The following is a 57,671-nucleotide window of genomic DNA, read 5'->3' as shown; positions in this document are numbered from 1 at the left end:
GGGAGCGGCTGCGGGAGCTGGCCGCCCAGGCCGGCGACCTGGTCCCGGTCGGCCGCGGCGGCGAGCGACGCGCGATCGCGCTGGCCAACCCCTCACTCGGCGGCCGGCCGTTCGCCACCCCGACCCTGTGGGCGGCCATCCAGTACCTGATGCCGGGCGAGGACGCCCCCGAGCACCGTCACACCCAGCACGCCTTCCGCTTCGTCGTCGAGGGCTCGGGTGTGTGGACGGTCGTCGGCGGTGACCCGGTGCCGATGAACCGCGGTGACTTCCTCCCGCAGGCCGGCTGGAACTGGCACGCCCACCACAACGCGACCTCCGAGCCGATGGCCTGGATCGACGGCCTGGACATCCCCTTCCAGTACGTCACGGAGGCGCAGTTCTTCGAGTTCGGCCGCGACGAGATCAGCGACGCCGAGCGGACGACGCCCGAGCGGTCGCGCGCCGAGCGCCTGTGGGGCCACCCCGGTCTGCGCCCGCTGTCGGCCGCCCCCGTGACGCCGGGCAGCCCGCTGCTGTCCTACAAGTGGGAGTACACCGCCGCCGCCCTGGCCGACCAGCTCCTGCTGGAGAAGGAGGGCTTCGGCGGCACGGTCGAGCCCGGCCACGCCGCGGTGCGCTACTCCAACCCGCACGACGGATCCGACGTCCTGCCGACCCTCCGGGCCGAGTTCCATCGCGTCGTCCGTGGCGCCGAGACCGCTCCGGTGCGCGAGACCGGCTCGTCGGTCTACCAGGTCTTCGACGGATCCGGCGTGGTGACCGTCGGCGACAGGTCCTGGACGGTCACCCGCGGCGACCTGTTCGTCGTCCCGTCCTGGGAGCCGTTCTCCGCACGGTCCGAGGCCGGTACGACCGACTCCGACGAAGGCGGCCTCGATCTCTTCCGCTTCTCCGACGCGCCCGTCTTCGAGGCGCTCAAGCTCAACCGCACCCAGAAGGACGCCTGACATGAAGCTCGCCACCATCCGCACAGCCGACGGGACCCGGGCGGTCCGCCTCGACGGCGAGGTCCTCGTCGATCTCGGGTACGCCGACCTCGGGGAGCTGTTCGCCGAAGCCGACTGGCAGGACAAGGCCGCCGCGGTCTCCGACACCACGTACCCGGTCGAGGGAGCGGACTTCGCGCCGGTCGTCCCCAGCCCCTCCAAGGTCGTCTGCGTCGGCCACAACTACACGAACCACATCAAGGAGATGGGCCGGGACCTGCCGAACCACCCGACCCTCTTCCCGAAGTTCGCGGAGACCCTGCTGGGTGCCAACGACGACATCGTCAAGCCGGCCGAGACGGAGGCGTTCGACTGGGAGGTCGAGCTGGCCGTCGTGATCGGCCGGAAGGTGCGCCGTGCCGACGAGCAGCAGGCCGCCGACGCCATCGCCGGCTTCACCGTCATGAACGACATCTCGTTGCGCGACTGGCAGTTCCGCACCATCGAGTGGACCCAGGGCAAGATCTGGGAGGCCACCACACCGGTCGGCCCGTACGTCGTCACCCCCGACGAGGTCGGCGGCGTCCGCCCCGCGCTCGAGGTCAGAACGGTCGTCGACGGCCAGGTCATGCAGCAGGACGACACCGGCACGCTGCTGTTCGACCCGGTCTTCCTGGTGCAGTACATCTCCACCGCCATCACCCTGAACCCGGGCGACATCATCGCCACCGGCACCCCGGCCGGCGTGGGCAACGCCCGCGACCCCAAGGTCTTCCTCCTCCCCGGCCAGAGCGTGACCACCGAGATCTCCGGCCTCGGCGCCTGCAGCAACAAGGTGGTCGAGGCATGACGGACGGCACGCGGACCTTCGCCGACGCGCGCGAGTGGGCCCGCTCGGGCACCGAACTGGTGCTGGGCGCCGTCGCCGGACTCGACGAGGCAGGCTTCTCGGCCGACAGCGTGCTGCCGGGCTGGACCCGCAAGCACCTCGCCGCACACGTCGCCGCCAACGCCGACGCCCTGTGCAACCTGGTGCACTGGGCGGCCACCGGTGAACAGACCCCGATGTACGCCTCGGCGGACGAGCGCGCCGCCGGTATCGCCAAGGGCCCGGCCCTCTCCGCCGACGAGCTCCGCTCCTGGCTGACCGCCTCCGCGCGGAAACTCGCCGAGGGGCTGGACGGGCTCACCGACGAGCAGTGGCAGAACAAGGTCGTCACCGCTCAGGGCCGTACCGTACCCGCCACCGAACTGCCCTGGATGCGGTCCCGCGAGGCCTGCGTCCACGCGGTCGACCTCGGCACGGGCGTCTCCTTCGCCGACCTCCCGACAGGCTTCCTGACCGCCCTGGCCGACGAGATCAGCACCAAGCGCGGTCTGACCGAGCTGCCCGACGGCCCTCTCCCCGAGGTCGCCGCCTGGCTGGCCGGCCGGCCCCACACCCTTGCCGACGCTCCTGAGCTCGGCCCGTGGCTCTGAGGAGTGAGAAGTCATGTCCAACCCTGATGTGATCATCGTCGGCGGCGGCATCGGCGGCCTCGGTGCGGCGTTCTCGCTGACCCGCCAGGGCCTGAACGTCCGCCTGCTGGAGAGTGCCCCCGCCTTCGGCGAGGTGGGCGCCGGCATCCAGCTCGCCCCCAACTGCACCCGGATCCTCGACGACTACGGCCTCCTGGACGAGGCCAAGAGCCTCGGCGTCGTGCCGGACGCGATGGTGATGCGTGACGCGGTCGACGGCGGCGAGCTGACCCGGCTCGACCTGCGCGACCTGGAGAAGCGCTACGGCTACCCCTACATGGTGATCCACCGCAGCGATCTGCACGGGCTGCTGCTGCGCGCCTGCGAACGCGCGGGCGTCGAGCTGGTCACCGACGCACGGGTGGTGTCGTACGAGAACACCGAGGGCGGGGCCCGCGTCGCACTCGCCTCCGGTGAGGTGCACGAGGCCGGCATGGTCATCGCGGCCGACGGCCTGCACTCCGCCGCGCGCAAGCTGCTCGTCGACGACGAGCCCGTCTCCTCGGCGTACGTCGCCTACCGCGGGACGGTGCCCGCCGAGCTGCCGCGTGTCCAGGGCGTCGACCTCAGCGAGGTCGTGGTGTACGTCGGCCCCGCCTGCCACTTCGTCCACTACGGCCTGCGCGGCGGCGAACTCCTCAACCAGGTCGCCGTCTTCGAGTCCCCCAAGGCCGTCGCCGGCCAGGAGGACTGGGGCACCCCGGACGAGCTCGACCACGCCTTCGCCAAGACCTGCGACTTCGTCCAGGAGGGCCTGCCCTTCATGTGGCGGGACAAGTGGTGGCGGATGTTCGACCGCGACCCGGTCATGAACTGGGTCCACGGCCGCATCGCGCTGCTCGGCGACTCCGCGCACCCCCCGCTGCAGTACATCGCGCAGGGCGCGATCATGGCGATCGAGGACGGCTGGGTGCTGGGCGAACACGTCGGCCGCAACCGCGCCGCCGACGGCACGGTCGACTGGGACGCCGCGCTCTTCGCCTACGAAGCGGTCCGCCCCGAGCACTGCCGCCGGGTTCTCACCACGTCCCGCTCGTGGGGCGAACTGTGGCACCTCGACGGTGTCGCCCGCGAGCAGCGCAATGTGCTGCTGCGCGCCCGCGACACCTACGACTACTCGTTCGTGGACTGGCTGTACGGCCCGACCGCCCTGACGGTGGACGAGGAGCCCCCGATGTTCACGCCGGTCCCGCTGTCCTCGGCGGGCGCCGGGACCCCGGCGGACGCCCTCGCGGCGACGGGCGGCGGAGGCGGCACGGTATGAGCGGCACGGCGTAAGCGCATCTGCCCCTGCGCGGCGGCCCGCAACCGGTCGGACGGTTCGACGAACCCCCGGCCGGGAGCGGGCCGTTGTTCTTGCCACCACCGGGAGCGGGACCGGCACCCGGACGGCTGCCGCCTCTACGCCGGCTCGTGCAGCGCCTCCGCGAGACCGTCCGTGGCCAGCACCATGCTGACCGGGGCCGAACTGTTGAGGCACAGGCTGTGGCCCGGAGGGATCCGGGCGAGCAGATCCGTGACCCGCAGCCTTTCGAACCCCAGCCGCCCGGCGGCCTGGAGGTAGTGGGGGGAAGTGAAGACCGGGACCACCGCCGTACCGTCGGGCGCGGACGCGCTCACGGGCTCGCCGCCCGCCGTGACCAGCACCGCGACCTCGGCTCCGGCCAGGGCGGCGGTGACGTCCTCCGCCGGGCCGTACCCGGTGGTGGCGAGCTGGATGGCGCGGTCCACGTCATCGCGGGGCTCGGGCCACCCCATCGCCTCGGGTGACGGCCTGTAGTCCTCGTTGTCCTCCCACTCGACGATCTCGCCCCGGGAGTCGGAGCGCCATTGACCGGCCACGGCCCACGACGGCGGCGGGCCCTCCCCCTGCCACGCGGGATCGGTCAGGTAGAGCCAGTGGTCGGGTGCCAGCCTGGCGGCCTCGACGAACTCCTCGGGAGGCGCGGGGTCCATGGGGGCGACGGGGGCCTCGGCGCCGGGCTCACTCATCTTTTCCTCGTTCGCTGGGGGTACCTGGGTCGGCCGTGTGGGACGCCTCGCCGCCTCCGCCGGGCGGCGGGGCCGGTGCGAAGTGCGGGTTCGCCACGGCGTCGTCCGGGTCGGCGCTCGTGTTCCGCTCGTCGTTCACCGCGTCCGCCGTTCCGGGCCGCGGCGCGGCGGAGAACGGCGGTTCCACCTGGCGCGGGCCCTCCGGGGCCCCGGCCCTGTCGACAGGCCGTGCTTCGTGCCAGTCGGCGGCCGTCGGACTGGTCATGGTGGCCAGGGAGTCGGTCAGCGTGGGCATCGTTGTGCCCGCGCCGTCCGGCGCGGAGAGCTCCACCGGGAACGGGCTCCACCACACACTCCGGCCCAGCCGCTGGGCGATCACGTCCGCCACCCCGGGCACGTGCCCGCCGAGCCCGTCGAGCACCAGCAGGACGGGGGTCGTCAGGGCCAGCTCCCGCAACTTGGCGTCGGAGGCCAGCAGTTCGGCGAGCTCCGCGGCGGGAACCCGGTACGACGCGCCGTCGAAGCCCACGTCGAGGTAGTCGCTGTCCTCGAAGTTCACGGACGCCCGCACCGGGTAGGGGACGGGCTTGTCCCTGCCGGACGCGTCCTTCCCGGCCCACGGCGCGTCGAAGGTCCCGTCCGGTGCCCGGAACCGCCCCAGGTCCGGCAGGAGGACGGTCTCGTCCTTCCAGTCGCGGCCGCCGCTCCTGGCGAACCCCTTGTCCGGCGGCAGCATCGGCTCGTCGAAGGCACCGCGCTCCTCCAGGTCGTACGCCCCCGCCACGTCGGGGTCGGCCATGTCCCGGCCCACCGCGAACCCTCGGGTGAGCAGGGTCAGCGCGTCACCGCGCAGCGCGTCGTTCACCTCGACGGCGGGGTCGAGGTGCAGCGCCCTCGTGGTGAGCGTGTCCGCGTCGGGGCCGGCCGCGCCCAGCGTCTCCTCGGCCTTGACCCGCGCCCAGAACATCCGCGCCCGCTCGGCCGCGCCCACCTCGCCGGGGTCGGAGAGCTGCAGCGCGGCGACGGCCGCCTCGTCCACCGCCGTCGTGTCCTGGAGCCACCGGGCGGCCGTGTGAAGCTCCGGCAGGTGCACGAACCGGCTCACGGGCAGGGAGGATCCCGACTGCCATGCCTGCGCCGCGGCGGCCAGCACATCCCGGGTGACCTGAGGGTTCACCCCGGACGCGGCCTCCGGGTGCGCGGCGACGACCCGGCGCAGCAGTTCCGTCGAGAACGGGCCGGTCGGGCCGAGGTCCGGATCGACGTGCCACATGTTGTCGAGCGCACCGGCCCCGCGGATCAGGGTCGCGAAGTCGTCGGCGTCCTCCACGTCGTGCCCGAAGACCATCCGCAGGGCGCGCACCAGGCGCAGCGTCTCTGCCCGGCTCCCCGGTGACGGCTCGCCCTCGAACCCGGCCGACCGGGCCAGCCGGTCCAGCTCTGCCTCACCGGGCTCGGGGCGGCTGGTGTCCCACCACGTCCGGTGTCCGCGCGCGTCGTTGAACAGCACGCGCACATAACCGTCATCGAGCCGGGTCGTCCCCTGCAGGGAGTAGGACAGTCGCACCGTTCGCCCCGTCACGTTCGCCAGGTGCTGCCCCAGGGAGATCGCGTCGTCCGCGAGCGGATCGGCGGCGAACGGTACGGCGAAGGAGGCACCGAGCTGCGCGAGGTCCTGTGTGGCCCTGTCCCGAAGGGTCGAGGCGCTGCAGACCACCAGGTCGATCCAGTGGTCCTGGGGCAGGCTCGACAGGCTCTTGCGCCGCCGCAGCCACTCCCCCGCCTCGCGACGGCCGGCAGTCCTCGACGTCCCGTCGGCCATCGGCAGCGTCAGGCGGCCCGGCATTCCGTGACCCGCCAGGTGGTACGCCTTGTCCTTCGGGCCCGGGTCCTCCAGCGGGAGCTTGGTGGAGTACGTGTCCGTGGCCGAGTTGTAGTGGACGAACAGCGTCATCCGGTCGAGGTGGTTGAAGTTGTCCTCGCGCGATGTGGCGAGATCGCCGGGCTCGTGCAGACTGCGGCCGATCTGCTGCCCGGTCAGTGTGCTGACGATGGCCTGGGTCAGCACGTCGCGGTGCCAGTCCGGGGCGCCGTCGTCGGCGTCGGGGGCCAGGCCGGGCCGGACCGGGACCCAGGAGCCGTGCGGCAGTCCGTCCCTCCGGACCACGGCTATGGTGCTCTGTCCGGCCGGATCGGGGTGGCGCCGCGCCAGGCCGCTGTGCACCCACACGGTGTGGCCGGTGCGCTCCGCGAGCTTCCTCGGCAGTTCCAGGTACCGGTCGCCGGCGAACGGGACCGCCAGCACGATCGGGGTCGTGACCGGCAGTCCCTGCCGTGCCAGGTCGGCCGCGACCAGCTCGGCGAAGTCGTCGGCGTCGAGATCCCGTGTCGTCCCGTCGGGCAGCCGTGCCGTCACCATGTCGTGGCGTCCATCGGCCAGGACGGGGTACGGGGTCACGTCCCACGGCCAGGGGGAGAGGTCCAGATTCCCCGTGGGGAGGAAGCCGCCGGCCTGATCGGGCACGAGGTCCTCGACGAAGATGCCGTTCAGTTCGACGTCGTCCGGGCCGGTCCAGTTCAGGCCCGGCACCCGGACTCCGCCCAGGGAGACGTGCCGGGCACGGTCGGCCGCGAGGACGCCCTGCTCCTCCAGGTGGAACGCCGTGAGCGTGGCCGCGCCGGACGCCCGCCCGGCCGCGATCGCCCGCTCGACCATCCTGTACAGGTCCCTGCGCATTTCCGGGTCGACGAGCACGAACGGTTCCAGGCCGAGGATCCGCCGGGCGACCGCGTCCACGTCGAACGCTCCGGCGCGCAGCGCCCGGTCCTTCCTCCGCAGCGCGTCGAGGGCTTCCACCGCGGCCGCGTGCCCCGGCGACGTGACGGCGATCGTGGCCTGCCGGCCCAGGTCCGCGCGGCTCACCGGCCCGGACGCGTCCACAGTGACGCCTTGGCCCGGCACCCGCGTACGGCCGCGCGAGGTGATCGTGAAGTCCCGCGCGGTCAGCCGCGCGCGTCCAGCCGGCAGGTTCTCCTGGAGGGTGCGCAGCGCGCGGTCCAATTCCTGGACGAACAGCTCGTGCGCGGCCCTCGCCCGCCGGTCGCCCACCTCCCGGACGGCCTGGTCCCTCGCCTGTGCGGTGCCTCCCCGGCGTGCGTCGGTGCCGTACCCGGCGATATCGGTCTTCGGCAGCGGCACCCGCGTGCGCCGGTTTCGGAGACCGGCCTTCGCCACGCGGAACGCCAGCCGTTCGACGCTCTCTCGCGCGCCGGCCGAGGGGCTCGTCCGCTCCCGGTCGAACGCCACCAGGCTCAGCCGGGGCAGCACGGCGAGCGGCCCGGCCGACGAGGCGGCCGCCGGCGCGACGAACACCGGCTGCCCGCTGCCCGTGGTCAGAGTGGTCATGTCCGGGACGGTCGGGGCAGGATCGGTCGCGTCCAGGTCGGTCATGTCCAGGTCGGGAAAGTCCGGCCCCGGCAGGTACGGGTCGGGGAAGCCCAGTCCCGACATGTCGAAGTCGAAGGTCCCGAGGTCCATGTTGTCCAGGACCGACGGGTCGAAATCGTCCAGGATCGACAGGTCGACGTCGTCCAGGGCCGGCAGGTCGAAGCCGGGCATGTCCGCACCGGTCCCCGACTGCGCCACGGGCAGCGTCCTCGCGGCGGCCCCAGCGGCTTCCGTGGTGTCCGGGGCCGTGGGTTCCGTGACGGGTGCGGTCCAGCGCTGCCGCAGGCCCAGGCCGGAGCGGAGGGTGTCGGCCAGTTCCGCGGCGGACGCCGGTGCGGCGCCGGTCCCCCCGCCCAGCAGGTGGCCGGCGACCCGGCGCACCGCGTCGCGGAAGTCGTCACCGGTGTACCGGGAGTCGGCGAGCACCGCGTGCGGCTCCGCCGGCAGCACCAGGGCGACGGCGGCGGCCCAGGCACGGGTGACGTCGGCCTCCCCCGTGCCCTCGGGTGCCGTGCCCGCGAAGTCGGCGTACGCGTGCGCCCACAGCCGCCGTGACGCGTTCGCGGCGGCTGTGTCCATCGTGTCCGTCCATGCGTCGGGCCGCGCCATCCGCACGCGGACCAGGTCCAGCGGCGACAACGCGCCTGCGGGCAGTCGGTCGTCGCCGCGCAGCACCATCTCGGTCCGCTGCCCCTGGGACGGCGTGATGCCCACGGCGCCCAGCTCCTCCAGGCCGACGGTCTCGCTCGCGGCGGGCCCCGGCAGGGCGGGCGGCAGGTCGCCGTCGGTCAACTGCCCCGCGATCCACCGGTGTCGGGCGGCGTCCCTCGGCAGGACCGGGGCCATGTCACCCGTGTCGGAGCCGTCGCCCCTGGCCTCGCCCAGCGCGTCCGGGGTGACACCGAGGGCCCACAGCCGCACCTCGGCGTCCTCCAGCCGCCGGCGTGCCTCGTCGGCCCCGGCCCAGGCTTCTGCCACCTTCGTCCCGTCGCCGCCGACCCGCTCCACCGTCGCGCCTTCGGCGGCGGCCTCGCCCAGCGCGGCCAGCTCCCGTGCGTGCGCGTCCCAGGCGGCGGCGAGCTCCGCGGGGGAGGCGGCCTCGACGGTGACGGAGGCGCCTCCGGCGGGCGGGGACGGGAGCACCGAGGCGGCTGCCGTCTCGGCCGGACGGCGTGCCCGGTCGTCGGACGGCACGGTCCGGGGCGTGGCATCGGCGTTCCGGGGCGTGGCGGGATCCCGGACCGGGTTCGCCGCCTGCGGTACCGGGGGGTTCGCCTCGGCGACGGGCCGGGTGTGGAGCGGGCGGTGCGGGAGCGCGGCGTGGGTGCCGGCGCCGTCCGCGCGTGTGCCGGTACCGGGGGTTCCGGACTTCGCGTCCAGCTCGTCGAGCAGGGCCTGGGCGTGCTCGTCGGGGAAGAGCCCGTCCCGCGCGACGTTCTCGCGCAACTCCTGCTCGGTGAAGGGATGGATGTTCCAGTAACGGCCCCAGTTGTCCGTGTAGTCCAGGGCCGGGTCGTGGCCGGGTGTGTCGTTCAGCGCCAGCTGGGCGCCGCGCATCACCTCGTGGACGGTGTGGTGGCCCACCGTCAGCGAGATGGCCAGCATCCCGGCCCGGATCAGGCCGAGGTCCAGGTCGGTGCCCCACTGCTCCCGCATCCGGGCCGCCTGCAGCATGAAGCGGTACGTGGATCCTGCGGTGCCGGTCGCCACCAGGCCGCCCGAGTCCTCCGAGCCGCCTTGGAAGCCGGCGTCCATCGGGAGGTCGTACACCGCCGTCGCCGGCATCCAGTTCAGCCCGGCCGTCCTGTTGACCGCGATGAGCCGTTCCGCCTCGCTCAACGGCGGACGCGCGGTGTCCGGGTCCGCCGGGGTCACCACCGAGCGCTGCAGCTCCGCGACCGCGGCCTCCTTCTCCGCGAGAGGCATGTCCGAGTCCTTGATCTCCAAGGCTCTCCGCATGAACTCGGCGTAGACCTCCCGCTGCCGCCGGCTCGGCCGCTCCGCGGTGATCTCCGGATGCATCTCCTCGGGGCCTCCGAGCATCTCCGGCACGAGATCGTTGGAGATCCCCTCGTACAGGAACGCCACGAGCTCCCGCAGGTTCCCGCTGCTCACCACCTGCTGGAGCGCCACGCGGGACGTGCCGACGGCACCCGCCTTGCCCTTGTTGATGTCGCCGAACGCCGCCAACGCGTGCGGATACTGCCGGCGCGCAGCCCCCCACGCGGCCTTCGCCATCTTCCGGAACTCGTCGGTCACCGCCTTGCGTTCGGCCAGGTACTCACCCAGCCGCCGGTCGAAGGCCACGGACTCCTCGGCGTAACGGATACGCGCCATGACCCAGGGGGGCGCCTCGCTGTTCCTGCGCTCCGGGCTCGGCTGTGCGGAACGGCCCGGCGGCCGGGACCTGGCGCGCTCGGTGGTGGCCTCGGACTCGGCCGTCGCGGGCCGGACATCCGTCGGCTCGGCGGTCGTGGCGGACCCGGGGGTGATCGCGGGCTCCGCAATGGCCTCCGGCTCGGTGGTCGTCGGCTCCGTGACCTCGGCCTCTTCCGACAGGGGCGGTTCACCGGCCGGCGTGGTGCGGCCCGACACCGCGGGCGGGACGATGCGGTGGTCGTCGATCTCGATCGTCACCACGCGCCCCTGCGCCGGGTCGGTGGCACTGCGCACCCGCTTCGCGGACTTGGTGAGGCCGAAGTCCCTCACGCCCACGCCCGGCCCGCTCGAGCCTGCCTGGAAGGTGCCCAGGACCTGGGCCAGCCTGGCCGCAAGTGCCTTGGCGACGGCGTCGGCCCGCGCCTGGCCGCTGGCCTGCGAGCGGTTGCCGTGCCCGGTGACGGTGACCGAAGGCATCGGTAGGCCGTGGGCCCGGTTCCACAGCCCCGCGCGCGCCAGCGTCAGGGCCAGTCCGTCGATCGTGTCGTCCGCGTCGGCGGGGGTGTCGTGCTCCTTCTCCTCGAAGCGGATCGTCCGCTGGTGGCGCCGCGGCGTGTGACCGTGCAGCACCACCGTCGTCAGCGGGTTGGCCACGGCGGGCGAACTCTCCGACAACAGCGCCGCGTTGACCTCGTGCGCGGACTCCCCCGGTCGTCTGCTGTACGCCCGGAAGGACCACAGGTCCTTGCTCCCGATCACCGGCGCGGCGGACCGGATCAGCTCCCGGGCACGGGAGCGCGCCCCGGCCACCTCGCGCAGCGCCAACGCGTGCTCGGGGCGGTCCTCGTCGAAGTACCACGGCAGTTGCTCCGCCTGGTGGACCTCGGCGAGGGCCCTGGCCACCCGCGCGAAGCCCTCCAGGCGGGTGATCTCCGCCTCGCCCGCTCCGCTCCGCCGCGCCTCGGCGACGCGCTGCCCGGCTCCGTCGGCCAGCCGGGCGAGTTCGTCCTCGCCGTACCGGTCGAGGTTCTCGTCGATGACGTCGTCGAGGGCCTCGGCCGGGATCTCGCTCCGGGAGTGGGTCTCGTTCTCCAGTGTGATCTGGTGGGTGCCGTCCTCGCTGGCCAGCACCACCTGAGCGAAGTGGTACGGGGCGTGCGGGCCCACCCGGTCGCCGGGCTTGGCGTGGTTGTGCGTGAACAGCTGCGCGCCGCTGTCGTTCGTGGTGCTGATCGACTGGATCAGGTATCCCTCGCCGACCCCCGCCCAGGCGTACTCGTTGACGCCGATGCGCCGCGCGGCCGTGGCCAGTCGGGTGCGCAGCGGGTTGTCCTGCGGCTCGTAGCTCAGGGCACGGCCGTAGTGCTCGCCCGGCGTGGGAGCGCCCACCACACCGCCGGCGAAGCGGTTGTCCAGGGCCGTCCGGCGCGCGGCCCAGCGGGGGGTGACGTCGGCGGCCGGGCCGGGGCCCTCGGCGGCCTCCGCCAGCGCCCGTGCCAGGTGGTGGGTGCCGGTGACCTCCCGGCCGTGCAGCCCGTTCACCGGGGCCGTGGCGACGACACCGCCGGTGGGGCCCCGGAAGGCGATGTGGGACAGGGGCGCGGTCGTCGCGCCGGCCACCATCTGGGCGAAGTCCCGCGTGAAGGCGTGCTCCGAACCACCGGAGGCCGTCAGGAAGTCCGGCTCCACCCTGAAGAGCGGCTCGCCGTACGAACCGTCCTCCCCGGGCAGCAGCACCCCCACCGACTCGTCGGCCCTCAGCCGCACGCCCGCCCCGGCCGCCGCCAGACGCGCCGACGAGTGCTCGATCACCGCGCGGGTGGCGTACACCTGCTGGCTGCTGCCGGTCCCGACGTCGCCGGCCGCGTACATCGCCAGTGTCCGGTCCTCGGAGATGTGCAGCGGCGGCCGGTCGGCCATGAGGACGTTCCCGTGGTCCTGGCGTGGCAGGACCAGCGCGTCGGGGCCGGTGCCGTCCCCGGTCCGGACCTCCCCGACGGACCTCGGGAGCGGCGAGGTGAACAGGACCCCGGTGCCGTGCCGGTCGATGACGCCGTAGTCGCGCGTCGTCAGCGGCCGGGGGCGGCGCGCCTCGATCTGCCGTTCGAGGACCGCCTGGTCGGCCAGGCGGTCGAACTCCGCGTCCCCGTCGCTGCTGGACCCGTCGTCGTCGCTGTCCGGGTCGGACACGCTGTCGGTGTCGCTCCCGCTGCTGAGGTCGCGGGCTCCGGGCAGGCCGCCGTCCTCGGGCGGGTCGGTGGAGGCCCAGCTCGCACCGGTGTTGCCGTCGTTCAGGTCCAGCATGAGGTGGCGGGTCCCCGCGTTCGGACGCGTGGCCACGCCGACCGGCGCCTCGGGGTGCCAGACGCGGCGGCCCGTCGTCGCGGCGACGAGGGACGCGACGGTCGCTGCGTACTCCGGGGGGAGCGCCAGGACGATGTCCGCGCCGCGGGGCCGCCGGGAGTCGTACGAGATGAGCCGGGCCAGCTCTTCGGGGCTGTCCACCCGGAAGGTCCGTCCCGGTATGACGACTTCGACGCCGTGGCCGGCTCCCTCGGCCACGACCAGGTACGGGTTCTGCCACGGAGCGGGCCGCTGGATGACCCGGCCCCGGCCCCGCACGGCGTAGGACGCCGTCTCGGGGGCGGGCCGCCCCGGTCCGGTGAAGTCGCGCCCGACGGCGTTCCCGTCGCTGTCGCGCAGCAGCGTGCCCTCGTCCAGGGCGCCCCGTCCGGTCTCGATCTGCCGGTCGACGAAGTACAGGGCGAGGTCGTCGGTGCTCGCGAGGTCGTCCGAGGAGGCGTCCAGCGCCAGCGAACCGAGCAGCAGGACGTCCGCGGCGCCCGGCATGGCCCCGCTTGCCATGTGCAGGACCTGGCGGGTGACGCGGATCAGGCCGTTGCGCAGCGCCTGCGACGTCGGGTGCGTGCCCGCCTCCGCGTGGACGAGGTCGTACAGCGCCTCGGAGGTCTCCCGGAGCCGGTCGCGCGGAACGCCGGCCAGCAGGGGGCCGAACAGTGTGTTCAGCCAGCCCGGGTCGGCCCAGACCGGGCGTTCCACCTCGTCGTCGGAGTCAGGCTCGGACTCCGACTCGTCGGACGCCTCCGACAGCGTGGGCAGGGCTTCTCCTGGGGGCAGCGGAGGCGGCACCGCACCGTCCGGACCGGTCTGTGGGGAGGCCGCGGGGAGCGACACCGGGTCGACCCACACCGGCTCCCGGAGCTCCGCCGTCGCGCCCGTCCTCGCGTCGGCCCAACTGGCCCCCTCCGGCGCGGTGTGCGGCGCGATGTCCCCGGCCACGGCGGCCCACAGCTGGAGGTGGCGCGGGCGCAGACCGCTCTGCGCCAGGCCGTCGGCTGCCTGCTCGCGGAACGGGCCGAGCAGGCTGCCCGGTGCGTGGAGCCGGTCGGGGTTGCTCGTGTCGCGCGTCTCGTCCCGCAGGAACAACTGGTGTGCGAGCTCGTGCGCGAACTCCACCGGGTCTGCGTCGGCCCACCACGCCCGCTGGTTCATCCGCTGGTCCCGGCCGACGAGATCGACCGTCATGTGGGGGTCCTGGTCGGGCTGGACCGACTCGACGGTGACGTGCAGCCGGTCGCCGTTCGGCAGCTTGTGCCCCGGCCGGTTGTAGAACTCCTCCACACCCTGGAGCACCCGCTCCATGACGGCGTCGGTGTCGGCCCGCCCGTCTCCCTGGCGGACGGCGAGCCGCACGGTCAGGTCGGTGACGGTTTCGCCGCCGTGGGTGAAACGTCGCACGTCGAAGGCCGATCGCACGACGATGCGCGGCCGGTCGTCAAGGCGGGCGCGGGGCGCACCGGAGGACGGCACGGGCTCCGCCACCGTGGCCCCGGGGCGCTCCTGTTCGGGGGCGGGCGTGTCACCGGAGTCGGCCTGCCCCAGCGGAATGCGCAGGGCCGTGTCGCCGTCGCCCTCCGGCACCAGGTACAGGGCCGAGGAGTCCGCCACGACCCGGTGGGGCGCGGACTCCTGATCCAGGTCCGCCATCACGAGTGCGAGGGTGTCCATGTTGGCCACGCGGCCGATCCAGCCGCTGTCGCCCCGCAGGATCGCGCCCGTCGTCACGTGGACGAAGTCGTGGCCGAACCGCGTCCACCCGTCCGGCGGGATCTCCTCCCCTTCGGGGAGCCTGATGTGCCCGGTGTCAGCGACCTCGTAGCGGAAGGGCTCCGAGCGGGACTCGGCGGAACGCGTGTAGGTGAACCACCGGTTCGGCCGGGGGCCCGCGGTGGCCGGTGATTCGTCCTCGGTCGTGCGGGCCGGGGCCTTGCCCTTCTCGGTCACGGTGTCCGCGGTCCCTGAGTCCGAGGTCGGGTAGGTCGCGCGTACGTCAGTGGCGGCGCGCACCTCGGCTGCGGCCACGACGGAGCTCGGGTCGACGCCACCGAAGCGGGGCCGCATGACGGTGACCGGGCGGCCGATCGGCCACTGCTCCGCCACCGGGTCGAGACCGTCGTCGCGCGAGCCGCCCGGCAGACCTCCCGGCAGGGAACCGCCGCGCAGGCCCCGGGTGGCGACCTGCCGCGGTCCGCCGCGGTGGTCTTCGACCGTGATGTTCACGGTGGCAGCGTCGCCGGTGGAGGACCTGCGGTCGCGCACCGAGACCGGCTTCACCGTGAACAGGTCGGCGGTGAGATGGGGTTGCGGCGTGCCGTCCTGCAGCCCTGCGAGCGCCTCGGCGAGCTCCTGCCGGAACGAGGCCGCGACCGCCTCGGCACGCACCTTCGCGATGTCCCGTCCGAGGGAGCGGGTGCCACGCCGGCCGGCGACCTCGACGTCCGGCAACGGCAGCCCGTTGGCGGCGTTCCACAGGGCCGTCCTGGCCACCACCTTGGCCAGGTGCCGGACTGGGTGCTTCGCGCTCTCGGGCGTCTGCTGGGCGCCCTTGTCGAAGGAGACGGACACCGGCAAGGCCTGTTGCCCGCGGAGCACGACGGCGGTCAGCGGATTGGCCTCGGCCGAGGGCCTGTCCGACAGCAGTTCGGCGTTGGTGTCGTGGACGGACTCGCCCGGACGCTGCGAGTACATCCGCATGTACCACTGGTGCTTGCCCGGGATGACCGCTTCGACCTGCCCGATCCGGTGCGCGGCAGCGCGAGTGGCGCCCTCCAGCGTCTTCTCGGCCGCGGCACGCTCCGGTGAACCGGCGGGCGCCGCGTTCATCTCCGTCCACGCCTGCTTCGCCCTGACCAGGGCGAGGGTCAGATCGAGGTAGCCGCGCAGCTCCACGAGGTGATTGTCGGCGCCCTCCTCCGGCTGCCCCTCGATCTCCTGGCGCAGTCGCGACGCGATCTCCCGCAGATCCGCCAGGTCGTGGTTGCGCAGGTTCGACTGGACAGCCCTGCGGTGCCGGTGGTTGCGTCCCGAGACACGTGCGTGGTTCTCCAGGGAGATCTGGTGGCTGTCGTCCTCACTGGCCAGGACCACGGTGACGAAGTGGTAGCCGAAGTGCCCGCCGCCGGAACCCCCCTGCGGTTTGGCGAAGTTGTGTTCCAGGCTCGGCTGGCCCTGCTCGCCGGAGGACGCGACGGACTGCACGACGTAGCCCTCGCCGATCTCGGCCCACGCGTGCTCGTTCACCCCGATCCGGCCCGCGGCGTCCGACAGGGCGTCGCGCCGCGGGTCGTCCTCCTGGGCGAGGCTCAACGCACTGCCGTAGGCGCGGCCGGGCAAGGGACCGCCGTCACCGCCCGCGGGACGGTGGTCCTGGCGGACGAGCGCAGCCGCCCACACCGGATCCGCCGTGTCCGGACGCACGTCGCCGTCCGCGAGGTGGCCCAGGGCGTCGGCGAGGTGGTGGGTGCCGGTGACTTCCACCCCGTCGGAGGCGTTGACCGGCGCGGTGACCGCCGGGCCGCCCCGGGGAGCGCGGAAGACCATGTGCGACGTGCGGGAGGTGTCGGCCAGCATGTCGGCGAAGTCCCGGCAGACCTCCTCCGTGGACTGGCCTGAGCGGGTCAGGAAGACGGGGGTCACCAGGAAGAGCTGCCTGCTGCCGCCGTCGGGGGTGGGCAGGATGACGCTCAGGTCCTGGTCGGCCCGCAACCGCACCACGGTGCCCGCGCGCGACAGCTTGACCGACGCGCGGTCGACGGCCTCCTGCGTCGCGAAGACCTGCTGTCCGTACATCCCGTCCTCGACCGCGAGCGTGCGGTCCGAGGAGATCTGCAGGACGGGCCGCTCCATGACGAGCGTCTCATGGTAGTCCTGCACGGACATGGCGAGTTCGGGTGCGTCGTGCGTGCCCGTCAGGGCCCGCGGTGCCTGCCAGCTCCCCTGGATCCCGCCGGGCCTGCGGAAGATCACGTCTGTGTCGCGGCCGTTGACGACGCCGTAGTTCGTCGTGGTCAGCGGCTCGGCCCTGCGTGCGTCGACCCCTTCGACGTGGCCGGAGCCGCGCTCGTACAGGCCGACTATGTCCGAGACGTCCCCCTCGCTGTCGGCGTCCTGACCCGGCTGGACGGAGGTCCACGCCGTGGCGACGTCGTCGCCGAGGGGCCCCAGCATGAGGTGGTCGGTGCCGGTGCGCCAGTCCGTGGACGGACGGGGGTCGTGCTCCGAGTACCAGACCCGGGCGCCCGTCAGATCGGCGACCTGCCGCGCCAAGGACGCGATCTCGCCGTGCGGGACGGCCAGGACGACATCGGCGCCCGCGGGCCGCGCCGGGTCCCGCGCGATGAGCCGGGCGAACTCCCCGGGGTCGTCCAGAGTCAACGTGCCGCGGGGGGTGTTCAGCTGGACCGATTCCGCGCCCCCCTGGGCGAGGACCATGTACGGGGCCTGCCACGGCGCGGGCCACGTGCTGAGCCGGCCGTCCTCGCCCTCCACCGCGTACGAGTCGAGGGGCGGCACCTCGGCCCCGGTGCCTGTCCAGTTCCGCCCGGTGCCCTGCTCCGACACCAGCTGCGTCCCCCGGCCCAGGGCGGCGTCATGGCTCGTCAGGTACGAGGCGAGGGCGGCCTCGTCCGCCAGCTCCCTCGGGGAGGCGCTGAGGGCCAGCGACCCGAGGAGCAGGAGGTGCCGCTCGCTCACCCCCACGTCCGGGCCGAGGTCCAGCACCCGCCGGGTCAGGCCCTGGAGGGCGTCGAGGGCGCCGGTGGCCACGGACGACGGCTCCGCGTGCGCCTGCGCGAGTTCCCGCAGCGACAGCGCCGTGCCGACGAGCAGCTCGGGTGAGTGGCCGTGCCGGGCCGCGGGTCCGAAGAGAAGGTCGAGCCACGCCTCGTGCTCGGTGTTCGGGGCGTCGTCCTCGCTGTCGGAGTCGCTGGTGTCGTCGGTGAACCGGAATCGCCCCAGCGCATCGGCCTCGGAGTCGTCGGTGAACCGGAGCCGCGCGAGCGCATCGGCCTCGGCGCCGGACAGCGTGCTCAGCTCGTGCGCCTCCTCCTCGCCCGGGAGCCCAGGGACATCGCTGCCGGTCGTGGAACCGGGAGACGGGGGCAGCGGAACGGCGGCCGGGTCCTGCTGCGAAACGGGCGGGACCGGCGGGGTGGTGCCGACGGGAGTCGTGGCCTGCGTTTTCGGCTCCGGTGCCGGGGTGCGGAGGACCAGAGGGACGAAGTCGCCGCCACGGCGCCGGAGCCGGAGCGAGGGGCTGTCGGTGGAGGGGCCTGGATAGGTGTGTGCGGTGCCGTTCTCCTCGATCAGAGTGACGGTGGTGCCGCTGGCGGCGGCCGCCCATTCGGCGACGGCGCGGTCGGCCTCGGGGCCCCAGGGCGCGGTGGCGAGGTGGCGGCGCAGATGGCCATCGAGGGCGTCCGCGCTCGGACTCGGCCCGCCGGGACGGACGCTCATCGGCGGCGGCGTGAAGAGGGAGTCGCGCTCGGCGGGGGTGCCGGGAAGGCCGTTCAGGCGCATCAGCTGGGCGGGCGGCGCTCCCGCGCGGTTACGCAGCCGTCCCGCCTCGTGGCGGTCGGTCCCGGGCTGCTCGGCCGCCCGGTGCAGGGCCGTGGAGAGCGCGCCGAAGAAGCCGTTGCCGCGGCCGGTGGGAGTGCCCTGGGTGTAGGTGGCGCCGTCGGGTGCGGTGAGGACGCCGTCCTGGGCGAGCCGGTAGCGCGGGGCGCTGATTTCGGCGGGCGGGAGCCAGGGCGCGCGGGCGTGGCTGCGGTGCGCGGTCGGCTTCGCGGGGCGTGTGCTGTCCGTGTCCGAGGTCCCTGCGGTCGCCGGAGCCGGCAGCGGCGTGGCGACCGGAGCCGGGGTCCCCGGCGGGAGGGCGGCGTGGAAGAAGCCCTCGTGGGCGAAGAGGACGGGATCGGCTGCCGGGTCGACGGCGACCGGGTCGGTGCCGTGCGGGAGGAAGAGCTGCTCGCGGCCCTCGCCGGTGACCACGGTGAGCGGGGTGCCCAGGACCCGGGCGGCGAGGGCGGGCAGCAGGTCGGCGCCGCCGTGGTCGCCCGCTCGGCGCTCGGGCGGGGCCGGTTCGCCGTCCGGGTCCTGGGTGCCGTCCTGCTGCGGCTCGCTCGCGAACGGGCGGGACAGGGCGGCGGTGGCCAGAGCCACCCGCTGCGCGGGCGTCGGCCAGAGGGTCTGCGGGAGACGTCCGAAGGCATCGAACTCAGTCTGCTGAGCATCAGTCAGCTGCACTGCGGCGGCCTTGAGTTCGGCCTGCGTGAAGGTGTCTGCGGCGTCCAGCGCAAGGGCGTCCAGCAGGTCCTCGTTGCCGTCCTGGCCCAGCGCCCAGGCCAGACGGTCGCGAGCGGTGCCGATGGCCTCGGCCGTGACCGCCGGGTCGCCGGGGTCTGCCGCGAACCGGCCGGCGAGGTCGGTCCCGAGCAGGTGCGGCAGGCGGCCGCGGTCCTGGGCGGCGGCGGCGAGCAGCGCGTGGAAGAACGAGGCGCCGTCGTGCGGCACTTCGTGCACCTCGCGCACCGTGACGCGGTCCGGCGAGGTGATCGTGCGCGGGGCGGAGCCGGTGGCATCGGTGATCCCGTACGGTTCGGGCGCCTCCGAGCTCCATTCCGGCTCGGTGTACTCCTGCGGGAGGTCCTTCACCGGGACCCGGACCGAACCCTGGTGGTGGGCGGTGAGACGGGAGGCCGCCAGGTGCAGCCGGTGGTGGTCCGCCGCGGCGGCGTCGGTGCGCTGCTCCCAGCGGAGTACCTCCTCCCGGGCGGCCTGCCATGCGGCGACGGCCGGGGAAGGCGTCACCGCCACGCCGGAACCGTCGGCGTCCAGCGCGGCCTGTTCCTCCGTGCTCAGGCCGAGCCACGTCTCCCTGGCTCGCGCCCTGGCGTCGTAGTAGCCCTTCTCGGCCGTGGCGAGGTCGCCCGCCGCCTTGGCCTGGCCGTCCCAGGCCGCGAGGACCTCGGCGGTGAACGTGGATTCGTCCAGGAGCCCGTAGTCCCGGGCGATGTCCTCGCGCAGCCAGACCAGCGCGGTGGTCTCGGCCTCGGCGGCGCGCGGCCCGCGCTCGGCCTTGCCGAGCGCGTACAGCGGGCGGCTGTCGGTGAACCTGTGGTCCACCTCGGACACGGAGAGCCAGCTCACCGGCACCGCGAAGAGCATGCTGCGGTCGGTGACGACCTTGGTGTGGGTGCCGAGGGTGGTGTCGACGGTGCTCTTGAGCGTGGTGCCGTCGTTCGTTCCTCCGACCGGCACGGTCGCACCCGGGTTGGTGACGCCCGCGTTGCTGTTGCCGGCCAGCGGCGCGGTGCCCACCGCGCCCTCGACGTTGTCGGTGATTCCGGCCTCCAGCGCGTCGGAGGTCTTCGCCCGTTGCATGGCCTCCATGCGCGGCTTGTTCTCCACCGCGAGCAGACGGGCTCCGCGGCGGTGCATCTTCGCGTAGAGGCGGGAGTCGGCGGTGTGGGACTGGCCGAGGAGGTGGGCGGAGGCCTGGGTGGGCAGCTGTACGCCGTTGGCGCCGAGGGCCTCGCGGAAGCCGGAGGTCAGACCGCCTTGTGTGGTGGCCTCCTGCTGGGCCCGGGCGGGAGCGGTGCCGAGGCCGGTGAGCGGGGTGCGGCGGGCGGTGCGCACGCGTCCGTCGAGGACCGCGCCGGTGTGCCGCCGGCCGAGGTCGGTGTCCCCGAGGCCGTCGGCGCGGGCGGTGGCCAGGGTGAGGGCGTCCTGCACGTTGGCCGCGCCACGGATGTCCACGGCGAGGATGCCGGAGCCGATCCGGTCGTCGAAGGTCAGGACGTCCGGATCGGCACTGCCGGTGGTGTCTCCGGCGGCGGCGGTGCGCCAGGCGGCGACAGCCTCGGGGCGGGCCTGGTCGGCGGTCAGCATCCGCACCGCGCGCTCGGGTTCCGGCACGCCCTGCTCGGTGAGCGCGCCGTCGGCGCCGTCGCCGTCCGGGGTGAGCAGGCTCGCCGGGAGGATCTCGTTGAGGCTGCCGACGGGTACGCCGACGGCACTGGGGGCGAGCGGATCACCGGTCGCGTCCGTCATGGTGACGGTCAGGGTGTAGCTGGTGACGATCTCGGCGTGCGCCTGGGTGGTGGCGATGTTCGGCATCGCGGTGGTGCCGGCCGTCCGGGCCCGGTTGCTCGACCGCTGCTTGGCCGCGGTGCCCTGGAGCGAGGGATTGGCGACGAGGATGCCGCTGTCCGCCGCGCGCTGGCCACCGCTGAGCGTCACGTCGGCGCCGCGGTCCTGGGACGTGCCGTCGACGGTGTCGCGGGCGGTGGTGCGGTAGTCCTCCAGCTCGTAGCCGGTGCGCAGCCTGTCCACGGTGGTGGTGACCGGCGTCAGCTTGAACCTGACCTGCCCGGGGCTGCCGCCGACCGGCAGGTGGAACGGGCTGGACCAGGCGCGATAGCGGACCGGCAGCGTCATTCCGTCGGTCGTCAGCTCGTGCAGGTGGGCGGCGAGGAAGTCCGGCGAGAGCCGCTGGAGCACCTGCTCCCGGTCGTGCGAGGGCACTCCGGCCTTCTCCAACTGCCCCATCAGCTGCCGCGCCGCCGGGCCGGCGTCGAGCTGGCCGCTGGGGTGGGTGGGGAAACGGCGGTCGCGCAGGTAGGGGGGCACCCGGTAGCCGCCGCCGAGGTTGTGCGGGGTGGTGGTGCCCAGGCCGTCCGGGGCGAGCCCGGCCTCGATGACGTCCTGCATCGGGAGGTGGAACATCACCGCGTCGCGGATGCGCTGGAGCGCGGCGGCGGCCCGGCGCGGGGCGAGGCTGTCGCCGAGGCCCTCGGAGAGCCGTCCGGCGACAGCACCGATACGGGCACCCGCGCGGGTGCCCACCGCACCCATCGCCGCCGTCCAGCGGTCCCGCACGGCGACGGTCTCGGCGGTGTCGGCGACCACCAGGTACATCCGCCCGGCGAAGGAGAGGGTGGTGTTGCGCCCCTGGGTGAGGGTCTGCGAGATACCGCGTCCCTTGCCCCAGGCGTACTGCATGGCGGTGGTGTACGAACCGACCACCGCCTTCTGGCCGGGGGCCTGTTGTACCGGGGTGTCGCCGCCCTGGAGGCCGAGGGTGGTGCGCGAGACGGTGCTCGCGCTGCCGTTGACGCTGTGCTCGTTGCCGACGGTGGCCTCGAGGCTGGCGGGCTTCGGGTCGCTCATGACCCGGAAGTTGCCCAGTTCGCCACGGACCGCCGCCTTGAGGTAATGCGTCCGGAACGGTCCGGCGCCGTTGAGTCCGCTGATGCGCGAGCCGAACGGGCCCAGGTACTGGCCGAGTTGCCCGGCCACGCTGAGGTTCGCCATCGCCCGGCGCAGTGCGGTGCGCACCGGGGCGCCGGGCGCGCTGACGTGCCAGGAGGTGCCCGAAGCGTGCTCGGCGGTGTCCTGGATGAGCCGTTGGCGCTGCGGGCCGCCCTCGACGCTCAGCACCACGTGCGGGACGCTCAGCAGCTTCTGGGTCAGTTGCCGGTCGGCGGAGTCCGTCCTCGGCAGGGGGCGGGTGCCGTCGAGGAGCTGGTCCGCCTCGGTGGAGGAAAGCCGCTGCGGCACGGCAGGTGCCGGGGCGGCGGGCGGCGGGTCGGCGGGGGCGTGGTGCTCGGAGCCGTGCGCGGCCGGCACGGCCAGCTCCACCCGGCCCACGGTCGCGTTGCCCTGGGTGAACAGTGGCCGTTCCTCGACCTTGCTGACGAAGACACCCGCGCCCAGCAGGCCGACCGAGGCGAGGCGTGCCCAGCCGCGCGGGCGTCGGTGGCCCTCGAAGGACGCTCCCAGCTCCACCTGGTAGCTGTAGAGGTCGGCACCGGTCTGGAACATCAGGTGGTCGTGGGTGACCGCGACCGTGCTCCTGGTGGTCGTCGTGTCCGTCCTGGCGTGCCGGGCCCCGACCGCGACGCTGCCGGCCTGGCGCGGCAGTCCGACATCGGGCACCTTGTCGTGGTCACGCGGCGAGATGCCCAGCTCGACACCGCCGGAGAGGGTGACAGACGCCTGCTGCCCCTGGCCGGAGACCTCGGTGCCGATCACCGCGTTGCGCAGCGATCGCTCACTCATGGTGGTCTCGAACCGCCGGTCGGTGAGGCGCGCCGTGAGGATGAGCGTGTGGTGGCCGCGTCGCACCTTGCCGTCCTCGGTGAGGGTGACCGGCACTCCGGTGGTGGTCAGGTCGTCCAGGCTCTGCGCCAGGCTGGGCCGGTTCAGCGCCTCACGCACCTGACGGTCGTTGTGCAGCGCGGTCCGCATCCGCCCGTCGCCGTACCAGAACTTGGCCACCCTCGGATGCCGCAGCATGAACGGCGGGACGAACAGCGACGGGTACGAATGGTGCAGCGTGTCCAGGACGGTGTCCGCGAAGGCCCGCATGGGGTCCTGGGGGGCGGGCGGCTGGGGCTGGGGCTGCACCTGAGGCTGCGGGCGGCTGGGGCTGAAGCCCTCGGCCCGTACCTGGCCGCTCAGGTGGACCGGGTCCTCCCGGGTGAGGTACCACGGAACCGGCGGCTCGGCGTCCGGGTCGGGGCCGGTCCGGCCGGGTGTACGGCTGTCCCAGCCCGCGAGGCGGCGAGCGTCCTGGGTGGAGATCCAGTCCAGGCTGACCACCCGGACCGGGCGGGCCGCCGATGACGGCTCGCCGGGCTTGCGCACCATCAGGGTGCGCTCCACCCGGTAGAGCGCGACCGGGTGGTTGCGGACGCGGCCGGTGGTCTTCCGGGCCGCGTCGGCGCCGAGATAGTGGCCGCGCCCGGTGGCGAGGTCCGCGCGGACCAGCGGGCCGCCCTGGATGCGTACGTCGGTCTCCAGGCCGGCGAGGGTGTAGTTCGGCCCGGCGGTGACCTGGACCCCCAGTCGGGTGTCTCGGACGTGCCCGCGCTCGTTCTGGTATGTGGTCTGGGTGAGGTCGCGCAGTTCCGCCTTGACCGACTCGGCGACCAGCGTGGCCCGGTGCGGCACCGACCGCTCCACGATCAGGTGCCCCAGCGGGTGCTGTCCGCTGCCCCTGGTCAGCTCGGGCCCGGTGACCGGCCCGGAGAGACGGCCGAACAGGGGGAGCAACCGCCCCGGCCGGACGTACGAGACCAGAGTGCGGTGCGCCGAACTCCCGGGTCGGGCACCCGAGATGGCGAGGGCGGTGTCCTCCGGCGAGTCCGTCAGGTGAAGGCCCGTGGTGTCGGTGATCCGCGGCTCGACCCCGTCCGGGAAGGTGAGCGTCCTCGGTGCGCGGCGGGGCCCCGCGTAGGGCACGGTGAGGTCGTCCGGGAGCCGCCAGCTGAGCCCGTCGCGCATCGCGAAATCCGCGGCGTGCACCTGGTTCCGCTGCCAACTCGGTTGCAACGGCGTCGGATTGCGCTGATCGGCGGTGGCCGCCGGTGCCTCGGTGACGCGGTCCACCCGCACCCGGTAGTAGACGTCGTCCAGGTGCAGGTGCGAGCCTTCGTGGGCGCGGTACTCGGACTGGTTGTACGCCTGGGTGCCCTGCGCGTAGTCGGTCCTGCGGGTCCATCCCAGCGAGAATCCGATTTTCAGCAGCCAGTTGAGCGGCGGTCCCATGCTCAGCCCGCCCGCGATCCGTCGCCCGAAGCCGACGCTGCGCCCGCCGCCCGTGCCGGCCTGACCGCGTCGCATCGTGTCCAGCCGGACAGTGGCGCCGTCCACGTCGGAGAAGCGTTCCCAGCGGTGGTACGGGATGGCCTCGACCGTCATCTCGTGGCCGACCCCGGATTTCTCACGGCCCACGAAGCGCGCGCCGCGCGGGGCGGTGAAGGCGCCGGGCTGCTCGGTCAGCAGCCGCAGCAGGTCCGCCTCGTCGAACTGGGCGCGCAGCTTCGCCGGAAGTCCGCTCAGGATCTCCTCGGCCACCTGCTCGGGCGAGCGCAGGGTGGTCTTGCCCAGGCCGGTGAAGAGTCCGGTCCGGCGACTCGGCGTGGTCCCGTCCGTCCGGCCGCCCGGGGTGCCGTCGCCCGGGTCGGCGTCCGGGCTGATCAGGATCGCGGGCAGTCGGCTGCCGTCCTCGAAGGTGACGGTGTTCGGCACAGGGCCCGGTGGCCGGGCGTCCTCGCCGGTCAGCAGCCGCGCCGGGCGATGCCGTTCGAGCTGGGTCTCCAGCGGTACCGGGTCGCCCCGGTCGGGCGTCTCGCTGTCGGGGCTGTCGAGGTCGGTGATCCCACCCATGCTGCGCAGCCCCTCCCCGGAGGGGCCGGACCCGTCCGGGTCCTGGGTGACGGGGTCCTGGGTTGCGGGGTCCTGAGTTGCCGGGTCCTGAGTGACAGGGTCCTGAGTGACAGGGTCCTGAGTGGTGTTCGGGGCCGGCTGGGGCGTCAGCGGGGCCGAGGCCGGGACCAGGGCGTCGTAGTGGTCGGTGCCGTTGTAGGCCAGGTGCAGGGCGCCACCCCGGCCGCCCGGGTTGAGGGTGTTGACGACGGTGTTCCCCGGCGACTGCTGGTCCGGCTGGACGAGCCGCAGGTCGAGGTCGAGGGTGTGCGCCAGCGCCTCCGGAAGCAGATCGGCGAAGGGAGAGGCCCAGAGCGCGGAGAGCGCGGCCGCCGAGGCGACGAGCTCCTTCGTGCCGAGCCGCCACGCGTCGGCAGGGGTGGGCGCCACATCGGCGAGGTGGGGGTAGTCGCTCTCCCGGAGGATCCGCTGCCACTCGCCGGCATCGCCGTCGGTGACGACATCCTGCGCGATCCGGTTCCAGAGCTGGGTGATCCGGTTCCGCTCCGCCGGGTCCTGCACCCCGGCGACGGCGCGCATCCGCAGGTCGTCCACCACGGCGAACACCGGGTCCGGGATCGCCACGGCCACGGCGTCACCCAGCTCGGACCCGGTGATCCGGTCACGCAGCAGGCCGCGCAGACCGGCGACGTTCTGCGCGGCCCACGCCGGAGGTATGTCCTGGCTGCGCGCACTGTCGAGCACCGACCGCAAGAGGCAGTTCCCGCCGCCCGGGGTGTCCAGCCGCCGGAAGGCCAGGCCGTCCGCGTGCACGGTGTCCGCGGGTCCGGGCGTCGCGGCGCCCTTGCTCAACAGCGTCAGGTCTTCGGCCAGGCTCTCCGAGCGGCTCGGCGCGGGCGCCAGGTCGGGCCTGCGGCGGGCGAGTTCAGCTGCGTCGTCGGGGCTCAGGGCCAGCTCGGACAAGGGCAGCGGGGTGCTGGTGAGCGACCAGGTGACCCGCGCGGTGGACGCGTAGTCGAGACCCCGCACGTCCTCCGGCGAGACCAGCGTGTTCGGTGGGAGCGCGGGCGGCGGCGGGGGCAGCAGGGCGTCGAGCGTGGTGCCGGGCCCGGCGGATGCACGCAACCCGGCTGCGGCGCGCAGGAATTCGCCGTACTGCTCGGCCGTGGGACCGTCCGCCGCATCAACGGTGGTGGCGCCGGAGGCACCGCGGTGGTCCATGACCATCCGGCGCAGCAGGTCCGGGGTCATACGGCCGTCACCGTAGCGGGCCGCGGTGTCCGGGCTGTGCCAGCGCAGGCCGTCCACGAAGGCGAGCCCGGCGAGCAGTTCCCGGTTCTCCGGCCGCTGTTCGGCGTCCGGGCCGAGGGCTTCGCGCAGCGTGCGGACCTGCTGGAGGGTACGGGTCAGGGCGAAGGCGTCGGCCGGTTCCGGGCCTGTGTGCAGGCCCGCGTCGCGCGCCAGACCCTCCAGGTCGGCACCGCTGGGCTCCGGGGTGAAGAGCCGCCACCGCCCAGGCCCGTCAGGGCCCTCTGTGAGCACCGCGCGGACGTTGCCGTCCCTGTCCTTGGCCGTGCCCACCTCGGTGGTCGGCGCGTAGACCGGGCGCCCGGTCCGGTTCGCCACGTGCTGGGCCACCGGCAGCCCCGCCACCTTCGGCTGCAGGCCCGTCTCGCAGGAGAAGAGCACCAGCGGCCGGCCCTGATCGCCGTCCTGCGCCCAGGACTTGAGCACCTCACCGAGTTGCACACCGCTGACCTTCACGGTGGGCAGCGCCGCGTCCTCGGTGCCCAGAGTGACGGTCCGGGAGGTGCCGTGTCCCGCGAAGTAGTCGGCGCCGCGCCCGGTTCCCGAACCGGGGAGTGCGGTCGGCGGCCCGGTGAACACCGTCCGGGGGGCATGTGGGGCCGCAGTGGTCCCGGGGGGCCCGGAGGTGGTGCGCACGCCTCTGAAGGTGTCCTGGCCGAGCAGTGCCCTGCGCCCCGCACTCTGTCCCGTACCGTCCTCGGCAAAGCTTTGCGAAATGGTCAACGTTTGCACAGGGGCGCCAGGTTGGGGCCTCGCAGCCGAGTCCGGCACCAGGCGCCGCAGTTGCGCCACGGGCACCGTGCGACCGTCCAGGGTGGTGACGACTGGATCGCCCGAGCGGGGTGCGGGGCGAGTTCCACCCGTGGTGTCGGCGTCGCCGCGAGTGGGGCTCTTTCCGACCATGGTGTCCACGTCGCCGCGACCCGACTCCAGGAGTGGGTCCGCCGCTGCGTCCTGGGACGGGCCGGGCCCGCCGGCGTCCAGGGCACCGTTGCGGACCAGTGAGTCGACCATCTCCGGTACCGAGCGCCCGCCCTGGAACAGGCTGTACATGTCGTCGGGCACGACTGGGCGGAAGCCCTGTTCCAGAAGAAGTTTGGGAAGCAGGATCTGGACGTTGGATCGCAGGTTGCCGTCCTGGAAGGGGTGGACGACATGCAGCGCGCGGATGGTTCGGGCGATGGAGGCGAGCTTGGCGTCGGCATCGGCGTCGGGCCGGCTGGTCCGCGCGTAGTGCTGCTCGAACAGCGTGTCGACGAGCTGGGGAGTGACATCCAGCTGGTAGTTGGTCGCCAGCGCGAGGTTGCTGCTGAAGAGGCGGGTGAGGATGGTGACCGGCCCGGGTGAGGGCACTCGCTTGGACCAGTCGTGGGTGGTCATGTCGTAGACCAGGGCGCGGTCACCGACGTACTCGTCGAAGATGTCGGGCGCAAGCTCCTCACCACGCAACGGGAAGTGGGTGGGAGGGCCGCCGGACCAGCCGATCGACCGGTTGAGGTAACCGGTCGCCAGGCCGTGCATGGCCCGGTACGCCGAGGAGTCCATGGGGGCCGCGACCGTGTCGGGGTCGCCCAGGAACTGGGTGTAGGCCGCGACCATGCCCTCCTGGAAGCCTGGGGACCTGTCGTGGTCGTAGTAGGAGCCGGGATCGTCCGGGAAGGCGGCCAGGGCGTCGTCGTGATTCTTGGGGTCGATGTAGAACGTCCACCACTCGCTCTCCGGCAGGAAGTCACGCAGCGTCCCGCCCTGCCACGGCGGCTCCGACCGGTGGCCGTCGCCGCGCCCCGACTCCAGATGCAGTTCGGCGGCCGTCTCCGTCCAGGGACGGGACAGGGCGGCGCGTTTCGTGGTGCCGGAGGCGTCGGTCGCCGTAGCGGTCGTGGTGACCGTCGGCTCGGCGTCCGGGCCGGCTTCGGTGACGGTCGCGGAAGTCGGCCCGGACGAAAGCGCCCTCACGGGCACCGGGTCCGTGCCTCGCGGTGCGGACTCGGTACGGACCGGCTTCCCGGTGGGCTCCTGGCCGGACGGCGGCGTGGCCGGGGCGGCGCCGGGGAGCGCGGCGCTCTGCGCGGCGGAGCGCGGCGCCGGGGTGGCGGGGGGCGGCGCCGGGGTGGCGGGGGGCGGGCCGAGCGCGTAGGCGAGCGGCAGCAGCACGTCCGCGCCGGGGAACGCGATGTCCGCGGTGCCGTCCGGCATCGCGGCGGTCGGCGGGCCGGTGAGCGGGCGGACCCGGACCGGGGCGCCGGGGCCCTCACGGGTCAACTCGACGGCCTCGCGCGCCGGCTGCCCCGTCGTGTCGGGCGCGACCGACGGGCCGAGCACCACGGCCCGATCGGTCCCGGCGCCGTCCAACAGCTCAGCCGCTTCCGGTGATCCCTCCCCCGGTGGCGGCACCTCCGACACCACGATCGTCAGTGGCGGTGCCTGGGTGGACCCGGGATTCCCGACGCCGGTAACGCCGGACTTCACGTCGGCTGTGCCGCCGGCATCGCGCACGTCGCCGGTGTCGGCGAACGAGCCGACTGTGCTCACCTTCGGCGGAGTGGTGGCGGCGTCGGCGGCCGGGGCGGTGGTGGTATCGGCTTCCGGGGGCGTGGTGATGCCGGCGTCCGGGGCAAGGGTGCTCGCTCCGGAGTCCGCCGTGACGTCGGTCCCCGTCCGGCCGACAGCCTCCGGAGAGGAGGCAGTCTGCGAGGACTCGCCCGTGCTGCTCGGCGAACCACCCTCCGGGGCCGCGCCGTCCGGGGTCCCTGTGCCCTGGGGTGGCGTGGCGGAGGGGGCCTGGGCGCCTCCGGCGGTGGGGACGCCACCCGGCCGGGCGCCACTGCCCGCGCCGGGTGCTGCGGAGGTGGTGGGGCCGCCCGTGGCGACGGGAGAGCCGACCCCTTGGCCGGGAGCCGCAGCCGTACGGTCGTCCTGCTCGGCCGAATCGACCGACTCGTTCGGCGAACTCTGGACGTTGCTCTCCGGATTCACCGGAGCCGTCGCAGGCGGATTCTCGGGCGACGTCACACCCTCGCCCTCCGGGGACGTCGCAGTCGGGTTCTCGGGCGACGTCACATCCACGTTCTCCGGGGACGTCACAGCCGAGCCCTCCGGCGACGTCACATCCACGTTCTCCGGGGACGTCACAGCCGAGCCCCCCGGCACGTCCAAGGGTGCGTTCTCCGGGGACGCGTCGGGTGCGGCACCCTGCAAGTCGCTTCGGGCGGGGCCTCCGTCGGCGTCCACCGTGGTGGTGATGGCGCTGTCGCCATGGGCCTCCGGGGCAACGGCGAGCGGGGGGTCCACCGTGATCGGGGTGCCGAAGCCGTCGAGGGCGCGGCGGACCTCGTCGACGTCGATCTGGGTGGCGGGGCTGCTCCCGGCGGGCACGACCCGTACCTCGGGCAGCTGGGACAGGCCGCCGTGCAGGCTGTCCCGGACGCCGATCTCGGTACTGCCCGGCGGCTGGGCGCCGCGCAGGGCGGCGAGGTCGCTCAGCGCCTGCTCGCGGACCTCGGCGGAGCCGCTGTGGACCTGCTGCCACAGCTCGTTCTCGGCGGCGGTCACAGGCAGCGGGCCCGGGGAGTACGCCGGCGGGAGCTCCGTGGCGTACGGCGGCGGAGCCTGGGTGGCGTACGGGGGGCTCTCCGCGACGTACGGCGGGGGTGACTGGCTGCCGGTGACGTCGCCCGAGCCGGTGGTCTGCACGCCGGCCGGCGGGGACGAGGCGAGCGACGGGCCGTCGCCACCTGAGGTGTCCCTGCCCGAGGAACCGCCCGTGCGATCGGATTCGCCGACGTCGCCGGAGCGAGGGGAACTGACGGAGCCACCTTCGCCGCTGGAGACCGTGGGTGGCTGGCTGCCCAACTTGTCGATGGCGTGGCGGAGTTCTGCGCCGCTGTTCACGGCGGTGTCGGTGAGCGTGCCCTCGACCAGACTGCTGACGCCGGCGCCGACGAAGGTGGACCAGCTGGTGGACCAGTCGCCGTCGAAAGCACCCTTGATCAGGATCTCCGCGAGCGCCTCGCCGGAGCCGGCGGCGAGGAAGTCGGCCGTCCCCTTGAGCCCGTAATACCCGGCGAGCGCGCCCGGCCGGTCGGCGTTGTTGAGCAGGATCCGGTTGTTCCGCCACAGGTTGAGGTTGTTCTGGAAGGAGAGCGGATCGTTCCGGAAGGTGACCGGCGGAGGGCTCGAAAGGTTGGGCCCGTTCCCGTACGGGGTGGGGCTCGGCGTCGGATTGGGGCTCGGAGTCGGCGTCGGGGTGGGGCTCGGAGTCGGCGTCGGCGTCGGCGTCGGCGTGGGGGTGGGGGTCGGCGTGGGCGTCGGGGTCGGCGTGGGCGTCGGAGTGGGGTCCGGCTTGGGGTTCGGGCCGACGTTGTTCTTGGGGTCCGGGCCCGGGGTGTTCAGCGGGTTGGGGTTGTTCTTGAAATCGAGGTCCGGGCCGTTCTTGAGGAAGTTGTTGCCGTAGCCGTTGACGATGTTCTTCGCGAAGCCGTTGAAGACGCTGGTGAAGAAGCCCGCCGCGGCACCGAACGCCGCGGACTTGAGGATTTCGTTCCCGTCGAAGCCGTCGGGGCGGCGGCCGTCCGGGGCGAAGTTCAGCATCGCCAGCCGCACCGCGAAGGTGGTGAACGCCTCGGCGAACGCCTCGGTCAGCGAGGGCGCCAGATGCAGCCGCTGGAGGAGGTGGCTGAGCGTGGTGAGGATGAAGAACCGACTGCGCAGCTTGGCCAGCATGATCTGGCTGGCCGAGGCGCCACCGGTGAAGAAGGACATCGCCAGGTAGATGGCGATCTCGATGAGCAGCCGGATGATCTCTGCGATGACCTGCCACTTGGACTCCATGATGTCCATGGAGGTCTGGCGCCGGCCTTCTGCGATCAGGTCGAGCTGCCCGGCGAAGTCCTTCAGGTAGTTCTTGCCGCCGTCGTCGATGAGCATGCCCATGGCCTGGCCGTACGACTTGGCGAGGTCGTCCGGCATGGACTCACCGATGTCGTGGACCGACTTGTCGATCAGCGAGGACAGCCTGTCCAGCTTGCGGCCCAGGCCGGAGTAAGGCAGACGGCTGTAGAAGGCGAGGTCCTCGTCGGCGTCCGTGAGCCTGTCCCCGGTGAGGATGAAGATCATCGCGTTGATCTCGGGCGACACCGGGATGCTCATCGGGGACCGCCCTGGAGCCCGTACGGGCAGGACGGAGCGGCCGCTCCCGGCATGGTGGTGCGGGAGCGGCCGACGGTGCGGAGGTCAGCGGCGGCCATGCCCGCCCGGGCCGTCGAGTCCGTCGGTCTCGATGCGGCTGGTGCCCTTCGCGACTTCCTCGATGTTGTGGTCGCGGGTGTCCTGCATCATCCGGACCTGGCTGACCGTGGCGTCGGTGATGCCCAACAGCGCTTCGCGGATGGACATCATGGTGTCCTTGGTGGTCTGCCGTTCCTTCTGCTCCTGCGGTTTGGCCTTCTCCGCGAAGTCGCCCTCCGTGCCCGGCCAGTTCACCGTGGGCGCCAGCTCGTCGAGGAACTCCTCGGTCATGCTCCTGGCCAGGGTGCCGATCTCCTCCAGTTGCCCGGCCAGGGCCTCGATGCGCTCCGGGTCTACGTAGTACCGCTGTCCCATCGTCAGTCCTCTCCCTCTTCGCCGAGCGCGTCCCGCCAGGCGGGGGCGGCCCTGCCGCCACGTGCCGAGTCCTCGCCGTCCTCGCGCAGCACCTCGGGACCGAAGATGCGCTCCCAGTCCAGTTCGAAGCCCTTCAGCTCCGGCACGTCGCTGCTGGGCTCGGCGAAGGGCGCCATCGCCTTCATCACATGCCGGTTCATCTTCAGACGCGCCGCGTCCGCCGCCTCCAGGACACTGGCGGCCAGCTCCTGCGGAGACATGTCGCGGTACTTGTTCTCCAGGAACTCGATCCCGGTCAGCTCACCCTGCGGGCCCGACGTGGCACGGACCGCACGGTCGGAGGAGAGCGCCGCGAACGAAGCCGTCCGCAGCTCCCGCTCGGTGCGCGCGACCGCCTCCTGGGCCGCCTGAAGTTCGGCCATGGCCTTCTCCAGGCGCTTCTCCAGCGGTTCCGTCACGTCCGCTCCCCCTTTTTCCGTCGGTGTGCCCGGACGTCCGGGCATTCTGGTCCGCGTATCCGCCCTGGTCGTCGGCACCGTCCCCGGCCCGTCAACTGCTCCGTCGATCTTGCCTGGTGAAGGCCCTGATGGGAAAGCCGGGGCCGGGTGGGCTTCGTCTCCGCGCCACGGACCCCCGGGACCTGAGCGGCCGTCACCGCCCGATCACGGCCGGTGCGCCGCCCTCCTCGGTGCCCCACACGTCCTCGTCCTCCTCCAAAAAGCCGGCGGAACTGGTGGACCCGCGTCGCGGCTCCGCCTCCTCCTCGGAGGAGGCGCCGCCGGTGGTCGCCACCCGGGGGGCCGGGGCCAGGAAGGTGTCGCTGTCCTCCTGCCGGTTCCACGGGCTGCGCCGGCGACGCTTGCGGCGCTCGCTCTCCTCCGCCGCGTCGACCAGGACGGCGCGCACCCGCTCGCCGTTGCCCTTCTCACCGCCCCCGCCCATGCCGCCCATGCCGCCGCCCATCGGCATGCCGGGGCTGCCGGGAGTGCCCGGGGCTCCCGGTGTGCCGGCCTGGGAGGCGGCGGCGGCAGGGGTGCCCGCGCTGCTTGCGGAGCCGTCCGAGAGGGGGGCGGCCGCGCCGAGGCCGTCCGGGGAGAGGGAGCCCGCCTCGGAGAGACCGCCGCCGAGGGCCCCGGCACTCACCTGGCCCGAGCCGACACCCAGGTCGGAGAACGGCACCTCGCTGGTGGTGGAGCCGCCGCCGGTCGAGTCGAGGCCGCCGAGATCACCGAGACCGCCGGACCCGTTCAGCCCGCCGAGATCGCCGAGACCGCCGGACCCGTTCAGCCCGCCGAGATCGCCGAGACCGCCGGACCCGTTCAGCCCGCCGAGATCGCCGAGGCCGCCGGACCCGTTCAGCCCGCCGAGGTCGCCGAGCCCTCCAAGGCTGTTCGAACTGTTCGACCCGCTGCCCGAGTTCAGGTCGTGCAGGTCCACCGTCTCGGTCCTGCCCTGCGGGTCTGTGACGGTGGCGATGCCGGTGTCCGGGTCGATGACCTGCCTGCTGCCGTCCGGGAAGTCTGTGGTCGGCAGGCCGTTGTCCAGGAAGGTCGTGGACCCGTCCGGGTTCGTCACCCTCGCCCCGTGGGTGAGGTCGGTGGTCACGGTGGAGCCGTCCGGGCTGGTCGTGGTGAACGTCCCGCTGTCCGGGTCGAAGACTCCCTTGCCGCCGTCCGGGAACGTGGTGGAGAAGTCGTCGTTCACGAGCGAGGTGTGCCCGCCGGTCGGAGTCTCCAGGCCGGACCCGCCGGTATTCAGATTCCCGAGGTCACCGAGGTCACCGAGGTCACCGAGGTCACCGATCGACTCGGTTGGCAGGTCGGCGTTGATGTTGCCGAGGTCCCCCAGATCTGTCGGGCCGCCGAGGCTGTTCTGGCCGTTCAGATTGCCGAGGCTGCCGAGATTCTGGGTGGTGGTGGCGCCGTCGGGATCGGTGGAGACGGCCTGGCCGGTCGTGGGGTCGACGACCTGGCTGGTGCCGTCGGGGAAGGTGGTGGTCAGCTTGCCGTCGTCACCGAGGGAGGTGACCGACCCGTCCGGGTTGGTCACTCCGGTGCCGTTGCTCAGGTCTCGCGTGGTGACGCTGCCGTCCGGGTGCGTGGTGGTGACCAGCCCGCTGTCCGGGTCGAAGGTGCTGGTGCTGCCGTCCGGGAAGTCCGAGGTGAGCTTGCCGTCACCGAGCTGGGTGCTGCCGCCGGTCGGGGTGTCGATGGAGCCGCCGGTGCCGTTGTTCAGGTCGCCGAGGCTGCCGAGGTTCTGGGTGACGGCCTCGTTGGCGTCGTTGGCAGCCCTGTTCGTCCCGCCGGGGCCGTTGTTGAGCGCGCCGAGGCTGCCCAGGTTCTGGGTGATCGGAGTCGGGACCGCCGTGGAACCCTGCTGGCTCCCGTTCTCGCCGCCCGGGTTGTTCAGGTCGCCCAGGCCTCCGAGCGTCTCGGTGACCGGATTGTTCCCGTCGCCCAGGCCGCCGAGGCTCCCGCCACCGGGGCCGTTCACGTCGCCCAGGCTGCCCAGGCTCTCGGTGACCGGCTTGTTCCCGTTCAGCAGGTCGTCGAGACCGCTGAGGTTCACCTCGTTGCCGCCACCGGAACCGTTGCCGGGGCCGTTGAGGCCGCCGATGCTCGCCCCCAGGGCCTTCGCCTGCTCGTCGGCCTGGCGCTTGGCCTCATCGGCCGCTGCCTTCTGTTCCGCCCGCAGCTTGTCCGCGGCCGCCTTGTCCTCCGCACGCTGGTCAGCCGCCTCCTTCCGCAGCTTCTCCGCGAGCGCCTTGTCCTCCGCGCGCTGCGCATCCGCGTCGGCCCGCAGCTTGTCCGCAGCCGCCTTGTCCTCCGCACGCTGGTCAGCCGCCTCCTTCCGCAGCTTCTCCGCGAGCGCCTTGTCCTCCGCGCGCTGCGCATCCGCGTCGGCCCGCAGCTTGTCCGCGGCCGCCTTGTCCTCCGCAGCTTTGCGGTCCGCCTCGTCCTCGGCGTCCGCGAGCTTCTTGTCCTTGTAGTCCGCGGAGGCCGTGCTGGTCGACTTCGGTTCGGGCACGTTGTCGGCGAAGTCGTGGCCCAGGTCGAGGAAGTGGTTGTTCAGGGACGACTGCACCTTCGCGGCCGCCGTGCCCAGGTACTGCTCGACGCCCTGGGTCCAGAGCTTGACCGCTCTGTCGCCGACCTTCGCCCAGTTCGCGATGTCGGTGAGGTCCCCGTACTCCGGATCCGGCTTCATGGGGGCCTGGCTGAAGCCTTCCTTCGGGCGGTGGTAGACGTAGTAGTAGCCTTCACCACTGGTCGACATGAGCTCCGTCATGTCCACGTTGTTCTTGTTCACCCAGGTGGCGAGCTCGTCCAGGACGTAACGCAGCACCTGGTGGGGGTCGTAGTAGTCGGACTTGGCCCAGTCGAGCCACGCCTGCAGCAGGTCCCTGGCGGCGTTCTCCAGGTATGTGCGGCCCAGGGACAAGGCGCGCGAGTACACCGTGCCGCCGGTGCCGGTCTGGCCCTCGGAGCCTGCCGTGGCGTCGAACGTCTCGACATAACTGTCGTAGTTCTCGCGGACCTTCGTCAGCAGGGCCCGGAAGACGTCCGCGGCCTCGCCCTTCCAGCTCGCGTCGTCCCGGCCGAAACGGTCCTCCCAGTCCTTCAGCAGCCCCGCGTGCTCCCTGAAGAACTTGGCCGCGTGATCGAAGGAGTCCCCGGTGTCGCCGAAGGAATCCAGGTCCACGATGTCGACCTCGAGCACACCCTCGCCGCTGAACCGGGCGTCCTTCGTATTGCCCGCAAGCAACTTGAGGAGCGCCTCCCGCGGCCCGTTCATGTACCGGGCCAGCTTGACGGTGCTCATCGCGTCCTTGTTGTAGTCCGTGAAGTCGGAGCCTTCGCGGACCTTCGCATCGTGGACGTTGTCGGATTCGATGTCGGCGAAAATGACTTCGTCACCGGCCTTCACACGACCCTCGAAGACGATGCGGGCCTGCTTGATCTTCATCGTCTTGTCGCGGTCGAAGAAGTAGATGTCGTAGTCCTCGCCCGTGTTCACCAGGAAGCCGGACTCCTTGGCGACCAAGGAGAGATCGTGTTCCTGGATGTCCATCCGGAAGAGCTTGCCGCCGTGGTCGGACTTGAGCTTGTCGAAGATCAACGTGCGGTCCGGCACGGGATAGCCGGTGATGTGGGTGACCAGCCTGGCCCACTTGTCGATCGTCGGGTTGGCGTCGCCGGTGAGCTCTCCGATGCTCGTGACGGACTGTGCGAACGGATCATCGGGTTCGGCCACCGGGCGCGCCCTTCCTGGTCGGGTCGTTCATGTCGGCGCGCTCGGCGCCTTCCTGCGCGTGTGCGGCAGGGTGCCTCATACTCGTACGGCGGCCCGGTCACGGCCGGCACGGGCGCTCAGGTGCTCCCTCCGCCCGTCGTGCCACCGGTGCCCGACGATCCGCTGGTGAGCGTGTCGACCTCTTCGAAGGTCTGCAGCAGCGTCTGCGCGTCGATCGCGTCGAGGTTCTTGTCCTTGGTCTTGTTCGCCTCCTCGATGGTTTCGGTGAGCGCTTCCTTCAGCTCCTCGAAGAGCTTCATCTGGTCATTCAGCAGCTTGTCGATGGCCGTGGCGGCGGTGACGATGTCCTTCAGCAGCGTCGGCCCCGAGATCAGTTTGTCGGTGGCCATCTTGCCGATGCGCAGGAGTTGCTTGTCCTGGTCGAGGTTCCCCTCGGTGTTGTACCCCTCGACGAGGGCACCGAGCGGCCGGATGTCGGACCCGTTGCCCTCCTCGCGGTACTTCCTCGCGGCCGTGTGGGCCGGCTGCACCTCGTTGTCCCGGAAGTTCTCCATCTGCTTGAGGTCAAAATGCTTGACGTCGGCTTTCTCACCGGCCATGGGACGTCCTCCTGCGATTCTGCGCCGGGCGGTTCGCTGCCGGGCTGGGACACGGACGAACGCCGGGGCTCGCCCTCCGGAGATACGGAGAGGAGCCCCGGCCGAGACCTAGCGGGCCCGCACACTGCCCCAGTTGTCGGCGCTCTTGCGCTCGTCACGGGAGTGATTGTCGTGGATGCTCTGCACCAGCTGACCGCTGTCGCCGAGGAGCATGGCCATGTTCTTGGTGGCCTGGTCCCACTCCGCCTGGACCCCGCGGTACATCTGCTGGTCATCACCCTCCCAGGAGGTCACGAGCGGCTGAAGCTCGTCCTCCAGGTTGTTGAGGGTCGTGATGATCTGCTGAGTCTGGTTCTTCAGCTCCTCGATCGCGTTCCGGACCGTGGAGTACTGCACATCGATGATGCCGTCGGCCATGACGTCTCCTCTCGGGTGGCCGGGCGCGAGGGCCCGGCGTGCTCACGGGTTCCGGCCTCCCCGGAAGGGGCCGCTGCCGTGGGTGGATCAGCGCAGTGCTTCGAAGACACCCTGGCTGGTCTTGCTGTTGAGCACCTCGGTCAGGTCCTGGTTCTCCTTCGCCAGGCGGTTGGCCGAGGTCACGTTGTCCTGAAGCGCGTCGATCATCGTGCTGATCTGGACGACGACCTTCTGCGCCTCGGAGTTCCAGCTGCGGAAGAGCTTCAGCAGGGCCTGGCCCTCGTCGCCGCCGACGCCCGAACGTGCCGCGATCTCAGCGACGTTGTTCTGGATCTTCTCGACTGCGCTGCGGGCCGACTCCAGGGAGGAGACGCCCCCCAAGCCCTTGGCATAATCCGCTTTCCTCGCGCCAGTGTCCGCCATGTCGCGCTCCCTTCGTTCAGGCCGGTCTTGTTGCGCCGTTGCACACTGAGGCTAAAGAGAACCCAGCGTTCCGCGCAACGCGTGTGGGGAAGATTTGAGCATAGGTCAGTTCAACAGAATCCTTACATGGCAACGAAGTTGTCCCAATGTTTCCGTGGGGTGAACCCGTGCGCCCGAACCTGCATCAGCCGAGGGATGCCAACCCGCCGCAGGGCAACGCGATACGGCGGGAAAACGGGCAGGCAAAGCAGGCGAACGGTCATCCGGGCGGCCCGTTTCCGGTGCTGCACGCGCGTCCGCGGGATTCCGCGGGCAACAGCCGCCCGAATATCTGAGCTTTATCTGAGGTTTCCCCGTCGCGTTCGGCCGTGAAAAACCGGCCCTGCGGCGCGGAGTTATCCGCCCGCCACCTTTTTCCATTTCTTCGATGCCGTATGCACCGTTTGCCTGGATCAGGGTGCGGAGTCGGCTGTGTCCGCTGCGCGGGGAGCGCCCCCGGCGTCCGCCTTGTCCGCTGCCTCGTTCCCCCCCGGCGCTTCGGCACCGCACTGCGGAGCCGTGACCCTGGGCTTCGCGGCGCCGGAGGCTGCGGCCGGGTCGAGGTCCGCGCCGGTCGGAAGCGCTGCGAGCAGCGGTGCCGGGACCGAGCCGATGTCTCCGTCCGCGTACCCGAGGGCGGCCAGCGAGTCCTTGGCCGGGACGCGGTACTTCACGCCGTTCTCCGCCACCAGATAGGTCGTCCCTGCGTGCGCCGCGCCGCTGGCGTGCAGGGCGCGGACCAGGGCGCCGTGCCCTGGCCGTACCACCGTGGCGTCCGTCCTGACACAGGCAGGGCTCAGCGGTTGGGCGGTGCCCTCCGAGACCACGACCGGGGCGAGCCGGGTCAGCGGGACCAGCACCGACTTGATCCGGGTGCCGCCGCTGTCGCCGTCCACCTGCGCGCAGAGCGCGGTGCCGCGGGGCGCGGACTGCGGGACCGGCGGCGTGTCCGGCAGCTCCGCGGACCCGGCGGCGACCGAGTCCTTCGCCCGGTGTGTGCGCAGCGCGTCCGCGCCCACTGCGCGCGCCTCGGGCGACTGCCCCTGGTAGGCGTCCTTCTGGGTGGCCGGGTCGCCCAGCACCAGGGCCGCGCCGAGCCGGGTCAGCGGCACCAACCCGTCCTTCTGCAGCAGGTGGTAGGTGCTGCCGCCGCCGGGCACACTGACGTTGAAGACCTGCCCGATCCGGCTGGCTTCGCCACCGAGAACCGGGCCTTCCTCACCGCGCCCCGGAACCGCGGGCGGTTTCAGGGCAGGGCCGGGCGCCAGCGCGTCGAGGAAGGCCGCCGAGACCGGCATCGGCGTCTCCGAGCCGTAGCCGAGGGCGTTGCGGGCGTCGGAGGCGCGGTCCAGAGGCAGCCTGCTGCCCCGCCACACCAGGTACTCGCTGTCGCCCGGACCGTGTACGAGCACTCCGCGGTCCCCGCCGATGCCTTGGGAGTCCAGTGGCGCCCCGGCGACCACGGTGGTGACCCCCGGCTTGTCCACACCGGTCCCGGCCACGGAGCCGGAGGTGCTGGGCAGCGCCCCGTCCGGACCGGTGACGCACATGTGCCAGGCGCCGCCGTCGAGCTGGCCGGGGCCGGGCACGGCGTCCGGTGCCCCGGGTATGCCCGCCGGCGTCCCCACGGGGACGTCCTGGAGCGAGGCGGTGGCGACGTCAGCGGTCGCCAGGTCGGAGCCGCCGATCAGCCGCGCCGAGGCATAGTTCCGCACCGGGTGCAGTACGCCGTCGGTGCCGGTCCACAGGTACCGGGCACCGGTGTCGCGGTTGACCACCAGGTGCTCACCGTCACGCCAGCCGTCGTTCCCTCCCGGGCGCAGCAGCCCGAAGACGGTGGCGCCCGCGCCGATCAGGACGGTCACCAGGACGCCGAAGACCACCCCTCGGGTGGTGCGCCCGAGGGGACTCTCCGCGGCGTCCGGATCGGCCGTCAGCAGCCCCGAGCTGAGCCTGCCCATCATGAAACTGTGGGCCTGTACCTGGTCGCGCTTGGACTGCACTGCCTCTCCTCAACAACTCGTTCCCATGTCCCGGCGTGCGGGTGTGATCAGCCGAACAGGCCGCGCAGCCAGCCGAAGAGGCCCGCCACCCACAGGCTGAGCGGCAGCAGCGCGACGGCGAAGAGGGTGTGGGCCAGTTCGGCCGCACGGCCCCAGTACGGCAGCATCCGGCGGCCGGGCACCGTCCAGGAGGCGGTCACGAGTCCGGCCGCCGCGGCGAGCAGCACCGCGAAGACCACCAGGCGCCCGTCGCCGTCGCTGTCCACCGCCCAGGCGCGGGCGAGCAGCAGCAGCCCCCAGATTCCGGGCACCGCCAGGGTCAGCCGCTGCCCGATGTGCACCAGGCCGCGGGAGTGCAGGAGCAGCAGCAGGCTCAGTGCGAGCGCGGTCAGCACCTCGGGCAGGTCGGGGTGTTCGGCGAGGACGGCCAGGGCGGCCGCGGCGATGATGCCGGTGGCGGCGAAGAGCGCGGCGACCCAGCGCCCGGCGAGTTCGGTGCGCTCGGCGACCTCGTCGCCCGCGTACGGGTCGATGCCCTCCTGGAGCTGGCCGGCGGTCGACGGCAGCGCGGGCATCCGCATCCCGGCCAGCTTGAAGGCGAACGGTGCCACCGTCCCGGCGGCGAGCGCGACCACCGCCGCCACCAGCGCCACCGCGGCCGGCGCACCCAGGCCCGTGTACCCCATCAGGGCCCCGGCGATCGCGGTGGCCACCGAGACCACGGCTGTGGCCAGCAGGGACGGGGCGCCGACCGCCGTGGCGGCGAGCGCGATGACCGCGCCGCCCGCGCCCGCGGCGCCGGCTGCGAGCAGCCGTGCGCCCACCACCTGTGCGGCGTCCGGGCCGGTCACGTCGCCGCCGGGCAGCACCCAGCCGGCCAGCGCCAGGCACGGAGCGACCAGCAGGCCGAGCGCGGTCGCGGAGAGGCGGTCGCCGACCGCGCGGCTGGCGGAGCCCGCGCCCGCGAGCAGCAGCATTCCGGCCACTGCCGCGCAGGCGGCCCGGACTGAGGCGGAGCCGGTCACCCCCGGCCAGAACACCAGCAGGAGGGCAACCGCCACGGTCGCCACCGCTGTGCCCACGAACAGGCTCCGAGCCGCTCCGGGGTGCCAGGTGTGCAGCCGCCGGCCCGCGGTGTCGGCTATCCCGTCCACCAGGTCGTCGAGTCGCGCCTCGGGCAACGCCTCGGTGTGCGGGCGCAGGTAGAGCACGTCACCGTCGGACAGCCCGGCGCGGGCCAGGGTGGTCTCCTCGTCGAGCGGGGCGTCGCCCAGCCGCTGGAGCACCCAGCCCGCGTGGTCCAGTCCGGCCTCCTCGGCCTCCTCGCCGACATAACGCAGCAGCGTGGGCAGCAGATCGGCGACCGGAACATCGGCGGGCACGGCCAGATCAACGGTGACGCTCGGCGCACGTACGGTCAGGCGGCACGATTCGGCCACCGCACTGTCGGTCATCAGCTGAACTCTCGGCTTCCGTGGAGGCTTTGACAGGAGGTTTCCCCCCGGGGCGAGGGGATGTGCGAACAGTGCGGAAGGTCCGCACGGCCGGGAACGGCTGCCTGGCAAGGAAATTACGTCGGCGCACCCGGCGACGACCGGCCCCGCGTGGACAGTTCGCGTTCCGTGAATGCAGACTACTGCCTACGACCACCGGGTCGTATTGCGGACCGGACTCTCTATCCGGTATGCAATTGGCCATCAAGGGAGTTGCTCCTCCCCCGCTGTCCGCCCGAAACATTCACCCGGCGTTCACCGCGTCACGCGGGACCCGGAGAATCAGCACGGTGCGGTCTTTCCCACTACCGGGTGCACCGGTATTCGGTACGGGCCGGAAAGCCGTAAAACCGGAGGTTCTGTTCCTTGAGTGTGGTGCTGTTTCGTCGGCCGGCCCGTCGGCGCGGACCGGAGATGCCCGAGGGGCAATTGACTCTCCAGGAGCCGCCAGTCCTCGCTGAGAGCGTGCCGGACACTTCGGCGATATGGACTTATTTGCCGATGGCACTGATGTCGGTGTCGATGATGCTCATGTTCCTGCGACCCGGCGGCGGGAACGGCGTCTTCATGTATCTGGCGATGGGCGTCATGGCGCTCTCCGCCGGTGCCATGCTGCTGGGCCAGCTGATGCGCCGCTCCAGCGAGCGCAAGCAGCGTCTCAGGGGCGAACGCCGCGACTACCTGCGCTACCTGGCGCAGACCCGCAAGCGGGTCCGGACCACCATCGCGGAGCAGCAGCGGGCGCTCGCCTGGCGCCACCCGGAGCCCAACTCACTCCGCTCGCTGGCCCGCACCTCGCGGCTGTGGGAGCGCCGCCCGGCCGACGAGGACTTCGGTGAGGTCCGTCTCGCCGTGGGTGAACAACAGCTCGCACTCACCCTGGACCCGGTCTCCACCCGCCCGGTGGAAGACCTGGAACCCCTCTGCGCGCATGCGCTGCGCCGCTTCATCCGCGCCTACTCCACCATCCCCGAACAACCCCTCGGCCTCTATCTGCGCTCCTCGGCCCGGATCATGCTGCGCCCCGAGGAGGCACCGGACCAGGAGCCCGCCGGGCCTGGCGCCCGGTCGCACGGGGAGAGCGGCGGGGCGGAGGCCGGCCGGGCCGTCGACCCCGGCACCGATGCGGTACGCGCCCTGGTGCGTGCCGTGCTCGGGCAGCTCGCGGTGTTCCACGCGCCCGAGGAGCTGTGGCTCGCCTTCTGCGTCAGCGACGAGCGGCGGCCCGACTGGGAGTGGGTCAAGTGGCTGCCGCACACCCTGGACCCGCACGAGGAGGACGGCGCAGGACACGTCCGCCGGATCACCGCCGATCTCAACGAGCTGGACGACCTGCTCGGCGCCGACTTCGCCGAGCGCCCGGACTTCGACCCGGACGCCCGCCCCGGACGCGACGAGCCCTACACGGTCGTCATCCTGGACGGCGTCACGGTCCCCGAGGGGCACCGCTGGGAGGGGCACGGCTACCGCAACGCCCTGGCCCTCGACATCTCCGGGGCGCTGCGCTGGCGACCCGGCCGCAACACGCTGCGGCTGACCGTCGGTCCCGACGAGGTGAACCTGGTGCGCACCGACCGCAGCCGCAAGGAGCGCTCCGTGCCGCTCGGCCGGCCGGACCGGCTCGGCCCGCTCGGCGCGGAGGCCCTGGCCAGGATGGTCACATCCCGCCGGATGAGCCTGGGCACCGACATCGCCCAGCCGCTCGACACCGATGTCGAGCTGACCACCCTGCTCGGCATCCCCGACCTGCACCGGCACGACCCGCAGACCCTCTTCGACCGGCACACCGGCTCCGCCCGGCTGCGGGTACCGATCGCGGTCGGCGTGGACGGCCGCCCGGTGGAGCTCGACATCAAGGAGTCCGCGCAGGGCGGCATGGGCCCGCACGGCATGCTCATCGGTGCCACCGGTTCCGGCAAGAGCGAACTCCTGCGCACCCTCGTGCTCGGCCTCGCCCTGACCAACTCGTCGGAGACCCTCAACTTCATCCTGGTCGACTTCAAGGGCGGCGCCACCTTCCTCGGCCTGGAGGAACTCCCGCACACCTCCGCCGTCATCACCAACCTCGCGAACGAAGTCGCTCTGGTGGAGCGCATGCAGGACGCCCTGCACGGCGAACTCATCCGCCGGCAGGAGCTGTTGCGCTCCGCCGGCAACTACACCTCCGCCCTGGAGTACGAGCGGGCCCGCGCCGCCGGGGCGGACCTCGCCCCGCTGCCCAGCCTGTTCGTGGTGGTCGACGAGTTCAGCGAACTGCTGTCCGCCCACCGTGAGTTCATGGATCTGTTCGTGATGATCGGCCGCCTCGGCCGCTCCCTCGGGGTCCACCTGCTGCTCGCCTCGCAGCGCCTGGACGAGGGCCGCATGCACCAGCTCGAGAGCCATCTGTCGTACCGCATCGGCCTGCGCACCTTCTCCGCCATGGAGAGCCGCGGCGTGCTCGGCGTGCCGGACGCCTACGAGCTGCCGGCCCAGCCGGGCAGCGGCTACCTGAAGTCCGGCGTGGAGGCCCTGACCCGGTTCCGCGCCGCCTATTCCTCGGGGACGTACCGGCGCCGCACCGGCGCGGTGGTGCAGGCCCGGGTGGCCAGCCAGGTGGTGCCGTGGACCAGCGGCTGGGTGGTGCCCCGCACCCTGGAGCCGGCGGCCGAGCCGGAGACCGAGGAGACGGGTGACGAGGAGGCCCTGCTCGATGTGGCCCTCGACCGGCTGCGCGACTCAGGTCTCGCCGCCCACCAGGTGTGGTTGCCGCCGCTGAAGGAGCCTTCCCCGCTGGACGCCCTGCTGCCCGGCATCGCCCCCGATCCCGAGCGCGGCCTCACCGCCTCCGGCTGGTCCGGCGCCGGCAGGCTGCGGGTCCCGGTCGGCCTCGTGGACAAGCCCTTCGAGCAGCGCCGCGACCCGCTGGTCGTGGACCTCTCCGGAGCCGGCGGCCACGTCGCCGTCGCCGGCGGCTCGCAGAGCGGCAAGTCCACCCTCACCCGCACGCTGATCACCGCTCTCGCCCTCACCCACACCCCCGCCGAGATCCAGTTCTACTGCCTGGACTTCGGCGGCGGCGGCCTCTCGCAGCTCGCCGCTCTCCCGCACGTCGGCGGCGTCGCGGCACGGCTCAACCCCGAGCGGGTGCACCGGGCCGTCGCCGAGGTGATGACGCTGCTCGCCCGCCGCGAACAGTTCTTCGTGGACCACACCCTCGACTCCATGCAGTCCTACCGCCGCCGCCGGGCCGCCGGGGAGTTCCCCGACGAGCCCTTCGGCGACGTGTTCATGGTGGTCGACGGCTGGTCCACGGTCCGCCAGGACTACGACGACCTGATCCCGAAGTTCAACGAACTCGCCGCCCGCGGGCTCAACTACGGCATCCACCTGATCATCACCACCACCCGTTGGGTGGAGCTGTCCGCCCAGGTGCGCGACCAGGCAGCCACCCGCCTCGAACTGCGGATGGGCGACCCGATGGACTCCGAGATCGACACCCGCAAGGCCCGCTCGGTGCCGCGCAGCGGCGGCCGGGGCATCACCTCCGACAGCAAGATGCACTTCCTCGCCGGCCTGCCCCGGCTGGACGGCAGCGGCTCCCTCGACGACCTCGGCGAAGGCGTCGCCCACCTGGTCGCCGAAGTCTCCCGGCACTGGTCCGGCGCACCCGCCCCGCAGGTCCGGATGCTGCCGCACCGGCTCCCGCTCGCCGAACTCCCCGCACCCGAGCCCACCGAGGGCGGCGGCATGCGTCTTCCGCTCGGCATCGACCAGGACTCCCTGGAGCCGGTCTGGCACGACTTCAGCCGTACGCCGCACATGATCGCGGTCGGCGACACCGAGAGCGGCAAGACCAACCTGCTGCGCCTCGTCACCAAGGGCATCACCGCCCGCTACACCCCGAACGAAGCGAAGATCATCGCGGTGGACTACCGCCGCACCCTGGTGGATGCCATCCCGGAGGAGTACCGCATCGGGCACGTGATCTCCCTGGACAACCTCAAGGACACCATCGAGGGCGCCGCCCGCGCGCTGAAGACCCGCGTGCCCGGCGCGGACATCGCACCCGGTCGTATGCGCCAGTGCGACTGGTGGACCGGCCCGCGTCTCTTCGTCCTGGTCGACGACTACGACATGGTCTCCGGCAACTCCTTCCAGAGCCCCTTCGAGCCGCTCTTCGAGAGTCTGACCCTCGGCTTCGAGATGGGCCTGCACCTGGTCGTCGCCCGCAGCGCGATGGGAGCAGGCCGCGGCCTCAGCGATGCGCTCATCCGGCGCCTCGACGAGGCCAACAACCCCGCCGTCCTGCTCTCCTGCCCGCCGACGGAAGGCCGTCTCTTCGGCAACGCGAAGCCCCTCAACCTCCCCCCGGGCCGAGCCCTTCACATCGCCCGCCGCAAGCCGCGGCTGATGCAGACGGCGCTGGTCGAGGAGAACCAGGGGCAGTAGAGCTGAGAGAACACGACGACACCCTCCCGCGGAGCTCCTCGGGAGGGTGTCGTGCTTCCGGCTTCAGCCGTCGTGCTTCGGGCTCCAGCTCATTGCGTTCCCGTTCCGCCCGCTCCCGCCGGGCGCCAACCCCGGGCGCGGGCCCGGGAAACGGCGAAACCTGCCCAGAGGACGGCGAGGACGGCGGCGGAGCCGAGGAGGACGAGGAGCGTGGCACGGCTGGTGGCACGGTCGGCGGCAGCGGTGTCCCGTACGGTCACGGGATCTGCGGCGCGCTCACCGCCGGCGGACGAAGCGGGGGCGCCGAGCACCGTGGTGACGGCGGCATAGGGGTCGAGCTGCGGGATGTCGGCGGGGTAGGCGGTGGCTGTCAGACGGCGGATGACGTCGTCGGGCGCCTCACCCGGATAGGCGGCACGGACCACCGCGACGGCCCCGGCCGCGTAGGCGGTCGCCACCGAGGCGCCCGCGCCGAGGTAGTGGCCGTCGCCGCGCGGGCCGCCGGAGACCACCCCGGCGCCGGGGGCCACGAGGTCGATGCCGTCGGTGCGCAGGGAGCCGTCCGGGCGGACGCCTGCGGGAAGCATGTCGGCGACCGAGAGGACGCCGGGTTCACCGGCCGGCCAGTAGGTGCGGGACGGGATCTCGTCCGTGCCGTTCCGGGGCGGGTCCGGGGTGGCCGCGGCCACCACCACCACGCCCGCGCGGCGGGCCTCGGCCACCGCACGGGTCATCGCCGCGTCCCGGCGGGGCAGGGCGACCGCGACCGCGATCACGTCGGACCGGGCCGCGGTCGCCTCGCGCAGCGCCTCCGCCACCAGGGCGGGGCTCGCCTGCCCACGCGGGTCGGTGCCGCGCAGGGCCAGGATCTTCGCGTTCGGGGCGACCCCGGCCAACTGCGGGGCGGATCCGCCGGTCCCGGCGATCAGCCCGGCCAGGAAGGTGCCGTGCCCGACGCAGTCGTCACCGGCCGTGCCCCCGGCCGAGACCCGGCCGTCGAGCCCGGCGGCGCCCGTGGCGACTCCGGTGTCGATCAGTGCGACGGTCATGCCCTCACCCGTGCTGTGCCCGTGCAGCCGGTCCAGGTCGAGGCGCTGACGTGACCAGTCCTGCTTCTTCGCCTTCTCGCGGGAAGCGGGAGTGCAGGTCGCCTCATCGGCCTCCGGATCGAGTGCGGAGGGCATACCGGGCAGTTCCTGGCCCTTCGCCCCATCGGCCGCCGGTACGCGCGAGGGGGGCGCCGCCTGGGCCGGAACGGCCGCGGGCAGCAGCAGGGCGGCGGCGATACCGGCGCCGGACAGCAGGCGGGCGGCCCCGCGGACGGGCGGCCTCACCGGGGAGCCACCTTCGGCGCCACGGCCGTGACGTCCTCGGGGCGGAGGATGCGCAGGTCGTCCAGGGTGGGCGCGGCCAGCGAGCTGAGCCGCCCCGCCTGGCGGGTGACCATCGACTCGACCACCTGGCGGGCCAGACGGGCGTTGCCGAACGACCGGTCCCTGGGCAGCGCGTCGAAGTACTCCTTGAGCAGCGGGCCCGTGCCTGGTCCGCATTCGTAGCCCATGTTCGCGGCCTGGGCGCGCACGATGGTGACCAGTTCCTCGGAGGAGTAGTCGGCGAAGGCGATCCGGCGCGGGAAGCGGGAGGCCAGGCCCGGGTTGGAGCCGAGGAAGCGCTCCATCTCGTCGGTGTAGCCGGCGACGATGACGACCACCTCGTCGCGGTGGTCCTCCATCAGCTTCAGCAGGGTGTCCACCGCCTCCTGGCCGAAGTCCGCGCCGCCCCCGCGCGGGGTGAGGGTGTACGCCTCGTCGATGAACAGCACACCGCCGCGTGCCCGTTCGAAGACCTCGCGGGTGAGCTGGGCGGTGTGGCCGATGTAGCGGCCGACCAGGTCGGCGCGGGCGGCCTCGATCAGCTGGCCCCGGTCGAGGATGCCGAGCTGGGTCAGGACCTCCCCGTACAGACGGGCGACCGTGGTCTTGCCGGTGCCGGGCGGGCCGGTGAAGACCAGGTGATTGCTGAGCGAGGGGACCGGCAGCCCGGCAGCGGCCCTGTGGCGGGCCGTGGTGATGAGGTTGACCAGGTCCGCGACCTCGCGCTTCACCTCGGCCAGACCGATCATGTCGCCGAGGCGGGTCAGCGGGTCGTCGTCCGGCACGGCGGTGTCGGTGGCCGCCGCGGCGGCGGTGGCGGAGACGTCGTCCGGCAGCAGCAGCCGAAGATCGTGCTCACTGACCTGCGGCTGCGTGGAGAGCCGGACCGCCTGCCTGTCCACCATTTCCTCGAACACCCCGCGCGCGGCGCGGCCGTTGCCGAAGCCGGCGTCCCTCGGCATCGCCCCGAAGTGCGCGGCCAGGGCCGCCGCCGTTCCCTCGCCCAGCTCGTACTGGTGCTGGGCGCACATGCTCTCCATGATCGCGACCAGGTCGGGCACCGAGTAGTTCTCGAACTCGACGGTCCGGGAGAAACGGGAGGCCAGGCCCGGGTTGGAGCCGAGGAAGGATTCCATCTCCCGGGAGTAGCCGGCCGCGACCACCACCACGTCGTCGCGGTGGTCCTCCATCAGCTTCAGCAGGGTGTCCACCGCCTCACGACCGAAGTCCGCGCCACCGTTACCGCTGTCCGAGGTGAGGGTGTACGCCTCGTCGATGAACAGCACACCGCCGAGAGCCTTCTGGAAGGTCTCGGTGGTCTTGATCGCGGTGCCGCCGACGATCTGCGCGACCAGGTCGGCGCGTGAGACCTCCACCAGGTGCCCGCTGCGCAGCGAACCCAGCTCGGCCAGGATCGCCCCGTAGAGGCGGGCGACGGTGGTCTTGCCGGTGCCGGGCGGGCCGGCGAAGATCAGGTGTCTGCTCATCGGCGGAGCGGACATGCCGAGCTGTTCGCGGCGCTGGGCGAGCTGGGTCAGGTTGACCAGGGTGCCCACCTGCTGCTTGACGTTCTCCAGGCCTATCAGCGCGTTGAGCGCGCCGAGCGGGCCGTCCGCGCGGTCCGGCGGGGGCGCGTCCGCGGCGCCGGAGCCCGCCGGGTCGGTGTTCTCGGCGCTGCCGGTGCCCCAGGCGTCCCGCTTGCCGTTGCCCACGCTGTTCAGGCCGTCCACTGCGAGCCGTTCGCCGGGCGCGGTCTGCACCAGGCCGCCGCCCTCGTTCTCCCGGGCGAGGCAGTTGACGAGCGAGACCGGCGCGGTGGACTCCACCCGGAAGCCGTCCTGAGCGCCGCCGGTGGCCTCGCAGCCACTGAGCGAGGCGAGCGCGCCCTCCCGGAGCAGGAAACCGTGCCCCTTGGGGGCGTGCACCGCGGTGCGGTTGGCGGTCAGCTCGCCGCCCGCGGCGACTACCACGCCCTCCTCACCGGATATCTCGACGCGGAAGTCGCGGACGGTAACATTGCCCCCGTCCTCCACGACCAGGCCGCTGGTGGCGGTGTCGGAGACCCCGCCACCGGCCAGGTAGAGGGTGCTGCCGGAGGCCACGCGCACACCCGCGCCCTTGGGCCGGACGATCTCGCAGTCCTCGACGCGGCCCCGGGCGTCCCTGGTGGCCGCGATGCCGTCGCCGGAGGGCTCCACCAGCCGGGCCCGGCGCAGCAGCGGGTTGGCGCCGCCGAGAACCGCGACCGCGGGCGAACCGCCGATCACCTCCAGGCGGTCCAACTCCGGCGCCGAGTCCTCCTCCAGCAGCAGCCCTGCCCCGTCGCAGTCGCGGACCGTCAGTCCGGTGAGCGCCGGGGAGGCGGCCCCGGCGACCCTCACGGCCGCGCCCTGCGCGCCGTCCACCCAGCAGTCCTCGAAGGTGCCACGCGCCCGGTCGGTGACCAGCACGCCGTGGCCGCGGGTGCGCGAGACGCGGCAACGGCGCAGCACCGGGTCGGTGCCCCCGGCCAGCGCGATCCCGTTCCCGGAGGCACCGGTGACGCGGACGTCCTCGAGCGTCGTACGGCCCGCGCTGCTCAGGTGCACACCGGTGCTGGTGTCGTGCACCACGGTGCGGACCACCGAGACGGCGCAGTTCTCCTCCAGGGCGATGGAGGGCTTGTCGGTGGAGGAGATGTCGCAGTCCTCGACGCTGCCACGGGCCTCGCCGTTGGCGAGCAGGCCGTTTCCACGGGCGCCGCGCACCGTGCAGTCACGGATGCGTGCCTCGCCCTGCTCGGCGAGGACCAGGCCACTGGTGCCCAGGTGCTCGAACGTGCAGGACTCCACGGTGGTGGGCGCGTTCGAGGTCACCACGATGCCCGCGCCCTGCGGATTGCTCACCCGGCAGTCGCGCAGCGCGAGGGAACCCGTTCCCCCGGCCATCATCGCGGTCCAGGCGGCGCCGACGATCTCGCAGCCGTCGAACGCGGCTTGACCCCGCCGCACGTCCACGGTCGGGAGCTCGGCGTCGCCACCGCGCAGGGTGAGCTCGGAGAACATCACGGCGTCGGCGCGCAGCGCGACCACGCTGCCCGAACGCGGCCGGATCTCCACAGTGCCCCGCCCCTCGGCGGCGGTGAGGGTGACCCTGGTGTGGATCACGAGGTTCTCCGCGTACGTCCCGGGCCGGACGCTGATGAGCGCACCGGTACGGGCAGCGGCGAGTGCCTCACCGATCGTCCGGTAGCGGTCCCTGCTATCGGGCCCGACCGACAGTACCTGGCGCGACACGCACCAACCTCCTTGCTACGGCAACGTCTTCAGCGAGCGTCCCCCTGTTCGCCGGGGACGCGTGTCGGGGAGCCGACGGTGCCATCATGCCTCGCCCCGGGACGTGCGGGTTCCGGGAGCGGTGCTCTCGGCCACGAGGCGTATCGGTCAGGTGCTCCACTTCTGGGCGTCGGCGCCGTTGCAGGTCCACAGTTGCAGCGGGGCCCTGTTCTCCCGGTTGCTGGCCTTGATGTCGACACACTTGCCGACGACGGTGTTGACCAGGTCGTGGCTGGCGTTGAGTGCGAACTTCTGGGCGTCGTTGCCGTTGCACCAGGCGATCTGGATGACGGTTCCGACGTTGAAGTTCGCGTTGGCCACGTCCAGGCACTTGCCCTGGATCCGGATGGTGCCGTCGGACGCGAACTGCCATTTCTGCGCGGGGGCGTTGTTGCAGTCCCACACGTGCAGCGCCTTGCCGTCGCTGAAGTCATGACCCGGTACGTCGATGCAACGGCCCGAGAGGTGGCTGCGGAAGGAGACGGGGGCGCTGAGGGTGACGGCCGGAGCGGCGGCCGCCGGCTGGTTCTTGGTGCTGCCGGACTTCTGCTCGGCGCTCTGCTTCTTCGGCGCGGCCGGCTTCTCGGCCTCGTCCTTCTTCTCCCCGGCCTTGTCCGTGTCCGGCGCCGGAACCGACTTGGGCGCCTGCTGCACCGGCTTCGCGGGCTTCTCGGACGTGGCGGGGCCCTTCGTGCTCCCGCCCGGGGTACCGGTCTCGGTGGGTGTCACCGCGAACTCGCCCGGCGTCTCCTGCCCGCTTCCCGTGAGCACGGTCCCGGCCGCCACCGTCGGCTGCTCGGGGTCCTTGTCGTCGTCCGCCGCGAGCACCAGGAACGGCACCGACACGAGCAGCGCCCCCGCGATCGCGGCCCCGGCCAGCACGGCCTTGCCCGGCCGTCCCACCGGCCCGGTCTGCTGCGGCCGGCCGATGGCGGTCGCGGTCATGGTGCGCACGAGCCCGGGCAGCCGGCTCTGGGCAGCGGCAGCGGCACCGGGGTCGGCTTCGGACCGGGTCCCGGAGGTGGCCCCGGTCTGTGGCTCGGTCTCGGACCCAGGCTCGGACGCGGACCCGGCGGTCGCGCCCTCTCCGGTCTTCTTCTCGGCCTCGCCGGACTCCGCACCGGCCTTCGGCTTCTCTTCCGCCTTACCGGCCTCCGCACCGGCCTTCGGCGTCGCTTCCGCCTTGCCGGCTTCCGCGCGGGCCTCTGCCCCGGTCTTCGCCCCTGCCGGCTCGGACTTGGGCTCAGGACCGGACTTGGGCTCGGTCTCGGACCTGGGCCCGGTCTCGGACCTGGGCTCGGCGAGGGCGGCCGCAGCCGTCTCCTCGCTCTCGGAACCGGACTCCGCGCGAGCCCGCGAGGAGGCAGGGGGTTGCTGAGCCGAACGCGTCACGGGGTTCTCCCTGTGGTGTGGGGCCAGGGTTCAGATGGGATGTCGGCCCGGTCCGCGGAGAGGCCCGCGGCCGGAGCACCGGCATGATCCGCCGCGCCGGAAGGTGTTTCGGGACGCTCTTCCGCAGGCGTCCTCTCGTCACCCACCGCGCGGGCGGGGGCGAGCAGACTGTCCGCCGGGACGAGCAGGGGTGCCGCGGCACCGGCGTTGACCATCAACAGCGTGCCGGGGTCGCTCAGTGAACGGGCCAGTTCTCCCGCAGGCAGCGTGTCATGGTGAAGTGCCGTGGACATGAACTCGTGTGCCGGTGAGGTGAACAACAGCACCACAGGGGTTCCGTCCCGCCCGGCGGCCGTGAGCGGCCCACCGTCCGGTCCGCGCACCACTGTGATGTCGGCGTCCGCGAGCGCCGCGAGCGCCGCTTCCACCGTGCCGTAGCCGGTGGCGGCTCGCTGTGCCGCAGCGTCCACCGGGTCGGTGGGCTCGGGCCAGCCGAGCATTCGCGCCGAGGGCCGGTACTCGGGGTTGGCGCGGTACTCGCCCACGCTCCCCTTGTCGTCCGACCGCCACTCCCCCAGCACCGCCCACTCCGGCGGTGTCCGCTCCTCGGCCCACTCCGGGTCCGCCACCCCGATCCAGTGCCCTGGCGCCTGGAGGGCAGCGGCCCGTACGGCCTCGGGTATCTCGGGCAGGTCGGCAACCTCGTCGGCGGCGACAGTGCGTGACTGGTGGTCAGCGGACGGGGTGGAGGCATCAGGCACGACTGACAGGGCGCCCTGCCCGCCCTCTCGCCGTTCTCCGGGCCGCATCTCCACCTGAACTCTTGGGTCCGTACGAATCCTTGAGTGCCGAACGATATGAGCGCACGCCGACATTGATCAAACCGAGGCAACAGGATGTCACACCGGCCCCACCCGTGGGCGTCCGCCTCAGCTCCGTATCGGGCCCCCGCGTGCCCGTCTGCTGCCCGAATCGAAAACGATCCGGGAGAAGTCAGGCAACAGGCGGACAAAATGGCGGGATCCTTCGGAGGGAGGAACCAACTGTGGTCACACGACGGGCTACGTTGGCTACGCCGGGGGGCCTTCGGCGGAATCCGACGACGAAGGCCGGGCGGGCCCGGCGTCCACCTCGACGCGATATCCACCAACGCCCTTGGTGCTCACTGGCGTTCACCCGACCCGGCCGCTGCTCACCGATGCCTCCGCCCCCATGAGGAGTAACCGGATGTCCCCCCAGCACCCCGCCCCCGGCACGAACACGGCAGCAGCGGCCGCTCCCGGCACGCAGGAGGCCGGATCCCTGCCGCCGTCCTCACCACCGGCCGAGGAGACGCCGGGCCCGGCCGCCGCCCCCGAGGCGGGGCCCGGCACCACATCGGCCGGGAACACCGCCGCCGCTTCGCCCCCTCCGCCGGCCGCCCCCGGGCCCGCCGAGGCATCCGAGGAGGGCGTCGGGGTGGCGACGGCCGCCGCGACGGCACCGGAGGCAAGGACCGGCACCGGGGTCGACGGCGGACGCCCCCGCACGCCGATCCTGGCGGGGGCCACCTTCCTCGGCGCCGCCCTGATCGCCATACCCCTGCTGCTGGTCGGGAGCGCGAACGACGACGGGCACGACGAAGCCGCCAAGGGACCGGCAGCGGGGAGCGCCGACACCGTTCTCAACCCGAAATCCGGCCCCGCGGCCCTCGACGACTACGTCGCCGGGAAGCCCAGTCCGTCCCCGAGCAAGGAGAGACCGAAGAAGACCGAGCCCCCGAGGACAACCGCCCCCAAGCCCGTCGCGCCCGCGCCGGAGCCGAAGGCGAGCAGCACGCCCTCGAAGAAGCCCGCGCCGAAGCCGGTCCCGAAGCCGGACTGGACCAGCGTGACCATCTCCGCGCCCAGCGTCCTGGAGGTCAATCAGGCCTGGACGACCAACCGCATCCGGATGGTCATGCAGCCCGACGGCAACCTCGTGGTCCTCAACGAGGAGGGCAAGCCCATCTGGGCGTCCATGACCTTCGGCGAGAACCACCGGGCGATCTTCCAGCCCGACGGCAACCTCGTCATCCACAACGGCGACGACCGCCCGATCTGGGCGTCCAAGACCCACGACCACGGGGGTGCCCAACTGGTCCTCCGGGCCGATGCCAAGGTGGTCGTCGTGGACAACGGCGTTGTCGTCTGGTCGACCTGACACCGCGCAGGTCTCGACCCCCTTGGGGACGAGGCGGGGTCAGGGCCGGCTCACACGGCCGCACCCCGCAGTCCTCGCCCTACCTGTCCGTGAGGTGCGCGAGCGTGGTGATGACACGTTCGGCGATGTCCGGCGGCCAGGGGAACGACGGGGCGACCGCTCGCTGATGGGCGAGCCCGTGCAGGCCGAGCCACAACGCGACCGTATCGGCTGACACGTCGGTGCTGGTCGCACAGCCGGCGGTGACGCAGTCCTGAAGGGCTTCGGCGAGTCGCCGCATGCTCGCCTGCCCCAGCGTGACCATGTCCTCCTCGGTCACGGAGCTCTCGTTCAGATCGGGCACCCAGAGTCCCCCGAACATCGTGCGGTAGCGCCCGGGGTGAGCCTCGGCGAACTGCAGGTAACTACGGCACAGAGCCATGAGCCGCTCACGAGGTGCGTCACCTTCGGCGTCCACAGCCGTGCGCAACTGCTCGTCCAGCTCGGCGAAGGCGCTGCGCACCACGGCCAGCATGATGGCGGGCTGATCGGGGAAGTGGCGGTAGATCGACGGGGCCGCGATCCCGACTCGGCGAGCGACGGAGCGCAAGGTGATGGCGCTCTCGTCACCGGTCTCGTCGAGCAGCTCCACCGCCGCCGCCACGATCTCGTCGCGCAGTCGAGCACCCTCCCCGCGACGGTTGCGTACGCGGACGCGTGTCGTTGATGTGTCATCTCCCATGCCGTTACCTTACAGCGCGAACCTTATGAGTGTTTCCCTCGCGCGCGCCTCACTGACGACCACCCCCTCGCGCGCGTTGACCAATCGAAGCCGAGCGGGCCGGAAGCGGTCAGGGATTCGCGTCGACGCCGCCTCGAACACGGCCGGCCCCTTGCCTGACCAGCAAGCCGTCACCCAGGCGAGACACCTCCCACCCCGTCGCCTTACACCGTGAAGTTCATTGCCGCACTCCCTTGCCGATCCTGAACTAACACGTATAGCCTTACATCTGTAAGCACACAGTCGAGAGCCTCAAGGACGCGCCATGAACAGCACTGTCACCACCGCCGTCACCGAGATCGTCCTGCCCGCCGCGGTCGAGCCGGAGGGCCTGGAGCTCCGGACCCGCGAGCTTCCGGCCCCGTCCAAGGGCCAGGTCGTCCTGCGAATGGACGCGACCGGCGTGTCGTTCGCCGAGCAGCAGATGCGCCGCGGCAAGTACTACGACCAGCCACCGTTCCCCTTCGTTCCCGGCTACGACGTGGTCGGCACCGTGACCGCGGTCGGCCCGGAGGTGGACGCCACGCTCGTCGGCCACCGGTTCGCCGCGGTCACCAAGACCGGCGCGTGGGCCAGCCACCTCCTTGTCGACGCCGCGGACCTGATGGCCGTACCGGACGGAGTGGACGCGGCCGCGGCGGAGACCGTGGTCGTCAACGGCATCACCGCCTGGCAGATGCTGCACCGCATCGCGAAGGTCCGCACCGGCGGGACGATCGTGGTGCTGGGCGCCAACGGCGGCGTCGGCTCCACGCTCGTGCAACTGGCCCGCCACGCCGGGATCACGGTCATCGGCACGGCGTCGGTACGCCACCACGCGACCGTGCGCACGCTCGGCGCGACCCCGGTCGACTACCGCGACCCGGGCATGTACAGCCGGATCCGGGAGCTCGCACCGGACGGCGTGGACGCGGTGTTCGACCACGTGGGCGGCGCCGGAGTGGAGCAGTCGTGGCAACTGCTCCGCCGGGGCGGGGCTTTGGTCTCGTACGGCACCGCGGCCACCAAGGACGAGGAAGGCAACTCACAGCTTCCGGTACTGAAGCTGTTCGCGCGGCTCGCCGCATGGAACTCCCTGCCCAACGGCAAGAGCGCGCAGTTCTACAACTTCTGGGCCGGCAAGCGCCGTTGCCGTGCATCCTGGCAGCAGCGGATGGGCGAGGACCTCACCCAGGTGCTGCGCCTGGTGGCCGACGGCCACCTCACCCCGCAGATCGCCGCGAGGATCCCGCTGTCGGACGCCTCCTCGGCGCTGTCGCTCGCGGAGTCCCGCACCGTCGCAGGCAAGGTCGTCATCGTCCCTGAGGCGTGACACCGTGAGCGCCGCCCCCGATTCACCGCCGCCGCACCGTGCCGTCCGCACACGCGACCGCCCGGGAGAGCGCGTGCCCCTGCGCACACCGGCCGGCAAGGCGGGAACAACCACCCCCTCGAACCATCCCCGCTGATCGCTGCGTTGGGCGCCCTGCCCGCCGTGGTGGGCGAGCAAGACCTCGTCGGCCTGTCCGGCCGGCTCGAGGCCGCCGTGGACGGCGCAGGCCGGCGCCTGAACGCCTTTCGCCGCGCCCCGTCTCGACGCTCCTCCCGACTTCGCGGGCGCCGGACGCTCGATCCGTACGGCGTGTCGTGCCCGCCGCCATTGCACGAAGACCCTGGGTGGCCGGCCCGCCGGGCCCAGTACTCCCCCGAGCCCGAACCACCAGCACACACCCAGCCCGACGCTCCACCCACGACTCCGGAGGTCTCCGCCATGTCCATCGCCACCGCCGCCACTCCGCCGGCCATCACCGGCGCTCCGGCCGCGGCACGCCTCCGGGGTGAGGTCGACAACCGGGCGACCTACGTGAGCTTCGGGCTCGCCTACCTGCTCGGCCACGGCTCCGCCGCGGCCTCCGGGGGCGACACACCCCTGCTCGGCCTGCCCGGCTGGCTGCCCATGGCCCTCCTCGGTGCCGGGCTCGCCGTCGGCACCGTCCAGGCCACCGTCGCCGCCATGCGCGCCCAGCGCACCGCCGCCGAACCCGAGGAGGTTCTCTCCGGCCGGCTCCTCGGCGCCGCCTGGGTCACCGCCTTCGCCGCCCTGTTCCTGGCCGTCACGGGCCTGACGTCCAGCCTCGGCATGCCGGATGTGCAGTCCCTGCTCTGGCCCACCGGCTCCGGCTTCGTCGTCGGCCTGCTCTACATCGCCGAAGGTGCCGCACGCCGCAACCTGCTGCACTACAGCCTCGGCACCTGGCTCGCCCTGACCTCCACCGCGGCGCTCCTCCTCGGCAGACCCGGCCTCTACTGGGTCCTCACCATCGCCGGCGGCAGTGCGTACGCCATCGCAGCGGTCCTCGAACGCCGCCGCCTCAACTCCCTCTCGGGGCGGCCCCGGTCAGGCCGGCACTGAACCACACCACCTGAGAGATCGACCCTGATCACCCACAGCGAGAGGAACACCATGCCCAGCAACAGCCCCTCGTCCCCGCCCGTTCAGCCTCCCCTGCGCCGGTCCCGAAATCGGGTACGCGCCGCCGCGGTCACGGCCTCGCTCGCGGCCGTCGGCATCCTGATCAGCACCGGCCCCGCCCAGGCGACCCCCGCTCGGACGGGAGCCGCCGCTCACCACGCCGGTGGGCTCCAGTGCCAGGGAAACGGCGTCGACCCCACCGCTCCCATCCGCTACCGGTCCGACATCGTGATCAAGGCACCGCTGAGCACCGTCTTCAAGCTGCAGACCGACGTCGAGGAATGGCCGTCGTGGCAGCCGCCGGTTCTCTCCTCGAAGCGCCTCGATCCCGGTCCTCTTCGTAAGGGCGCGCAATTCCGGTGGACGACCCCGGCACCCGCCACTCCCACCACTCCCGACACCACCCTGGAAATCACCTCCACCGTCCGGCAGCTCGACCGCGACTCCTGCATCCGGTGGAGCGGCCCCGCGATCGGCGACGGGCTGCGCATCGACGAGGGGGTCCACGTGTGGACCTTCACCAAGGTCAAGGGCGGGGTGCGCGTACAGACCGAGGAAACCTGGACCGGCGCTCAGGTGGAAGCGGACGTTCCCACCGCCACGGCGGTGCTCGGCGAAGGACTCGAACAGTGGCTCCGCGAGCTCAAGACCACCGCGGAGGCCCGCAGCGGCGGACCGTGCGCGTGACCGGTGCGGCCGGGGCGAAGACCGGCGGCGCCGACCACAAGGGCAGGTGACACGGGGCCGGTGGTCCTGCGCGACAGTGCGGGTCGACCCGGGGCCCTGCCGGCTGGACCGCCGGTTGTGCATGCGTGACGTCAGGACCCCCCGGC

At 72.6% G+C, this 57,671-nt stretch carries 24 protein-coding genes (1 of these 24 running past the window's edge); 9 read left to right on the top strand and 15 right to left on the bottom strand.

Annotated elements, in window-relative coordinates; translation table 11 throughout:
- The 4 genes in view from ACFWFI_RS06605 to ACFWFI_RS06590 are tightly spaced (at most 13 nt apart) and all read left to right on the top strand, a layout consistent with a single transcriptional unit that may run on beyond the window.
- Nucleotides 1–950: the 3' portion of a cupin domain-containing protein gene (locus ACFWFI_RS06605; protein ID WP_387386292.1), read on the top strand. Its footprint begins 211 nt before the window's first position; only the last 950 of its 1,161 coding nucleotides appear in the window; its start codon lies beyond the left edge, outside the window; the stop codon is at nt 948–950.
- Nucleotide 951: 1 nt separating this feature from the next.
- Nucleotides 952–1,779 (top strand): fumarylacetoacetate hydrolase family protein, encoded by an 828-nt coding sequence (locus ACFWFI_RS06600; RefSeq protein ID WP_387386290.1) that lies wholly within the window; start codon nt 952–954, stop codon nt 1,777–1,779.
- A complete protein-coding gene (locus ACFWFI_RS06595) occupies nt 1,776–2,408 on the top strand; it encodes a maleylpyruvate isomerase family mycothiol-dependent enzyme (RefSeq protein ID WP_387386288.1) in 633 nt (210 codons plus the stop codon). The genes ACFWFI_RS06600 and ACFWFI_RS06595 overlap by 4 nt, the downstream gene beginning before the upstream one ends.
- Nucleotides 2,409–2,421: 13 nt before the next feature.
- Nucleotides 2,422–3,711 carry an FAD-dependent oxidoreductase gene (locus ACFWFI_RS06590; protein WP_387386285.1) on the top strand — a complete coding sequence of 430 codons (1,290 nt, stop codon included), beginning with the start codon at nt 2,422–2,424 and terminating at the stop codon, nt 3,709–3,711.
- Nucleotides 3,712–3,848: 137 nt separating this feature from the next.
- Here the strand turns inward: ACFWFI_RS06590 and ACFWFI_RS06585 are convergent, their stop codons facing one another.
- The 10 genes from ACFWFI_RS06585 to eccD form a co-directional block, all read right to left on the bottom strand.
- Nucleotides 3,849–4,439, bottom strand: coding sequence for a type VII secretion system-associated protein (locus ACFWFI_RS06585; protein WP_387386283.1), 591 nt, complete (start codon nt 4,437–4,439; stop codon nt 3,849–3,851).
- Nucleotides 4,432–31,254, bottom strand: a complete 26,823-nt coding sequence (locus tag ACFWFI_RS06580) for a lonely Cys domain-containing protein (RefSeq protein ID WP_387386281.1) — start codon at nt 31,252–31,254, stop codon at nt 4,432–4,434. Before ACFWFI_RS06580 ends, ACFWFI_RS06585 begins: the two co-directional genes overlap by 8 nt.
- A gap of 84 nt (nt 31,255–31,338) precedes the next feature.
- Complete coding sequence (locus ACFWFI_RS06575; protein ID WP_387386278.1) at nt 31,339–31,707, bottom strand: hypothetical protein; 369 nt, start codon at nt 31,705–31,707, stop codon at nt 31,339–31,341.
- A 2-nt stretch (nt 31,708–31,709) separates the two neighbouring features.
- The gene (locus ACFWFI_RS06570; RefSeq protein ID WP_387386276.1) at nt 31,710–32,165 is read right to left on the bottom strand and encodes a YbaB/EbfC family nucleoid-associated protein; all 456 of its coding nucleotides are present in this window, start codon (nt 32,163–32,165) and stop codon (nt 31,710–31,712) included.
- A 193-nt stretch (nt 32,166–32,358) separates the two neighbouring features.
- A complete protein-coding gene (locus tag ACFWFI_RS06565; protein ID WP_387386273.1) occupies nt 32,359–35,961 on the bottom strand; it encodes an AAWKG family protein in 3,603 nt (1,200 codons plus the stop codon).
- Between the two features lie 116 nt (nt 35,962–36,077).
- Nucleotides 36,078–36,560 carry a type VII secretion system-associated protein gene (locus ACFWFI_RS06560; RefSeq protein ID WP_387386272.1) on the bottom strand — a complete coding sequence of 161 codons (483 nt, stop codon included), beginning with the start codon at nt 36,558–36,560 and terminating at the stop codon, nt 36,078–36,080.
- A 108-nt stretch (nt 36,561–36,668) separates the two neighbouring features.
- Complete coding sequence (locus tag ACFWFI_RS06555; RefSeq protein ID WP_387386270.1) at nt 36,669–36,977, bottom strand: WXG100 family type VII secretion target; 309 nt, start codon at nt 36,975–36,977, stop codon at nt 36,669–36,671.
- Between the two features lie 87 nt (nt 36,978–37,064).
- Nucleotides 37,065–37,400 (bottom strand): hypothetical protein, encoded by a 336-nt coding sequence (locus ACFWFI_RS06550; protein ID WP_387386268.1) that lies wholly within the window; start codon nt 37,398–37,400, stop codon nt 37,065–37,067.
- Nucleotides 37,401–37,852: 452 nt separating this feature from the next.
- The gene (eccB, locus tag ACFWFI_RS06545) at nt 37,853–39,442 is read right to left on the bottom strand and encodes a type VII secretion protein EccB (protein ID WP_387386265.1); all 1,590 of its coding nucleotides are present in this window, start codon (nt 39,440–39,442) and stop codon (nt 37,853–37,855) included.
- A gap of 47 nt (nt 39,443–39,489) precedes the next feature.
- Nucleotides 39,490–40,896 carry a type VII secretion integral membrane protein EccD gene (gene eccD, locus ACFWFI_RS06540; RefSeq protein WP_387386263.1) on the bottom strand — a complete coding sequence of 469 codons (1,407 nt, stop codon included), beginning with the start codon at nt 40,894–40,896 and terminating at the stop codon, nt 39,490–39,492.
- Nucleotides 40,897–41,349: 453 nt separating this feature from the next.
- Here eccD and eccCa point away from each other — a divergent pair, with 453 nt between their 5' ends.
- On the top strand, nt 41,350–45,366 hold the full coding sequence (gene eccCa / locus ACFWFI_RS06535; RefSeq protein WP_387386261.1) for a type VII secretion protein EccCa: 4,017 nt from the start codon (nt 41,350–41,352) through the stop codon (nt 45,364–45,366).
- A gap of 89 nt (nt 45,367–45,455) precedes the next feature.
- On the opposite strand, the gene ACFWFI_RS06530 is transcribed toward eccCa, so the two are convergent.
- The 4 genes from ACFWFI_RS06530 to ACFWFI_RS06515 all read right to left on the bottom strand — a co-directional run bounded on the left by ACFWFI_RS06530 (nt 45,456) and on the right by ACFWFI_RS06515 (nt 52,254).
- Nucleotides 45,456–46,700: a S8 family serine peptidase gene (locus ACFWFI_RS06530; protein WP_387386259.1), complete on the bottom strand. Its 1,245-nt coding sequence runs from the start codon at nt 46,698–46,700 to the stop codon at nt 45,456–45,458.
- Nucleotides 46,697–50,014 carry a right-handed parallel beta-helix repeat-containing protein gene (locus tag ACFWFI_RS06525; RefSeq protein ID WP_387386258.1) on the bottom strand — a complete coding sequence of 1,106 codons (3,318 nt, stop codon included), beginning with the start codon at nt 50,012–50,014 and terminating at the stop codon, nt 46,697–46,699. Before ACFWFI_RS06525 ends, ACFWFI_RS06530 begins: the two co-directional genes overlap by 4 nt.
- Before the next feature lie 147 nt (nt 50,015–50,161).
- A complete protein-coding gene (locus ACFWFI_RS06520) occupies nt 50,162–51,445 on the bottom strand; it encodes a ricin-type beta-trefoil lectin domain protein (RefSeq protein WP_387386256.1) in 1,284 nt (427 codons plus the stop codon).
- Nucleotides 51,442–52,254: a type VII secretion system-associated protein gene (locus tag ACFWFI_RS06515; RefSeq protein ID WP_387386255.1), complete on the bottom strand. Its 813-nt coding sequence runs from the start codon at nt 52,252–52,254 to the stop codon at nt 51,442–51,444. The genes ACFWFI_RS06520 and ACFWFI_RS06515 overlap by 4 nt, the downstream gene beginning before the upstream one ends.
- A gap of 418 nt (nt 52,255–52,672) precedes the next feature.
- On the opposite strand from ACFWFI_RS06515, the gene ACFWFI_RS06510 reads away from it, so the two are divergent.
- Nucleotides 52,673–53,626: a mannose-binding protein gene (locus ACFWFI_RS06510; RefSeq protein ID WP_387386252.1), complete on the top strand. Its 954-nt coding sequence runs from the start codon at nt 52,673–52,675 to the stop codon at nt 53,624–53,626.
- Nucleotides 53,627–53,705: 79 nt separating this feature from the next.
- On the opposite strand, the gene ACFWFI_RS06505 is transcribed toward ACFWFI_RS06510, so the two are convergent.
- Entirely contained in the window at nt 53,706–54,347 is a 642-nt protein-coding gene (locus tag ACFWFI_RS06505; protein ID WP_387386250.1) for a TetR/AcrR family transcriptional regulator, read from the bottom strand.
- 304 nt (nt 54,348–54,651) lie between these two features.
- On the opposite strand from ACFWFI_RS06505, the gene ACFWFI_RS06500 reads away from it, so the two are divergent.
- The 3 genes from ACFWFI_RS06500 (at nt 54,652) to ACFWFI_RS06490 (ending at nt 57,525) form a co-directional block, all read left to right on the top strand.
- Complete coding sequence (locus tag ACFWFI_RS06500) at nt 54,652–55,698, top strand: medium chain dehydrogenase/reductase family protein (RefSeq protein ID WP_387386248.1); 1,047 nt, start codon at nt 54,652–54,654, stop codon at nt 55,696–55,698.
- Nucleotides 55,699–56,136: 438 nt separating this feature from the next.
- Entirely contained in the window at nt 56,137–56,778 is a 642-nt protein-coding gene (locus ACFWFI_RS06495; protein WP_387386247.1) for an ABC transporter permease, read from the top strand.
- A 51-nt stretch (nt 56,779–56,829) separates the two neighbouring features.
- Nucleotides 56,830–57,525 (top strand): SRPBCC family protein, encoded by a 696-nt coding sequence (locus ACFWFI_RS06490; protein ID WP_387386244.1) that lies wholly within the window; start codon nt 56,830–56,832, stop codon nt 57,523–57,525.
- The last annotated feature ends 146 nt before the right edge of the window (nt 57,526–57,671 follow it).

This window comes from Streptomyces sp. NPDC060209, from assembly GCF_042728155.1.
Lineage (GTDB): Bacteria > Actinomycetota > Actinomycetes > Streptomycetales > Streptomycetaceae > Streptomyces.
Note: the sequence above shows the minus strand (reverse complement) of the source record. Positions and strands in the feature narration are given on the sequence as shown.

Bases quoted from the DNA above. Each gene is read 5' to 3' on its own strand.
- ACFWFI_RS06585 (WP_387386283.1), bottom strand. From the start codon at position 4,439: ATGAGTGAGCCCGGCGCCGAGGCCCCCGTCGCCCCCATGGACCCCGCG.
- ACFWFI_RS06550 (WP_387386268.1), bottom strand. From the start codon at position 37,400: ATGGCGGACACTGGCGCGAGGAAAGCGGATTATGCCAAGGGCTTGGGG.
- ACFWFI_RS06515 (WP_387386255.1), bottom strand. From the start codon at position 52,254: ATGCGGCCCGGAGAACGGCGAGAGGGCGGGCAGGGCGCCCTGTCAGTC.
- ACFWFI_RS06600 (WP_387386290.1), top strand. From the start codon at position 952: ATGAAGCTCGCCACCATCCGCACAGCCGACGGGACCCGGGCGGTCCGC.
- ACFWFI_RS06490 (WP_387386244.1), top strand. From the start codon at position 56,830: ATGCCCAGCAACAGCCCCTCGTCCCCGCCCGTTCAGCCTCCCCTGCGC.
- ACFWFI_RS06555 (WP_387386270.1), bottom strand. From the start codon at position 36,977: ATGGCCGACGGCATCATCGATGTGCAGTACTCCACGGTCCGGAACGCG.
- eccD (WP_387386263.1), bottom strand. From the start codon at position 40,896: ATGACCGACAGTGCGGTGGCCGAATCGTGCCGCCTGACCGTACGTGCG.
- ACFWFI_RS06575 (WP_387386278.1), bottom strand. From the start codon at position 31,707: ATGGGACAGCGGTACTACGTAGACCCGGAGCGCATCGAGGCCCTGGCC.
- ACFWFI_RS06510 (WP_387386252.1), top strand. From the start codon at position 52,673: ATGTCCCCCCAGCACCCCGCCCCCGGCACGAACACGGCAGCAGCGGCC.
- ACFWFI_RS06560 (WP_387386272.1), bottom strand. From the start codon at position 36,560: ATGGCCGGTGAGAAAGCCGACGTCAAGCATTTTGACCTCAAGCAGATG.
- ACFWFI_RS06590 (WP_387386285.1), top strand. From the start codon at position 2,422: ATGTCCAACCCTGATGTGATCATCGTCGGCGGCGGCATCGGCGGCCTC.
- ACFWFI_RS06595 (WP_387386288.1), top strand. From the start codon at position 1,776: ATGACGGACGGCACGCGGACCTTCGCCGACGCGCGCGAGTGGGCCCGC.
- ACFWFI_RS06505 (WP_387386250.1), bottom strand. From the start codon at position 54,347: ATGGGAGATGACACATCAACGACACGCGTCCGCGTACGCAACCGTCGC.
- ACFWFI_RS06495 (WP_387386247.1), top strand. From the start codon at position 56,137: ATGTCCATCGCCACCGCCGCCACTCCGCCGGCCATCACCGGCGCTCCG.
- eccCa (WP_387386261.1), top strand. From the start codon at position 41,350: ATGCCCGAGGGGCAATTGACTCTCCAGGAGCCGCCAGTCCTCGCTGAG.
- ACFWFI_RS06580 (WP_387386281.1), bottom strand. From the start codon at position 31,254: ATGAGCATCCCGGTGTCGCCCGAGATCAACGCGATGATCTTCATCCTC.
- ACFWFI_RS06500 (WP_387386248.1), top strand. From the start codon at position 54,652: ATGAACAGCACTGTCACCACCGCCGTCACCGAGATCGTCCTGCCCGCC.